The organism is Cohnella sp. GCM10020058 (genome assembly GCF_042683485.1).
Classification (GTDB): Bacteria; Bacillota; Bacilli; order Paenibacillales; family Paenibacillaceae; genus Cohnella.
Genome location: NZ_JBHUJV010000009.1, coordinates 114,755 through 172,425, shown reverse-complemented (window position 1 = coordinate 172,425; position 57,671 = coordinate 114,755). Strand labels below are relative to the sequence as shown.

The 57,671-nt window shown below is 49.0% G+C and carries 53 protein-coding genes and 1 pseudogene (2 of these 54 running past the window's edge); 30 read left to right on the top strand and 24 right to left on the bottom strand.

What is annotated here, in order from left to right:
- The 3 genes in view from ACFSR7_RS16365 to ACFSR7_RS16355 are tightly spaced (at most 35 nt apart) and all read right to left on the bottom strand, a layout consistent with a single transcriptional unit that may run on beyond the window.
- A protein-coding gene (locus tag ACFSR7_RS16365; RefSeq protein ID WP_378163321.1) for a phage tail protein crosses the window boundary here: on the bottom strand, positions 1–136 show its 5' end (the start). The gene continues 332 nt to the left of window position 1, outside the view; only the first 136 of its 468 coding nucleotides appear in the window; the start codon lies at positions 134–136; its stop codon lies off the left edge, out of view.
- A 25-nt stretch (positions 137–161) separates the two neighbouring features.
- The gene (locus tag ACFSR7_RS16360) at positions 162–593 is read right to left on the bottom strand and encodes a GyrI-like domain-containing protein (protein ID WP_378164612.1); all 432 of its coding nucleotides are present in this window, start codon (positions 591–593) and stop codon (positions 162–164) included.
- 35 nt (positions 594–628) lie between these two features.
- Positions 629–859 carry a hypothetical protein gene (locus ACFSR7_RS16355; protein ID WP_378163319.1) on the bottom strand — a complete coding sequence of 77 codons (231 nt, stop codon included), beginning with the start codon at positions 857–859 and terminating at the stop codon, positions 629–631.
- A gap of 87 nt (positions 860–946) precedes the next feature.
- Between ACFSR7_RS16355 and ACFSR7_RS16350 the strand changes: the two are divergent.
- Positions 947–1,069: pseudogene (locus tag ACFSR7_RS16350) on the top strand (HTH domain-containing protein); the annotation flags it as partial.
- A 181-nt stretch (positions 1,070–1,250) separates the two neighbouring features.
- On the opposite strand, the gene ACFSR7_RS16345 reads toward ACFSR7_RS16350, so the two are convergent.
- Together ACFSR7_RS16345 and ACFSR7_RS16340 are read right to left on the bottom strand one after the other, a co-directional pair.
- Entirely contained in the window at positions 1,251–3,809 is a 2,559-nt protein-coding gene (locus tag ACFSR7_RS16345; RefSeq protein WP_378163317.1) for a winged helix-turn-helix domain-containing protein, read from the bottom strand.
- 74 nt (positions 3,810–3,883) lie between these two features.
- Positions 3,884–4,315 (bottom strand): winged helix-turn-helix transcriptional regulator, encoded by a 432-nt coding sequence (locus ACFSR7_RS16340; RefSeq protein WP_378163315.1) that lies wholly within the window; start codon positions 4,313–4,315, stop codon positions 3,884–3,886.
- Between the two features lie 127 nt (positions 4,316–4,442).
- Between ACFSR7_RS16340 and ACFSR7_RS16335 the strand changes: the two genes are divergently transcribed.
- Complete coding sequence (locus tag ACFSR7_RS16335) at positions 4,443–4,916, top strand: SRPBCC family protein (RefSeq protein ID WP_378163313.1); 474 nt, start codon at positions 4,443–4,445, stop codon at positions 4,914–4,916.
- A 52-nt stretch (positions 4,917–4,968) separates the two neighbouring features.
- Here the strand turns inward: ACFSR7_RS16335 and ACFSR7_RS16330 are convergent, their stop codons facing one another.
- A complete protein-coding gene (locus ACFSR7_RS16330; RefSeq protein ID WP_378163311.1) occupies positions 4,969–8,868 on the bottom strand; it encodes an InlB B-repeat-containing protein in 3,900 nt (1,299 codons plus the stop codon).
- 223 nt (positions 8,869–9,091) lie between these two features.
- A complete protein-coding gene (locus tag ACFSR7_RS16325; protein ID WP_378163309.1) occupies positions 9,092–11,608 on the bottom strand; it encodes a winged helix-turn-helix domain-containing protein in 2,517 nt (838 codons plus the stop codon).
- Positions 11,609–12,062: 454 nt separating this feature from the next.
- On the opposite strand from ACFSR7_RS16325, the gene ACFSR7_RS16320 reads away from it, so the two are divergent.
- Entirely contained in the window at positions 12,063–14,024 is a 1,962-nt protein-coding gene (locus ACFSR7_RS16320; protein ID WP_378163308.1) for a dihydroorotate dehydrogenase, read from the top strand.
- A gap of 281 nt (positions 14,025–14,305) precedes the next feature.
- On the opposite strand, the gene ACFSR7_RS16315 is transcribed toward ACFSR7_RS16320, so the two are convergent.
- The 3 genes from ACFSR7_RS16315 to ACFSR7_RS16305 form a co-directional block, all read right to left on the bottom strand.
- Entirely contained in the window at positions 14,306–16,045 is a 1,740-nt protein-coding gene (locus ACFSR7_RS16315; protein ID WP_378163306.1) for an ABC-F family ATP-binding cassette domain-containing protein, read from the bottom strand.
- A 148-nt stretch (positions 16,046–16,193) separates the two neighbouring features.
- Entirely contained in the window at positions 16,194–18,479 is a 2,286-nt protein-coding gene (locus tag ACFSR7_RS16310; protein WP_378163305.1) for a winged helix-turn-helix domain-containing protein, read from the bottom strand.
- Positions 18,480–18,635: 156 nt separating this feature from the next.
- Positions 18,636–19,637, bottom strand: a complete 1,002-nt coding sequence (locus ACFSR7_RS16305) for a helix-turn-helix transcriptional regulator (RefSeq protein ID WP_378163303.1) — start codon at positions 19,635–19,637, stop codon at positions 18,636–18,638.
- Between the two features lie 123 nt (positions 19,638–19,760).
- Here ACFSR7_RS16305 and ACFSR7_RS16300 point away from each other — a divergent pair, with 123 nt between their 5' ends.
- On the top strand, positions 19,761–20,240 hold the full coding sequence (locus tag ACFSR7_RS16300; RefSeq protein ID WP_378163302.1) for a hypothetical protein: 480 nt from the start codon (positions 19,761–19,763) through the stop codon (positions 20,238–20,240).
- Positions 20,241–20,262: 22 nt separating this feature from the next.
- Complete coding sequence (locus ACFSR7_RS16295) at positions 20,263–20,739, top strand: GyrI-like domain-containing protein (RefSeq protein ID WP_378163300.1); 477 nt, start codon at positions 20,263–20,265, stop codon at positions 20,737–20,739.
- 126 nt (positions 20,740–20,865) lie between these two features.
- Here ACFSR7_RS16295 and ACFSR7_RS16290 read toward each other — a convergent pair whose 3' ends face one another.
- The 6 genes from ACFSR7_RS16290 to ACFSR7_RS16265 form a co-directional block, all read right to left on the bottom strand.
- On the bottom strand, positions 20,866–21,351 hold the full coding sequence (locus ACFSR7_RS16290; protein ID WP_378163298.1) for a GNAT family N-acetyltransferase: 486 nt from the start codon (positions 21,349–21,351) through the stop codon (positions 20,866–20,868).
- Positions 21,352–21,513: 162 nt separating this feature from the next.
- Entirely contained in the window at positions 21,514–22,476 is a 963-nt protein-coding gene (locus tag ACFSR7_RS16285; RefSeq protein ID WP_378163296.1) for an NAD(P)H-binding protein, read from the bottom strand.
- Positions 22,477–22,556: 80 nt separating this feature from the next.
- Positions 22,557–22,886: a multicopper oxidase domain-containing protein gene (locus ACFSR7_RS16280; RefSeq protein WP_378163294.1), complete on the bottom strand. Its 330-nt coding sequence runs from the start codon at positions 22,884–22,886 to the stop codon at positions 22,557–22,559.
- 137 nt (positions 22,887–23,023) lie between these two features.
- A complete protein-coding gene (locus ACFSR7_RS16275) occupies positions 23,024–23,545 on the bottom strand; it encodes a TetR/AcrR family transcriptional regulator (RefSeq protein ID WP_378163292.1) in 522 nt (173 codons plus the stop codon).
- Between the two features lie 211 nt (positions 23,546–23,756).
- Complete coding sequence (locus ACFSR7_RS16270; RefSeq protein ID WP_378164610.1) at positions 23,757–24,851, bottom strand: L-dopachrome tautomerase-related protein; 1,095 nt, start codon at positions 24,849–24,851, stop codon at positions 23,757–23,759.
- Positions 24,852–25,020: 169 nt separating this feature from the next.
- Entirely contained in the window at positions 25,021–25,320 is a 300-nt protein-coding gene (locus ACFSR7_RS16265; RefSeq protein ID WP_378163290.1) for a hypothetical protein, read from the bottom strand.
- Positions 25,321–25,508: 188 nt separating this feature from the next.
- Here ACFSR7_RS16265 and ACFSR7_RS16260 point away from each other — a divergent pair, with 188 nt between their 5' ends.
- Genes ACFSR7_RS16260 through ACFSR7_RS16240 form a run of 5 tightly spaced genes read left to right on the top strand, consistent with a single transcriptional unit; the run spans position 25,509 to position 27,822 of the window.
- A complete protein-coding gene (locus tag ACFSR7_RS16260; RefSeq protein ID WP_378163288.1) occupies positions 25,509–25,751 on the top strand; it encodes a spore gernimation protein GerQ in 243 nt (80 codons plus the stop codon).
- Between the two features lie 12 nt (positions 25,752–25,763).
- Positions 25,764–26,150, top strand: coding sequence for a spore coat protein (locus ACFSR7_RS16255; protein WP_378163286.1), 387 nt, complete (start codon positions 25,764–25,766; stop codon positions 26,148–26,150).
- Complete coding sequence (locus tag ACFSR7_RS16250) at positions 26,147–27,283, top strand: zinc-dependent alcohol dehydrogenase (RefSeq protein WP_378163284.1); 1,137 nt, start codon at positions 26,147–26,149, stop codon at positions 27,281–27,283. The genes ACFSR7_RS16255 and ACFSR7_RS16250 overlap by 4 nt, the downstream gene beginning before the upstream one ends.
- A 31-nt stretch (positions 27,284–27,314) precedes the next feature.
- Positions 27,315–27,515, top strand: a complete 201-nt coding sequence (locus ACFSR7_RS16245; RefSeq protein WP_378163283.1) for a hypothetical protein — start codon at positions 27,315–27,317, stop codon at positions 27,513–27,515.
- A 10-nt stretch (positions 27,516–27,525) separates the two neighbouring features.
- Positions 27,526–27,822 carry a spore coat protein gene (locus ACFSR7_RS16240; RefSeq protein WP_378163281.1) on the top strand — a complete coding sequence of 99 codons (297 nt, stop codon included), beginning with the start codon at positions 27,526–27,528 and terminating at the stop codon, positions 27,820–27,822.
- Positions 27,823–27,883: 61 nt separating this feature from the next.
- On the opposite strand, the gene ACFSR7_RS16235 is transcribed toward ACFSR7_RS16240, so the two are convergent.
- Positions 27,884–28,885 (bottom strand): alpha/beta hydrolase family protein, encoded by a 1,002-nt coding sequence (locus ACFSR7_RS16235; protein ID WP_378163279.1) that lies wholly within the window; start codon positions 28,883–28,885, stop codon positions 27,884–27,886.
- A gap of 120 nt (positions 28,886–29,005) precedes the next feature.
- Here ACFSR7_RS16235 and ACFSR7_RS16230 point away from each other — a divergent pair, with 120 nt between their 5' ends.
- Entirely contained in the window at positions 29,006–29,449 is a 444-nt protein-coding gene (locus ACFSR7_RS16230; protein WP_378163277.1) for a MarR family winged helix-turn-helix transcriptional regulator, read from the top strand.
- 140 nt (positions 29,450–29,589) lie between these two features.
- Here ACFSR7_RS16230 and ACFSR7_RS16225 read toward each other — a convergent pair whose 3' ends face one another.
- Complete coding sequence (locus ACFSR7_RS16225) at positions 29,590–32,643, bottom strand: amidase family protein (RefSeq protein ID WP_378163275.1); 3,054 nt, start codon at positions 32,641–32,643, stop codon at positions 29,590–29,592.
- A gap of 385 nt (positions 32,644–33,028) precedes the next feature.
- On the opposite strand from ACFSR7_RS16225, the gene ACFSR7_RS16220 reads away from it, so the two are divergent.
- Positions 33,029–33,868 (top strand): hypothetical protein, encoded by an 840-nt coding sequence (locus ACFSR7_RS16220; RefSeq protein WP_378163273.1) that lies wholly within the window; start codon positions 33,029–33,031, stop codon positions 33,866–33,868.
- A 278-nt stretch (positions 33,869–34,146) separates the two neighbouring features.
- Here ACFSR7_RS16220 and ACFSR7_RS16215 read toward each other — a convergent pair whose 3' ends face one another.
- The 3 genes from ACFSR7_RS16215 to ACFSR7_RS16205 all read right to left on the bottom strand — a co-directional run bounded on the left by ACFSR7_RS16215 (position 34,147) and on the right by ACFSR7_RS16205 (position 36,234).
- Positions 34,147–34,500, bottom strand: a complete 354-nt coding sequence (locus tag ACFSR7_RS16215) for a hypothetical protein (protein WP_378163271.1) — start codon at positions 34,498–34,500, stop codon at positions 34,147–34,149.
- Positions 34,501–34,690: 190 nt separating this feature from the next.
- Positions 34,691–35,047 carry a hypothetical protein gene (locus ACFSR7_RS16210; RefSeq protein WP_378163269.1) on the bottom strand — a complete coding sequence of 119 codons (357 nt, stop codon included), beginning with the start codon at positions 35,045–35,047 and terminating at the stop codon, positions 34,691–34,693.
- A gap of 254 nt (positions 35,048–35,301) precedes the next feature.
- Positions 35,302–36,234, bottom strand: a complete 933-nt coding sequence (locus ACFSR7_RS16205; protein ID WP_378163267.1) for a helix-turn-helix transcriptional regulator — start codon at positions 36,232–36,234, stop codon at positions 35,302–35,304.
- A gap of 95 nt (positions 36,235–36,329) precedes the next feature.
- Between ACFSR7_RS16205 and ACFSR7_RS16200 the strand changes: the two genes are divergently transcribed.
- Entirely contained in the window at positions 36,330–36,833 is a 504-nt protein-coding gene (locus ACFSR7_RS16200; protein WP_378163265.1) for a VOC family protein, read from the top strand.
- On the opposite strand, the gene ACFSR7_RS16195 is transcribed toward ACFSR7_RS16200, so the two are convergent.
- Positions 36,830–37,495 (bottom strand): flavodoxin family protein, encoded by a 666-nt coding sequence (locus ACFSR7_RS16195; protein WP_378163263.1) that lies wholly within the window; start codon positions 37,493–37,495, stop codon positions 36,830–36,832. The two genes, ACFSR7_RS16200 and ACFSR7_RS16195, sit on opposite strands and share 4 nt — an antisense overlap.
- Positions 37,496–37,633: 138 nt before the next feature.
- Here ACFSR7_RS16195 and ACFSR7_RS16190 point away from each other — a divergent pair, with 138 nt between their 5' ends.
- The 17 genes from ACFSR7_RS16190 (at position 37,634) to ACFSR7_RS16110 (ending at position 56,038) form a co-directional block, all read left to right on the top strand.
- Complete coding sequence (locus ACFSR7_RS16190; RefSeq protein WP_378163261.1) at positions 37,634–38,491, top strand: LysR family transcriptional regulator; 858 nt, start codon at positions 37,634–37,636, stop codon at positions 38,489–38,491.
- 440 nt (positions 38,492–38,931) lie between these two features.
- Entirely contained in the window at positions 38,932–39,909 is a 978-nt protein-coding gene (locus ACFSR7_RS16185) for an alpha/beta fold hydrolase (RefSeq protein ID WP_378163259.1), read from the top strand.
- A 1,337-nt stretch (positions 39,910–41,246) separates the two neighbouring features.
- Positions 41,247–41,894: a DUF3238 domain-containing protein gene (locus ACFSR7_RS16180; protein ID WP_378163257.1), complete on the top strand. Its 648-nt coding sequence runs from the start codon at positions 41,247–41,249 to the stop codon at positions 41,892–41,894.
- 1,071 nt (positions 41,895–42,965) lie between these two features.
- Entirely contained in the window at positions 42,966–43,391 is a 426-nt protein-coding gene (locus ACFSR7_RS16175; protein ID WP_378163256.1) for a hypothetical protein, read from the top strand.
- 68 nt (positions 43,392–43,459) lie between these two features.
- Positions 43,460–47,878, top strand: a complete 4,419-nt coding sequence (locus ACFSR7_RS16170; protein WP_378163254.1) for an RHS repeat domain-containing protein — start codon at positions 43,460–43,462, stop codon at positions 47,876–47,878.
- Positions 47,879–48,172: 294 nt separating this feature from the next.
- Positions 48,173–48,964 carry a hypothetical protein gene (locus ACFSR7_RS16165; RefSeq protein WP_378163252.1) on the top strand — a complete coding sequence of 264 codons (792 nt, stop codon included), beginning with the start codon at positions 48,173–48,175 and terminating at the stop codon, positions 48,962–48,964.
- A 76-nt stretch (positions 48,965–49,040) separates the two neighbouring features.
- Complete coding sequence (locus ACFSR7_RS16160) at positions 49,041–49,406, top strand: hypothetical protein (protein ID WP_378163250.1); 366 nt, start codon at positions 49,041–49,043, stop codon at positions 49,404–49,406.
- Positions 49,346–49,642, top strand: coding sequence for an AHH domain-containing protein (locus ACFSR7_RS16155; protein ID WP_378164608.1), 297 nt, complete (start codon positions 49,346–49,348; stop codon positions 49,640–49,642). Before ACFSR7_RS16160 ends, ACFSR7_RS16155 begins: the two co-directional genes overlap by 61 nt.
- A 16-nt stretch (positions 49,643–49,658) precedes the next feature.
- On the top strand, positions 49,659–50,489 hold the full coding sequence (locus ACFSR7_RS16150) for an imm11 family protein (protein ID WP_378163248.1): 831 nt from the start codon (positions 49,659–49,661) through the stop codon (positions 50,487–50,489).
- 236 nt (positions 50,490–50,725) lie between these two features.
- Positions 50,726–51,100 carry a polymorphic toxin-type HINT domain-containing protein gene (locus ACFSR7_RS16145; protein ID WP_378163246.1) on the top strand — a complete coding sequence of 125 codons (375 nt, stop codon included), beginning with the start codon at positions 50,726–50,728 and terminating at the stop codon, positions 51,098–51,100.
- Positions 51,101–51,542: 442 nt separating this feature from the next.
- Positions 51,543–52,582 (top strand): IS630 family transposase gene (locus tag ACFSR7_RS16140; protein ID WP_378163244.1). Its coding sequence is split into 2 segments (ribosomal slippage): positions 51,543–52,043 and positions 52,046–52,582, totalling 1,038 coding nucleotides; the frame shifts between segments, so codons are not numbered across the junction.
- Positions 52,561–52,998 (top strand): hypothetical protein, encoded by a 438-nt coding sequence (locus ACFSR7_RS16135; RefSeq protein ID WP_378163242.1) that lies wholly within the window; start codon positions 52,561–52,563, stop codon positions 52,996–52,998. Before ACFSR7_RS16140 ends, ACFSR7_RS16135 begins: the two co-directional genes overlap by 22 nt.
- Before the next feature lie 122 nt (positions 52,999–53,120).
- Complete coding sequence (locus ACFSR7_RS16130) at positions 53,121–53,543, top strand: hypothetical protein (protein ID WP_378163240.1); 423 nt, start codon at positions 53,121–53,123, stop codon at positions 53,541–53,543.
- A 294-nt stretch (positions 53,544–53,837) separates the two neighbouring features.
- Positions 53,838–54,161 carry a hypothetical protein gene (locus ACFSR7_RS16125; protein WP_378163238.1) on the top strand — a complete coding sequence of 108 codons (324 nt, stop codon included), beginning with the start codon at positions 53,838–53,840 and terminating at the stop codon, positions 54,159–54,161.
- Between the two features lie 137 nt (positions 54,162–54,298).
- Positions 54,299–54,562: a DUF6809 family protein gene (locus ACFSR7_RS16120; RefSeq protein WP_378163236.1), complete on the top strand. Its 264-nt coding sequence runs from the start codon at positions 54,299–54,301 to the stop codon at positions 54,560–54,562.
- Between the two features lie 64 nt (positions 54,563–54,626).
- Entirely contained in the window at positions 54,627–55,007 is a 381-nt protein-coding gene (locus tag ACFSR7_RS16115; RefSeq protein ID WP_378163234.1) for a hypothetical protein, read from the top strand.
- 314 nt (positions 55,008–55,321) lie between these two features.
- Positions 55,322–56,038, top strand: coding sequence for a helix-turn-helix domain-containing protein (locus ACFSR7_RS16110; RefSeq protein ID WP_378163232.1), 717 nt, complete (start codon positions 55,322–55,324; stop codon positions 56,036–56,038).
- On the opposite strand, the gene ACFSR7_RS16105 is transcribed toward ACFSR7_RS16110, so the two are convergent.
- Entirely contained in the window at positions 56,006–57,214 is a 1,209-nt protein-coding gene (locus ACFSR7_RS16105; RefSeq protein ID WP_378163230.1) for a hypothetical protein, read from the bottom strand. The genes ACFSR7_RS16110 and ACFSR7_RS16105 overlap by 33 nt on opposite strands.
- A protein-coding gene (locus tag ACFSR7_RS16100) for a serine/threonine protein kinase (protein WP_378163228.1) crosses the window boundary here: on the bottom strand, positions 57,211–57,671 show its end. Its footprint extends 475 nt past the window's final position; the window shows 461 of its 936 coding nt (coding positions 476–936); its start codon lies beyond the right edge, outside the window; its stop codon occupies positions 57,211–57,213. The genes ACFSR7_RS16105 and ACFSR7_RS16100 overlap by 4 nt, the downstream gene beginning before the upstream one ends.

Here is a 57,671-nt window from a genome sequence, read left to right as displayed (position 1 = left end):
CGACCGTAAATTCATGCTTGTATTTGTTCATGAAATAACGGGCTTCGTTCGCGCGCAAACCGGCTAGCGCTTCTGCAACCGGCGAAGATTCCAGACCGGCCGTAGACACGTTTTTATAATCAACGATAGCGGACATCCCTTATCCCTCCTGCCAATCTCGCTTACTTCTCGACAACCGGAACCCACATTTCGCCGTATACGAAACCGTCCCGCTGTCCCATCTCAACCGTCGCATTAGGCCCGCCGACATAGGCGTAATTATCGGCTGCCGGCAGGGCTTGACCGAAGGCAATGCCGGTCAGCATGCTGCTGAGCTCATCGGCCGACTTCCCTTCGCCTTTCACAACGAGGTATTGTCCCTTCGGAAACTGGATCACTCTGTGCTCTTCCGGTATCGACGAATCCGTCATGACGCCGGCGTAGTACATCATCTTGTGATTGACCGCTTCGTTGACGGCAAAGATGTAGTCGTTCGCGGCGACCGCTTTGAGCGTGTCGAGCCTTCCGTCCTGCTCCACGGACCGCCAGAAGTTTTCTTTCTCCTTATTCATGCCGGCATAATCCGTGTAATCGCTCTTCAGTTCCGTTCCGATGTGTCAAAATCTGTTCCTGTTTCGCGTTCCGACCTTTAAAGTTTGCGGCTTTGCGGACGCAGCGCCCAGGAGGCGATGGCAAGCGCGGTGACCAGATCGACATTGCCGCCATAGCGCATCAATTGCCCCATCCCGCTTAATGCGATAGAAAATGCGAGAATGACGGTGACGATCCAATAAGCGGCCGTCCTTCCGATTGGGCGGGATCCCGCCTTTGCGAGCTTCTCATTACCGGCCATCGTACTCATTTCCATTCCTGTTGCCATCGTTCAAGCTCCTTTTTCATTTTGTCATTTGTTTTTTCTCTTGATGAGCTTATAGTAACGATTAATCATGTCAAAATCTGATACTGTTTCAACATCTCCCGTTCGACCGCAATCCGGGACGTCAGGGAAATTGAAGCGATGGGAATGCCGCTAGTCGCCGAAGTCGGGAGAGACGGGGGCTATTTTGTGATGAACAACTCCGTCTTGCCCACTTCGCCGATCGGCAGCCAGCCTTCTCCGGATGCGTAGTCGCTCAAATCAATATCCTCGGTCAGCTTGTAATATAGACCCGCTGCCAAATGGTTGCGAACCGCATCCAACTGAGCGGCGGTTGCAATCTGATAAGGGAGTATCTGCGTATAATATCGTTACCCTTCTACCGCGGTGCTCTCTACAACAATTTCAGTACTTTTCCCTGCTTCAGCGCCTGCACTCTGTTATTCGCTTCCAATTTTCTGTATAGATTTTTTAGATGGCTCTTTACCGTTTCGGCTGTGATCCGAAGCTGTTCGGCAATCTCCTTATTCGATAGCCCCGTGTCTATCATCCGTAAGACCGTCAATTCCTGATTGGTCAACAGAGAGCTCGGCACCTCTTGCTTGTTCGTATGCTCCGTCAACCTGCGAAGCAAATCTCCGACATAGTTCAAGGAGACGGCAGAAGATTCCCGGTTAGCGTGCCGCCGTCTCTGCCGGACATATTCATGCAGCAGCTCGGCCATCGCGCTTCCCTCATCCAAGAAACTGCGTAAGAATTTATCCGGTTCCGCCAATTGGAGGGCGCATTCCAGTTTTACCGCCGCATTTGCCGCATCGCCCTTTCGATAGAGCACTATACTTTGCAGGACGGTCACTTTGACCTTATCCCAGAGCCGGTCTTGCTCATCGGCAAGGCGATATAATTGGTCGAGCAGTAGTAAAGCCTCGTTAAACCTTCCGCACGCCATAAGCGCCCTGGCCACGTGCTGATATTCCCTGATCGAGCCGGGCAGGACCGTATCGGTATGTTGCATTCCGCATGTTCGCAGCCAGCTCCCATCGAAGGAACCGTTGATCAGCGACAAGTAGGCCTGCTCCGCCTCTATTTTTCTCATAAAAAGATTTTTATCCTCGGAGTGAATCTTGGACTTCGCCTGCTCCAGCAATTCGAACGCTTTAGCCGAATTTCCGTTGGCCTGACCGATCTGCGCGGCAACGATATAAGCGATTACCGTAATAAGGGCATAGGGCTGCATGCAATTAGACCGCAGCACCCTCTCCGTATAAATCTCCGCCTCCTCCAAGCGGTTCCATTCATAGAGAAGCCAACTGTATGAGTTGTATAAATAACCGATAAACGGGTAGTTCTCACGGCCCTCCCATACTCCGATCCATGGATGCAGGAATTGCTCTGCTTCATGCAGATTGCCGAAAAAGGTCAAAAACGTATCGAAGGTGAACGAATACGAGTTCGCCTCCATTAACTGGAAATGAGCGCCTTTCGGCATCTTCCGATCGAACAGCTCAAAATATTCGTTGGCCCGTTGAAAGTCCTTCCGATAAAAGGAAACCCCCGCCGAAAAATACAATATCGTTCCTACGTAAGGTTCCCACGCCGGCTCCGACAGCTTGTCCTCCATGAGACGGATGCGTGAATCCGCCGCCTCGAACTCTCCCGCTTCCACGAGCACTTTGATATAAAGAAACTGAATGCCCGGCTTCCCCTCGAAGCAGGATTCTGGCAACGTACGCAGCGCCCGCGAATCCCAGGCGCGCGTATCCGCGCTCCAGGGCAATTGATCGAACCCACTCTTGACATGAAAATCCCGCAAGTGCTTCTCGATGAAGGCGCTTGTTACGACAGGATCCTCATTCATCAGCAATTGCTCGACCGCTTCTTTCATAAATCCGTGCTCTTCCAGCCAATGAGCTGCCTGGACACGGAAAGGCTTCGACGCTGCCGCATACTTCTGCCGAAAGAGTCGCTGAAGAAACTCGGAAAACAAATGATGATAGCGATACCATTGCCGACGCTCATCCAAAGGAACGATGAACAAATTGCGATGCTCCAATGTTTCCAGCAGCGCCTGACAGTCATTCTGTCCGGTAACAGCCTCGCACAACGGGCTGCTCATCCTGTTCAAGATTGAAGTTTGGATGAGGAAAGACTGCATCTTTTCGGACTGAAGACTGAAAACCTCCTGAAACAAATAGTCGGATATGCCGCGGTTTTCCCCGCTAAAAGCGCGAATAAACGCGGAGTTGCTGCTGCTTTCTTGCAGCGAAATAGCCGCCAGATGCAGTCCGCTGATCCATCCTTCCGTTCGGCTGACCAGACTCGCTATTTCTTCTTCCGAGAGCGATATTCTCATGCAGTCCTTAAAGTAGCGCGTCCCTTCCTCGACTTGAAACCGCAAATCTTGAATCGTGATTTTCACCATCTGGCCGGTCGTTTGCAGCCGTGCTGCCGGGAAAGGCATTTCTGCGCGACTTGTGATATAGAGGTGGATATGAGCGGGCAGATATGCGAGAAAATAAGCCACCGATGCGTGAATGGCAGCAAGATCGATGGTGTGATAGTCGTCAAAAACAATGACCAATTCCTCTTGGTACGAGTGAAGCTCCTGGATCATGGCCGCAACAAAAGGCTGAAAGGCGCCCGATCGAAGGGAAGAGAGATGCGGGCTCACCGCTTCGGCAAAACGAGGATGCTTACTGCCGACAGCAGCGATCGCGCAGCTCCAAAACTGGATCGGATCATTATCCTGCGGATCGAGGGAGACCCATACGGCAGATATGCCGGACTGCTGCAGCCACTGACTCAAGGCTGTGGTCTTGCCATATCCGCCGGGAGCCGTTATGGCTGTCAGCTTGCTTTTTAACCCTTTATTTAAAATCTCCGTGATCCCCGCTCGCTCGATCAGTCCATCGCGTCTCGTTGGCGGAATATGAAGTTTGGTACGCAGGACCATGGTTCGGCACCTCTAATCTAGCTGTATTCACCCTTTCTTTATTATATCGGATTCGGTGGAGATCGAAGACAGATTTACTCCACTGTGTATGAAGTAATGTCGTCAAAATTCCGCAAAAGGCGCTGCTCCAGCTCTTTTTCGTTTTCTTTTAATTGCTGCATGATCGGAATGCTCATATCTGTATTTGGGTTGTATTTAAGACCCCAGTGCATAATGGCAAATAGGACCGGAAACAGATCCAGTGCCTTTTGAGTTGGCCGGTACATCGTTTGTGCCCGGTTGGAATCGCCTGTTATTTTAACTAGCAAGCCTGCATCGACGAGCGATTGGAGTCGTGCGCTTAAAATATTGGTTGAGATGCGCTCGCGTGAAGCGAGAAACTCGCGGTAATGCCGCTTGTTATGGATCAGGACGTCACGAAGGATAATTAAGCTCCATGGATCGCCCCATATGTCGAGCGAATATACGATTGGACAAACGGTGGATTCTCGCTTTTTCATAAGCATGATTATAGTCCCGGCGCTTGCATTTCGCAAGTATTCAAGAGGGAGGATCATAATTGTACTTGCATTTTGCAATTACGAGTTTTATACTCGATTTGCCCATCAACAAATCGAGAGGAGTTTGACCAGCATGAATCAGAATTACAACATTTCTTTTACGGTAGACCAAAGCCCCGAAGAAGTCTTTGCTGCCATCACTAACGTTCGCGGATGGTGGTCCGAAGAAATCGTGGGCAAGACCGACGAACTCGGTGAATTTAAGCATCAATACCAAGACATCCACCGCTGCACCATGGAAATCACAGAACTTGTTCCAGGTAAAAAGGTAGTCTGGCACGTCGTAGACAATTACTTCAACTTCATAACAGACAATAGCGAGTGGAAGGGTACCGACATTGTGTTTGAGATCGTTAAGCGGGGGGACCAAACAGAGATGAACTTTACGCACGTAGGTCTCGTCCCCTCGTACGAATGCTATAACGTCTGTTCGGACGCCTGGGGCTTGAATATTAATGGCAGCCTGCGAAGATTGATTAGCGAGGGTAAAGGCCAGCCTCACTTAAACGATCAAATTGTCCATAATCACGGCTTAGAGAACGCATAAAAAACAAGGCTGCTTTGAATTTAACTTCAAAGCAGCCCTGTTTGATTTACCTTTACTTGCCCGATTGCGCCAGCATTTTCAGCAGCACGGTTACGGACTCTGCTCTGGTCGCCTTATCGCCCGGCGCAAATGCATTCGCGCCTTTGCCTTCGATAATGCCGAGCTTTTTTACGGCTCCGACCGCGCCCTTCGCCCAGGCCGGAATGTCCTTGTCGTCCGCGAAGCCTGTTGCCGTTGCAGCTTCCGCTGACTGACCCCATGCTTTTGCGATCATCACGGCCATCTCCGCACGCGTAATTTCGGCGTTCGGCCGGAAGGTGCCGTCTTCATAGCCTGCAAGGATGCCCGCTTGCACCGCTTGCGCGACCGATTTCTGCGCCCACGCGCCGATTTTTTCTTTATCGGTAAACGTCAGCGCAGTGCCTTCCACTTGCGGCTTGAGGGCATTCATCAGCATGACCGCAAATTCGGCGCGCGTTACCGTACGATTCGGATTAAACGTACCGTCCGGATAGCCCTTGACGATGCCTAAGCTTACCGCTTGCTTAATGCTCGCCTCGGCCCAGTGCCTGGAGATATCGCTGAAGTTGGCCGGCTGCTCCGTGCCTGTCCCCGGATCTTCGCCTTGATTCGCCCCGAGTACGGCATACTTCGTAAAGTGGTTCACTTTTACGGTGATCGTATTTCCTTTAACCTCGCCGCCGACTTCCACCCACGCTTTCTTTACTTCGTCGTAGTAGTAGACGGAAGGTTTCTGATTGGCCTTCAACTTACTCGAATCGAATGTAAAGATCAGCGTGATCTCCTTGCTGAAGTTTTCCGAAAAGTTTTTCAGAATTTCGAACACCGGGCTGACCAGCGTTTCCTTGCTTGTAAGCAGCTTTTGCGTATCCGCCACTTTTTCGATCGTTAACTTCAGTTCTTTGTTCGACGCATCGGCAGGAATGATAACCTTCACTTCATCGCCCAGGCTAACCTCGCCGGATCGGCCGGTGGCAAGCGTTAGCTTACCGTCTGTCGAGATCACGGTTTGGTTCAAGGACGTTACTGGCGGATTGCCGCCATTGCCGGAAGAACCATCCGTGTTGATGGCTGTCCACTTGGCGTACAGCGTCGTATCTGCCGTAATCGGAGCGGCGAAATTAAATTGTGTCGTCAGCCCGCTGTCGCCGAACCATCCGCCGAACGTGTACCCGCTTCTCGTCGGATCGACCGGCTTGGTAGCCGTGCCGTTATGGTTCACCGGCTGGCTGTCCACCGCAGAACCTTCGTTGCTGTCAAAGCTGACCGTGTAAGCGTTGATCGTCCACTTGGCGTACAGCGTCGTGTCGGCCGTGATCGGAGCGGCAAAATCAAACGGTGTGGTCAGCCCGCTGTCGCCGTACCACCCGCCGAACGCGTACCCGCTTCTCGTCGGATCGGCCGGCTTGGTAGCCGTGCCGTTATAGTTCACCGGCTGGCTGTTCACCGCAGAACCGCCGTTACTGTTAAAGCTGACCGTGTACGCGTTAATCGTCCACTTGGCATAAAGCGTCGTGTCGGCCGTGATCGGAGAAGCAAAGTCAAACAATGTCGTGAGCCCGCTGTCGCCGTACCACCCGCCGAACGCGTACCCGCTTCTCGTCGGATCGGCCGGCTTGGTAGCCGTGCCGTTATGGTTCACCGGCTGGCTGTCCACCGCAGAACCGCCGTTGCTGTTAAAGCTGACCGTATAAGTGTTGATTGTCCATTTGGCGTACAGCGTCGTGTCTGCCGTGATCGGAGCGGCGAAATCAAACGATGTCGTCAACCCGCTGTCGCCGTACCACCCGCCGAACGCGTACCCGCTTCTCGTCGGATCGGCCGGCTTGGCGGCTGTATTGTCATGGTTCACCGGCTGGCTGTCCACAGCCGAGCCGCCGTTACTGTTAAAGCTGACCGTGTACGCGTTAATCGTCCACTGTGCGTACAGCGTGACATCGGATGTGTTTATATTAAAATTCGACCCTGCTTCGTAGCTCGTTCCGCTGCCGTCCGCTGCCGTATTCCAGCCTGCGAACGTATAGCCCGTCTTTGCCAGATTACCCGTATTCCCGCACACGGAGACGGTGTCGCCTCGCGCATAGGAGCCGCTGTCGACCGGTACATTGCCGGAAGTCGCGCCGTTGTCGTCATACGTCAACGTGTAGGTCGGCGCGATCTGCTGATCTACGCCATTTACGCCCCCCGCATACAGGTTGCCGTCCGCTTCCAGAAGCACGCGAATTTGGCTCGGCGAATCGCTTAACTGTTCCCATGTGCCGCCGCTGTACGACCACACGTCGTCGCTGTTATTATCCGCACCGGCATACAGCGTACCATCGACAAGGATCAGGGAGTTCACGCCGCCCGGCGCACCCGTCATCTGCGTCCATTCGGGCTCATCCGCGGTCGTGTCGTACGTCCATACGTCATCATTGAGGCCGATAGAAGTGCCCGCATACAGCGTACCATCGTCATTGAGCAAGGCATGTACAACCTTCGGCACATTGCCGGTCATCCGCGTCCATTCGGGCGCAGCCGCGGTCGTGTCATACGTCCATATGTCGTTTTCACCGCTCCCCGACCCCGCATACAGCGTGCCGTCCACATTGACCAGGGCATTTACATAAATCGGTACATCGCCGGCCGTTATCTGCGTCCATTCGGGCGAGCTCGCGGTCGTGTCATAGGTCCATATATCGTCGTTGCCGTTATTCGCCCCCGCATATAGCGTGCCGTTCACATTGAGAAAGACGTTCACGCTGCCCAGCGTCGCCATCGGCAACCATTCGGGCGCGGCAGCGTTCGTGTCGTACGTCCATACTTCGTTCGATTCGTCCCCTGTCCCCGCATACAGCGTGCCGTCGACTTCGATCAAGGCATACACAACACCCGGCGAGCCGATCATCCGTGTCCATCCGCCACTCGCGGTGTACGCCCATACGGCGTTATTATTGTCGTCACTCCCTGCATACAGCGTACCGTCGACACTGAGCAAGGTGTTGGTGCTGCCGGGCAGACCGCCCATCTGCGTCCACGTGCCGTTGCTGTTCGTCCATACGTCTTTCCCGCCGGTCTGCGCCCCCGCATACAACGTGCCGTTGTCGTCAAGCAAGGCATATACGTTGGCCGGTGCCCCGTAAATATGCGTCCAACCGTCACTGACGGTGTATGTCCATAGGTCGTCGGCGGTGTTGTTCGTCCCTACATATAACGTGCCGTCGACATTGAGCATGGTTCGCACCCTGCTCGGCGAGCCGCTCATTTGCGTCCAGGTGCCGTTACTGTATATCCAAACTCTGTTCAATCCGTTTGACGAAGCCCCCGCATACAGCGTGCCGTCTACATCCACCAGCGAAACGACATATTTGGGCAAGTCGGTTACCTTCCCCCACGTACCACTACTGTACGCCCATGCGCCGTTGTTTAAAGTCAGTGCATACAGCGTGCCGTTTAAATTAACTAAAGATTGTACATCGCCCGGCGAACCGACCAGCTGCGTCCAACCGTCATTAGACGTGTACGTCCATACGTCGTTGCTGCCATTAGAAGCCCCTGCATAAATCGTGCCGTTCACGTCGACCAAGGCATACACATTGCCCGGCGAGCCAATCATCTGCGCCCAACCGTCGTCGGCCGTATACGTCGATACGTTGTTGCCGTCGCCCCAAGCGCCTGCATACAACGTACCGCCCGCATCGACGAGCAAGCTTCGCACATAGCTCGGCGAGCCGCTCATTCGCGTCCAGGTACCATCGCTGTTCGACCATACGTCATTATTGTCGAAGCTCCCCGTCCCCGCATACAAAGTGCCGCCCGCTTTGAGAAAGGTTTGTACGTTGGACGGCTGCTCGGTTTGTCCCACCGCCGCCCAAGTCGGCGAGGTGGCATGGACTGCCGTTCCTGTACCCATGAATGGGACGGCCATCAAGGCGAGTAAGCATGCCAGCACGATTTTCCCTGCCCGGGAAGACCATGTCTTCATTTTAGATGCGGATCGTTTCATAAATACATGAACACCTCTTAGCTTGTAATGGGATTAAAAAACGTCGAATATTGTTACTTTTGCACTAATATAAGATGATTACAGCGCAAAAAAAATCCCCCATCCAAGGGGGAGGGGGGGTAAAATTATGGGGGATATTCTTATACCGGTATTAATTGTACAATGCGCACTACAACCACTTTAATTGTTTTCCTTGCGCCAGCGCCTGCTCTCTGCTGTTCACGCCAAGCTTTCTATACATGCTCTTCAGATGGCTTTTGACCGTCTCCGTCGTAATCTGAAGTTGGTCGGCGATCTGTTTATTCGACAGCCTCATCTCAATCATCCGTAATATTTTTAATTCCTGCTTGGTGATCAAGGCGCCCGCGTTGGCCGTCTCATTCGCAGGGTCCGACATGAGCAGCAGCAATTCCCTGGCGTAGCGCATGATCGGAGACATCAGGTTAGCGTTGATCTGCCTATGCCCGATATATTCGCGCAGCAGCTCGGCCATCTTGGTCCCTTCATCCAGGAAGCTGCGGATGTACTTCCCCGGCTCCGCCAACCGGAGTGCCGCCTCCAGCTTCATTACGGCGTTCGTCCTATCTGCTTTACGATCAAAAGCCAAGCTTTGCAGGATCGCCACCTTCACCTTATCCCAGGTTCGATCGGCCTGATCGACAAGCTGATACAACTGTTCCAGCAGTTGGAGCGCTTCATCGACTTCCCCGCGATCCACAAGCGCGCCTGCCAGAATCAGATATTCCTTAATCGGACCGAGCGGGATCGTATCGGTAGGCTTGATGCCGCAGGTTTGCAGCCATCGCTCATTGAAAGAACCGTTGGCCAGCGATAAATAGGCCTTCTCCGCCTCAATCCGCCTTATAAACATTCTTTTGTCCACGGAATCGATCCTGGGTTGAACCCACTCCAGCCATTCAAGCGCTTTATCCGAATCCCCCTTAGCCTGACTGATCCGTGCAGCATTGACGGCAGCGCTCAACAGAATAAGCCCATAAGGCTGCATGCACGTCGACTTCAGCACCCTCTCCGCATAAGCCTCGGCCTCGTCCAACCGGTTCCATTCATATAACAGCAAGCTATACGTATTGTAGAAAAAACCGACGTAGGGGTAATTGTCCCTCTCTTCCCATGTCTTAATCCACTTATAAAAGAAACGCTCCGCATCGTGCAGATCATCGAAAAAGCTGAGTAAAGTATCGAAATACATCGAGAACGAGTTCGCTTCAACCATTTGAATGTAGCTGCCCTGCGGCGTATGCCGGTCAAAAATTTCAAAATATTCATTCGCCCGCCGAAAGTCTCTACGGTAAAAAGAAACCGCCGCGGACAAAAAATGAACGGTTCCTGCGTAGGGCGCCCATGCCGGATCCGCTAGCTTGTCCTCCATCAGGCGAAGTCTGGCTTGCGCCAGCTCCAGCTCATTGGTTTCCACCATCACTTTGACATAAAGAAACTGGATGCCCGGCTTTCCGGTAAAACAGGACTCCGGCAGTTCGTGCAGCCACCGATAAAGCACGCCTCTCTTCGCATGGAGGTTGTGCAGATGCCTTTCAATCAAGTCGCTCGCTTCATGGTAATGCCCGTCCATGAACAGCTGCTCTACCGCTTCTTCTAAAAATCCGTGCGCCTCCAACCACTGGGCCGCCTTGGCATGCAGCTCCTGCGCCCGTCCCGCATAGCGCTTCCGGAAAAGCCGCCGTAAAAACTCGGAAAACAGATGATGATAGCGATACCATTCCCGCTGATCGTCCAACGGGACGATGAACAGATTTTGTTGTTCCAGCGTTTCCAGCAGTTCCTGACAATTCGCCTGTCCGGTAACCGCCTCGCACAACGGGCCGTTTACCCTGTCCAAGATCGAGGTTTCCAATAGAAAGGACTGAATCTCGCCCGGCTGGAGACTAAAAACCTCCTGAAACAGATAATCGGATATGTTGCGGTGCTCCCCGCTGAAGGCACGGATAAAATCCGAATGATCGCCGCTTCTTTGCAGTGAAATAGCCGCCAGATACAGTCCGCTGATCCATCCCTCCGTACGGTCGACAAGCACTGCGATCTTATCTCCCGACAGCGACAATCCCATGCAATCCTGAAAGTAACGGATGCCCTCCGCAAGTTGAAATCGCAGCTCCTGAACCGTGATTTTCACCATTTGGCCAGTCGTCTGCAGCCTTGCCGTCGGAAAAGGCATTTCAGCCCGGCTTGTGACATAAAGGTGGAATTGAGCAGGCAAATAAGCAAGGAAATACGCGACCGATGCGTGAATAGGTGCAAGATCAATCGCGTGATAGTCGTCCCAAATCATAACGAATTCATCCGAGCAGCTGTCAAGCGCGCGAACCATAGCAGAGATGAAGGGCTCAAACGCGCCCGACTTTAAGGATGGCAAATACGGAGTAACCGCTTCCGCAAAATGAGGCATCTTGCTATCGACCGCAGCGATCGTATAGTTCCAAAATGTAATCAGGTCGTTATCTTGCGGTCCCAAGGAGATCCATACGGCAGGGATGGCAGACTGCTGCAGCCACTGGCTTAGCGCCGTGGTCTTGCCGTATCCTCCGGGAGCCGTTAAGGCGGTAAGCTTGCTCTTTAGGCCTTTATTTAATAGCCCGGTAATCGTCTCACGCTCAACAAGGTCGTCGCGCCGCGTTTGCGGAATATGAAGTTTGGTACTCAGAATCATGTCGGCACCTCGGAGTCGGCTGTCGGATCTTTTCTTTATTATAGCTGAATTCTAGGCGATGGTCGGTAATAAAAAGAGCCTGCCGGCCCGGCTGACAAACCTACTTAAAAATGCTAGCATGTTAGCTAACAATATGCGACAAATTACGATACGAGCACGGACCTGCAGTTGTTTATGCGGACGATATGCGATCGAATGTGTCTATTAACCGCTGCCGACGGTTCCACGATCGAGACGCTTGCGGGCGATGAAATGGTGTATGCCGCCGTCAGCGGCACCCCGCAGCCTTATCTCGGCATACGACGGAGCACGATCTTATTCGGATGGCCGACGAATCGATGTATATCGCCAATACTAACGGCGTCAACCGGATTGCGGTTGGCGGTAAGTTGGTGGGTAGCTGTCCAATGGTATGATCTGATTAAAGTTGTCCTTCCAAAGGAGACCGTGATACGTGCCGGATTGGTCCTATCAAACCTTGTTTCGCCCGCTGCTGTCCCGTCTGCCGGCTCGAACAGCACGACGCATCACGCTCAATGCCTTCGGCGCTGTCGGACGTATGCCTGGCGGTGCACTCCTCATTAAGACGCTGGGCCACCAGGAGCCTTCCCCCTTGCTCGAGACGGGGTGGTCGGCGACGCCTGTAGGTCTATCCGGCACCATCGATCCGCTCGGAACCGCCCAACGCGGGCTGGCCAGACTTGGCTTCGGCTTCATGGAGATCGGCCCCGTCACCGTACAACCGATCGCATCCCGCGAGCCGATCGAACTTGATGCCAAGCAAGAGCTGATTCATTTTCCCGAGCCTTTGGAAAACATAGGCTTGCCTGTCGTCTTACAAAAGCTCGCGAATGCAGGACACAGCCTGCCCAAGTACGTACGGATCGCCGCCATGCCTGGCGCGTCCGATGATGAGGTGGTTTCACAGTTCATTCACCTGATCGATCGTCTGATGGCGGTTGGGGCAGCCGGTATTTATGTAGATACAACGTCCCTTCATTGGGATGATTCCGTATGTTATCGCATACTAAATCGAGTGGCCGATTGTGCGGGACCAGAAGGCTCGCTTTTCTTATACCTTCCGCCTGACTTATCGAAGGATCGACTTCGCCATCTGCTTCAACATATCGATTGCTCGGCTTGGGACGGTGTCGTGATCGGGGGAGAGCAATCTGCGGAAGATGGAGCGGCGGTTCAGGGAAGTTGCGTAAAGCCATCGGGCCTGGAGACGCTTCGGCTCGTACGGGAGCTGGGGCCTTCAAAATGGATCGTCAAAGTGGCTGCCGGCGTCCATGAGCCCCGGGATGCAACGCTCTTCCTTCAAAACGGCGCAGATGCCGTACTTCTCGGCAGCGGATTTGTTTTCGCCGGACCGGGCCTGCCTAAGAGAATTAACGACGCAATTGTTAGCGAAAAAGTAAAATGCACCGCCATCCCTGATTCGCCATCCTTCTGGAGGCATTGGGGCTGGATGTGTTTGCTTGGAACCGGCATGATTATCGGCGGATTCATCGCTTGGTTAATCGCGCTATCGAGCGTGCTGCTTCCCTACGACGAGCGCTTCCTCCATATGAATAGGGACGAACTCATCGCATTTAACGCGCACTTGCTCCATTTCATGTCCCATGACCGTATCACCTTAAGCGGAACGCTGATTTCCATTGGCATACTCTACTACCAGTTGGCCAAGCATGGATTGCGCGATGGATTGCATTGGGCCAAAACGGCCGTCACGATCTCTTGCATGGTCGGCTTTCCAACCTTCTTCCTGTATTTAGGATATGGCTTCTTTGATCCTCTGCACGCCGCGGCGGCCATTATTCTATTGCCCATGTTCCTTCTGTCGCTGAGAACGAATCCCGACCGGCCATTTCGAGGGTCCGTCAGTAGGGTTAACGATCGCATATGGAAACGTGCGATGTGGGGACAGCTATGTTTTGTCGTGCTGGGCGTTTCTTTAGCCATCGGGGGTCTGACGATTGCAGCCATCGGCGTGACGCAAGTGTTCGTGCCGACGGACTTAACGTTCCTGCGGCTGACGCCGGCAGAGCTGGACGCCTTCAATCCCCGGCTCATCCCGCTCATCGCCCACGACCGCGCGGGCTTCGGCGGCGCGTTATTCTCTGACGCTGTCGTGCTATTAATTACGGCTTTGTGGGGAATCCAACGCGGACAACGCTGGCTGTGGAGAACCCTCCTCTTCGGCGGCATGCCCGCCTTTATCGCCGGCCTGAGCGTCCATTACGGGATCGGCTACACCGATTTCATCCATTTGCTGCCTGCCTGGTTTGCATTCGCGCTTTATATGGCCGGGTTGATTTTGTTGTATCCGTATATGCATGGGGTGGATTCGAACTCGGCCAACGCCGTCCTCGTATTGCAAGGCGACGCCCAAGTCAAAGTTACCCCTGATTAGTTGCCGAGAGTGACGCCGTATACCTCAAACTCATAAATCCTTGCTGCCGCATTCGTGGTTTGCGTAGGCGTCGTCACCTTCAGCTTAATATATCGAGCCGAGACTTCAGTTATTTTGTTTACCGTAATCCCACTCTTATTGTTGGTTACGTTGACCACCGTGCTCCATTCGTACCGTCGGCGCTGACCTGAATATTGTAGGCCTTCACCATATTCTATAGACGAAAAAAGCTGCCGTCGCTGGCAGCTTCTCTCACAAAACAGGCCGGATTATCCGTAAACTTATAGCAACTTAATCAACGCTTCCAGCTCATCGACCAATCCTTTGGCAAGTTCAAAATCCGTATCTTTCAAAGCCGATTCTATTTTCATTTCAACCGATTTTTTCTTTTCTTCCTTTTCCAGATAATCCCGATCAAAATGGCTGGCATAAATCATCTGCCTGAATTTTCGCATGCTCATTTTTCTGATCGTCTTATCTTCTACGATTAACACATAGTCCATGCCGTTTACAACCGCGTAGAAATCATGAGAAATCATGAGAATAGCGCCTTTATAGTCTTCAATGGCTTTCTCCAGGGCGATTTGCGTATAGGTGTCTAAATGGCTGGTCGGTTCATCAAGAAGCAGTACGTTTGCCTTACTGGCGGCGACTTTAGCGATTTGAAGCAAATTTTTCTCTCCGCCGGATAAAGAGGCTATCTTTTGATTAACGATTTCTCCTTCAAAGCCATAGCTTGAAATATACGATCTAATCTCATCGTAAGTTTTAAACCCGGCCTCGATGAATTCTTCTAATATCGTGTTCGAATCCTTTAGCACTTCGCCTTGATTCTGAGATAAGTACGCCACTTTAACATCGGCGTCGATCTCAATTGAATCATGACTGTTCTTGAAGATATCTCGGAGTAAAGTCGTTTTCCCGGTCCCGTTTGCGCCGATGATGGCTACTTTATCCGTAGATTTAATCTCAAAGTTAACATGGTCTAAGAGCAGTTCATCAAAGGCAACGCTATAATTACTAACCTGTATAACGGTACGATCTTCAGGTTCATGCTCCAGATCGAAACGGATCGCCGGCTGCTTCAGATCAACGAACGGCGCTTTAATTCTACGCGCCTCCAGTCTCTCTTGAAACCTGACTCTAGCCTTTAACGCTTTACCTCTTGAGGCTTCTGAGTTATAAGTTGCAATCGCTCTTAGGTTATTGATGATTTTCTCGTTTCTCTCACTTTCTTCTGCCTCGGCGACTGCGATTTCTTGTAACTCCACTTTAGTCTGAAGTAAGGAGAAGTTATAATCCATATACCGCCCGTCAAACTCCTGGATCTCCGTGTTCTCAAGGTGCAGGATCTTGTCGAAGCAATGATTCAACAGATAGCGGTTGTGCGTAACGACCAGCAATGTTCCTTTGTGAGCATTAATGAGCTGTTTAAGCGCATTGAGGTTTTCAAAGTCTAAAAATACATCCGGCTCGTCCATAATCAGTACGTCGGGACGACGAAGCATTTCCTTCATCACCTGAATAAGCTTGAACTCCCCGCCGCTCAGGTCGGATACCCTGTGATCTCTTAGCTTCGTGAGGTTTGCTAGATTTAGTTTCTTATTGATGTTGCTTTCAAAATCATCCCCGCCGATTGCTTCTAATGCATCTAAAGCGAGTTGATACTTTTCCAATAATAAATCCAGCTCCGAGGCTGATTCCATTTCCGTACAAATCGAAGTGATTTCATCTTGTATCTTAATGAATTCTTCTCCTATATACTCAAAAACGGTTGTTTCTTTCGTTTGATCGAGCTGCGAGAATTGACTTACATGCCCGATTTTGCAAGTCGGGTCTATTTCTAAGCGGCCTTCGAACAGATAGCTGTCCGGATCCATCAATAGGTCTATCAATGTACTTTTCCCATTGCCGCTAGTTCCGATAAAAGCGCAATGTTGTCCATTTTCAAGCGTAAATGAAATGTTTTTATAGAGTTCCTTTTGCGGAAACGAGAAGGAGAGTTTATCGACTTTTATCATCGTATGACCTTTCTTTGCAAAACATAGATTTGGCGTTTGCCGTTGTTAGCGTAACACTGTTTGCAACCGACTTCAATCGCATATGTTCCGACGGTCCGAATGCGCCGTCCTCCTATAAGTCCGCCGCTTGAGCGCCTCCCTCCCCGTCTCAACGCGCAGCCGTCCGGAACAGCGGATCTGCATCCGCGAAGGCGCGCAAGATTTGCCCGGCATAGTCGGCCTCGGGCACCGGGCTCGCCTCGATCGACTTCAGCAGCTCCGCCATCGCCTGACCTTCGTCCACGAAGCTGCGAACGAACCCCTGCGGCTCCGCCAGGCGCAAAGCGGTCGTCAGCAGATCGAGCGCCTCCTTCGTTCGACCGGTGCGATGCATGATCAAGCTTTGCAGAATGAGGATTCGAATCCGATCGCGGAGACGGTCCTCTTGCCGGAACAATTGCTGCAAGCGTTCCGCCAAGGCCGACGCTTCCTCCGTACGGCCGCATGCTGCGAGCACTTTCGCCAAAGCGATATACGCCGCGACGCCATTCAACGTTACTTCATCCGTCGAGGCCATCCCGCACCGCTCCAACCATTCGGCTGCCGCATCCAATGCGCCTTGACGCACGGCCAGACAAGCCTTCTCCGCTTCTATTTTTCGCCGAAAAAGCGCATAGTCGGGAGATTCGATCCGGCCTTCCAAATGCACCAGCAGCTCCGCCGCCTCCGCGGGACGGCCGAGCGTTTGCTGAATTCGCGAGGCGCCGATGTAAATCTGCATCAAGCTCCGCGTATTGAGCTGCGCTTCATCGGGGAGAAGGACGTGACGAATGCAGCGCTCGGCCTCTTCCACCCGATTCCATTCGTACAGCAGCATACTGTACGAAGCGTACAGCCGACCGGCAAACGGATGCCCCTTCTGATGCGCCCATCTGGTCGTCCACTTCAACAGAAACGCAGCCGCTGCCCGATAATCGTTAATGAAGGATAAATGATCCTCGAATTCTTCGTAACCGCTATAGCGATTGTCCCCGATCGCTTGAAGGAAGCCGCCTTCCGGCGTATACCGGTCCGCGAGCTCGAAATAGGCCGATACCCGGTCCAGGTCCTTCTGAAAATAGCTGGCGGAGGCGCATACGAAGCAAATATTGCTCATGATCTGGTTCCATTCCGCTTCGTCCATTTGCCCTTGCAGGTTCTCGTAGCGGCGCTTGGCTTGCTCTGCTTGCTCATGCGCTCTATCCCATTGCCGGATGCCGATGAGCAACAGCAGATAGAACATCTCGACCATCGGCCGCTTCGAGATGAAGGGCTCCGGCAGCTGCAAGATCCATCTGCTCAGCGTAGCGAACTTCTTCTGCAAGAAAGCTTGCAGATTGTTCTCGATCACGCGAACGGCGCCGTCGTACTGCCGGCCCTCCAAATAGTGCCTGGCCGCATCCTCCTCGAAGCCATGGCTTTCCAGCCATTCGGCCGCGCGAGTATGCGCAAGCCTCCAGTCCTCCGGCGCGCTTTGGGCGAACAGCCGCTGCAGAAAATCGGACAGCAGCTGGTGATATCGATACCAGCTCCGCCGGTCGTCCAGCGGACTGATGAACAAGTTCCAATGTTCCAGCTGCTGCAAGTATGCCTGGCTGTTCGCGTGTCCCGTTACGGCTTCGCATAGAGCCTGATTCATGCGGCTTAGAATCGACGTTCGGAGCAAAAAAGCGCGCATCTCGTCCGTTAGATGACGAAACACTTCTTCGAGCAAATAGTTGGAGATATGGTGCTGATGGCCGTCAAACTGCCGTATCGCTCTGGCGATGTCTTGACTGCTCGTAAACGCGAGTGCCGCGAGCTGCAGGCCGCTGATCCAGCCTTCCGTCCGCTCGCACAATTCGGCCGCCTGCTGTTCGGACAACTGCAAACCCTTCGTATCCCGTAAAAAGGTCAAACCTTCGTGCGGACGAAACCGCAAATCCTGAACCGTGATGCGCCGCATTTCCCCCTTAGCCAGAAGTCCCACGTCGGAAACGGCCAAATCGGTTCGGCTCGCGATATACAGATGAACGTGGGGAGGCAGGCACGCCAACAAATAACGCAACGACTTCTGAATGGCGGGCAGCTCGATCAGATGAAAATCGTCGAGAACGATCGCCAGGTCGGCGGACAGTTGACGAAGCTCGTTCAGCAAAGCGGAGATCGCAGGCTCCTGCGATTCGGACGACGCGGATGGCCCTTTCTCCAGCAGCGGCCAGACCGTCCGCGCAAAGCCGGGGATCCGCTTCTGGATCGAAGCGATGACGTAGCTCCAGAACGGGACCCATTCGTCATCCTCCTTATCCAGCGATACCCACGCCGCAAGGACGCCGCTTTGTCTGGCCCATTCGCCGAGCGCCGTCGTCTTCCCGTAGCCGGCCGACGCGGAGACCAGCGTCAGCTTGGCTGTCATCCCCTCGTCGAGCTTGCGCATTAACTGCGGCCGCGGCACTAAAGCGTTACGCAACCGTGGAATGTATAGCTTGGTCTGGACAATCAACTGGCAACCCTCCGGAAACGACGGAAAATAGGTTCTAATAATAACTATGTCGACAGTAGGGCCCAGAATCCTGAGTTCGGCTAAACTGTTTTATTCGGGCTCAACGCCTGGCATGTATTTTGCTAACGTATCGGCACTTCCCTTTAACCGCTCTTCCATAATCAAGCGCAGCTCATCGGGAATCCGTTCAAACTCGACCCCTTTCCCCAAGAACAAAAGCCAATCCGCATAATACGCCAGCGTCTCGGCATCGGCCGCGTCCAGTTGAACGTTAAAAATCCCGCTCGACTGGAACATCCCTGTAAAGGACAAAATAATTCCCGGCGGGTGCATGCGCTTAAAGCGCTGAATCCCCGTCCAATCAAGCTTTACAACCAGATTGGACTCGCGTGCGACAAGCCGTTTTTTACTTAAGATCTCTTGCTCCGAACGCTTCATCTTCTCCGTGGAGATGGCCGAATCCCGCAGCATCTCGACAGGTAAATACCGAAACGCATCCGTATCAAAATCATAAACCTCGACCAGCCAATGCGCGTTTGAGTTAAAAATATAAATCAAAAAAACGTCCATCAATTGAGGCCAGCCGGCACTTGGCTCATAAGTCAAGCGCAAGTGCTTGTCCCGCACGGCAAGCGAGATCAACTGGTTCAACTCCGCAGGCGCCGCATCGTCGAGCTCCAATAGATTCGGATTCGCAGGATTCGTATTTTCAAAAAGCAAAATATGATTCAGCGCGATCAACTCGTCGTGCTGGGCTTGCGATGCGATGCCGATGAGTTTTTCAGTGATCGAGCGCCGATTTTGCAAATAAGGCAGCTGCGAATTTTTCGAAGCGATAAAACTGATAAATATCGCTTTGAGCTCCTCCGGCGTGAACCGGACGGCGGACAGGTACTGATTTTGCAGGACATTGTAGCCACCCCCGCGCCCAAGCTCGGACGTCAGCGGGAAACCCATCGCCTGGATCTCGTTAATGTCGCGGATCGCCGTCGCGCGGGAAATCTTGAACTCCCGCTGAATCTCCGCAATCGTAAAATGCGCGCGGTTATTGATAAACCGCATGATCAGGTTCACTCGTTCGGTCTTTTTCATGATTGTATTGTATCAGAAATGGAGCATTGCTTTTTGGCATCCACCAAAAAAAGTATCGTTTTTTGATACATTTAGCGACTAGTATCAATCTTGTAAAGAATCATCCCAAAGGAGAGAATAAAAATGGCTAGCTACTCCATCCAAACCGTCTCGGAAAACTACAAAATGACTGCTTTCGGCGTTATACTGGAAGACTACAACGACTGGGCAGGCAATGCGGCAAAAACGGCGGCGAAAAAAACGGAAATCACTGAAAACGGCAAGCTGGCCGAGCTTCTCGCGCTCGCTGACGGGCAGGAATATCAAATCAATTACGTCATCGGCGGCAAGGCTTGGCGCGGCTTCGGCGTGATGGGCGCATACGACGTGGAAGACGCGGTCGTCCTCGACTTCCTCGCCGGGGAATACATCGTGGTGCCTGGCACAGGCGCTGACAAAGACAGCCTTCCCGACGAAATAACAGGGAAAGTTTTCGGCGGCCTGCTGCAACAAATCACGGACTACAAATATGTTGGTCCCGGCAACTCCACATTCGTCAAAGCGGCTGAAGACGGCAAATTCTACGGCGAAATGTGGCTTCGCGCGAAAAAAGCAGGAGACTAATCTTAAGCAAAGGAGCGCTCTCGTGGAAAGTTACTCCATCGAACACAAAAAGTCGTTTACACTGACCGCGTATGGTTTTTCGATACAATCCAATTTCCGGGACTTGCCGACTTTGCAACAAGAAAAAGCGGCGTTTTGGGGAGGGCTGAAGGCTGACGGGCGTTTTGACAAGCTTAAGGCGGCCGCAAAAGATGATCGTGAATGGTCAGTCAACGAGGTTTATCAAGGCAGACCGTGGAATTACTTCGCGGTAGAAGCTAGCAAATCGGTGGCTGACGCAACGCGCATGATCGAGTTTCCGGAGAGCGAGTACATCGTGGTCGCAGGAACCGGCGACAAGGAAGCTTTGTTCGATCAATTGACTTACAGCGCATTTGCCGAAGTCTTGTCGCAAGTCACGGACTATGCATACATCGGCGGTCCAAATGCGACTTATCGCAAAGAAAATGGCGACGGCACGTTCTACGGCGAATTTTGGGTTCCGGTGGTTAAAAAATAATAGGGTCATCGTACCGACTTTAGCCGCACGGGCGAACCCCCGTACGGCTATAGCCGGTTTGACCCCGAATCTACGGTCGCATAAGCCGCTGCCCTATTCCAAAAGCGTAAGCTCATATAAATAGGCTTAAAAACTTTTCTTTAATAAATGCATCGTCCCGTCCCCATTCCCAGGGTCAAAGGCCATCAATCGTTCATAGCCTCGACGTTCGTACATGGGCAGCAGCCATGGGTGTTTCTCGGCAGTCGCTAATGTAACGGCTGGCGCACCCCACTTATCGCGAATGATTTGCTCCTCCACCCAGGTGAGCAGCTTGTTGCCGACCCCTTTTCCCTGAGACGCAGGATCCACGGCAAACCATCTCAGGAAAGGCAGATCCGTTATTCCTTTAAGCTCATTGCCTTTAGACAAGGTAACCGTCGCTTTTACTTCACCATCAATCTCCAAAACATAGCATTCATGTTCAGCGATATTCGTCTGGATCATGGCCAAATCCGCATGAGCGGCAGGCCAATGAAGCTGAAGCTCGCGTATCGTGACATAAGCCTCATAGATAACCTCTTGTATTCTCTCCGCATCCGCTTGCGTCGCTAAACGATAAATTTCACTCATCCTCAAAGGACTCCCTGCAAAAGAGATTAAAATTCAAGTTTTTCTCTCGGAATAAAACTCAAATACACTCTAACATAAATTTATGATGATCGTTAATTGAGTTTTTCTATTCATTCATCAATTGTGCTGTCTCAACACGATAAATACTGAGATGGCTATTGGTTATATTCTCTTTTGTAGGGCTTTGATCGTTGAGGCGATTCCCTCTTGGAATGGTGTTGCCACGACCTGGCCGATGAACCGCTCATACTTGTCTCGGCTAAGCGTCAGAGGCTCTTCGGTTAAGTAAAGCATCTCCACCACTTCCTTCATAACAGGTATGCCGATTCCGAGTAGAGACAAGCCCAGTTTCTTTAACGGAATGACCGGTTTGACGCTGCCGCTTGCCGATTGCGCGATCTTCACGATGTCCCGCCCTGCGATTAACCCCGCACCCGGGATGTGCCAATTCTGGCCGTAGGCGAAGTCTCTATCGGCCAGCTCGACAATCATGGCCGCCGCGTCCGGCAAGTAGACGAATTCGCGGGGAATATGCATATTCCCGATATAAAACGCCATCTTGCCCGCCGCGATTGCTTCCAGTGTCGAGCCCAAATAAGAGGCTTCGTTGGCGGTAGGTCCGTAATAATCCGGCAATCGGGCGATCGCAACCTTGGCCTTGTTCCACCGCTTGCTGAACAACATCCGTTCATAGTCCAAGCGAACTTTACCTTTTCGCGTATGCGGCGCTTTCGGATGCTCCTCGGTTACGGGGTTGGATTGTCTCCTGCCATAAGGGTACATTCCGTCAATCGCGACGACACGAGCAGCCATGCGGTCCGCCGCCTCCATCACCGACTCGCCCAGCGGAATCAGCTTACTCGTCATCTCGTGGTACGGAACGTTCGCGCAATGGAACCATACGTCCGTCCCGCCTGCTTGAGAAGCGATATCGTCCGGTCGCATGGCATCCCCAACGGCAAGCGTCAGATGAGCAGGGTTGCCTAGCCGATTCGCGAATTGCTCCAATTTGTGACGTGAACGCCCGAACGCAATCGTGTCGATCCCGCGACTTACCAGCTCTTCTGTAATTGCGGCACCCGTTCCGCCGGTTGCTCCAATAACCATTGCCTTCGTGATCGTCATCCCATTCGACCTCTTTCATATTGTGATTGATTGATTACTAACAGAACGATGCTTCACAAAATCGTTGCGTCTGCGCGGCTTTAAAGATCGGGAAGATTTCCTGATTGGGTTCCCACCCGGTATGGCGTCGTAATGCCTTCGTAATTCAGCATCATGCTCATCCCCATCGAGGCATGCTTGAGATTGTGGCAATGCACCATCCAGAGGCCTGGATTATCAGCTTCGAGGTACAGCTCGTAGGTCTCGCCCTTCTTCGTTAGGAGCGTATCCAGATACACCGGACTGCCGCGCAAGGCAACCCCGTTCTTGCTCAAGACGCGGAACACGTGCCCGTGAACATGGAACGGGTGATCGCCCCCGCCTACGTTGGAGACGGTGATGCTTACATGGTCCCCCTCCTTCACGAGCATGGGAGGAATCTCGCCGAAGGCCCTCCATAAGCGGATTCCGTCGAAGCCAGCTCCAACACATACCTGGCAGCATCCTCAACCTATATCAAACAATGAGTGATTGGTCAATAACTAATTTTGATGAAGGGATCTACGCCTCATCCCTTCATTAATTCGGGCATATTTAGCGCAACTGCAACGTTACAAAGCACGCCTCGCGCAAGAAACAGCATCGTCCGCTCTTCGGCCTTCTCGATACCGGCTTCTTGGAATGCGGCCAGCACCATTTCGCGGACTTCCTTAAATCCGTTCCTCATCGACCGCTGGATCGCTTCCTCTTGAATCGTCTGCGCCTGCATCTGCAATAACATCTCGTTATGGTGCGTCGACTGAATGTTCTCATATTCTTGAATGAGCGTGGCCTCCAACAATTCGGGCGACGTTTTCTCTACCACCTGACGGAACGATTGGATCACTCTGGACCACGAGGCTTCCACCGCGCTGAGCAACAGAAGTTCTTTCGTCGAGAAAAACTTGAAAACGTAGGGCTGTGAAATGTTCGCCCGCTGTGCCACCTGTGCCGTTGTAGCCCGGTAATAGCCGACTTCGGCGAATACCTCGATCGCCGCGGAAATAATCTCCGCTTTGCGATTAACGGACGTGAAATCGGATTTAACCAACGTATGACCCCCAATAGATAGTGATTGATCAATAACAGATCTAGTATACTGCTACCTTGAGCTGAATGCAACAAAAGGGGGACTGCGCCCGGATCCGCGCAGCGACGTCCGTATACAGCCGACAATCGGATGGCCGCGCAAATTCAGGCAACTGCCGTAGGCAGACTTACAAGCGGGGCACAGAATCTACATTCTATGCCCATAATATTGACTAAAAGGTAGGCGCGGCTAATTCGTTTATTTCCATACGGAGTAAACTATAAGGCTGCTGCCGCAGGTCATTTCCATAATGAAATCTGGGCTGCCGATGTAATTGGTTCACGATGAAATATAAGTATCGATCCGGACCGATAGAAAAAGTATCCGGCCATAAAATTGTCGGATCGTGCGCGATGGTTTCCATGATTCCATTCGGCAATATCTTTCGGATACTATTGTTTTCATAGTCCCCGGCATAAACGTTTCCTTTGGCATCGGTGATCATTCCATCCGAAGCGCCTTTTTCTCCCCAATACTTCACGTGATACTGTAAATTCAGATCCGGTATCGCTCGGTCTCTTAGCGCTTCCGTTGAAATCGAGTACAGATGACGACTGGAAAGGGGACAAAAATACAGCATCTTGCCGTCCCGGGAAATCGCTATACCATCGGATGCCAATCTAAAAGGCGAAGTAGACCCGTCCTTGTTTCGATTCATCAGGATTTGGCCTTCAACTTTCGGTAAGAAAAAGAGATCGGGCGAAGTCGCGCAGGCTCCGTTTAACCGTCTCCAGGCATAACCGGTTTCTAAATCAACCACAATAATGGCTCCTGGCCCCCGGGAAGACGAATCCGTTATGTAAGCATAACCTGCTTGACCGACACGAAAATCAAATCGGACATCATTCAAATAAGTGGTCGGCAGGACAATATCCTCCGTAAATGTATATACACGTCTTATGGTATTTGAATTTAAATCTACAGCGACTAGCTTCGCCCCCCCTTTGATGGGTTCCGAGAAATTAGGAGCACCCGTATCCAGTACCCAGAGCGTACCCTTTCCGTCAGCAAAGACACTTTGAACGCTAATGAAGGACGTTACGATACTCGATGGGCTTACCGCATTAGCTTCCAAACTAGGATAAGGCACTAAGGTATCGTGAACGATTTCAGCTACCGTAAATTGAACGTCGTCTCCCCATTTCGGAAAGCAAATGAAAATACGCCCGGTTTCAGAAACAGCAACGCCTGTAGGCATGGCTCCGTAAAATAAAAAAACCGCCTCCAACTTACCAAAGTACCTTTCACTAGGTAACGTCACTTGTATAAGCGCCTCCTCAACTGGTTCGAACCGCTGTCACCTATTTATATGACTGAAGAAGCCTTCGAAACCCCTATTACAATGGAGATCGAAGGCTCTTTTTTGTGGTTGACCATGTAAAGGGTGGCTCTCCGTGTCTATGGCAACTACGTTGTTCTTCCGAGCGCCAAGCAGGTCATTTGCCCACGCGGTGAGGATCGGCGTCCGGCAATCGTAATGCGTTTGCCGAAGTTTGGGCTTGATCTAAAAATTCCTCTGCTCGGGTCAATTGCTGCCGGGCCGTCTCCAAAGCTTGTGAATTTGTTGCCCCATTCGATTCGCTCATCGAGCTTATCGCCTGATTTAAAGCCGTTTGCGCCTCAGAAACCGCGTTGGATGCATGCTGCTCTAACGTATTGCCGCTCGAGTGAAGTGCACCTTCTGCCGGTTTTCTTGCATTTTCGGTGGCTAGATCAATTTTGTCTTCATTGGGCAAGGTGATTCCTCCTTCTTGAGCAAAGATCAATAACGCATACCGAAATAAGTATGCGGTTGAAATTTTGTTTATATTCTTACGATTGCATGGGATTAGGCTGCCCCACATTTCCGGCAATCCATTTTGTATAGGACCCCATACCTAGGAAATGCTAACTCGAACGAAAAAAAGGAGAGGATCATCACGCAATGAATACGCCCACGCTAGCGCCGCACGAATCGATGGAACTGCATGAAGCGTTAAATTTTAAAACGCTCTGCGTCGCTAAGTCAAAACTGATGCAAGGCTTGGTCTTTGACCAAGAGCTGAAAGCGTTGATGCAGAAAGACGTCATTCAATCCACGCAACAGATCGCCGAGCTGCAAGCCATCTACGCAAGAGTTCCTTTCCAAGCGCCTGTTCCGAATAGCCCCACACCTATCACTCATTAAAGGGGAACGCAAATGAATACGGATTATTTAGACCCGATCAATTCGTTAAATATGCCGGAAATGGCGGATATGACTTTCGCCATGGACTTCCTTCTTCGCGCCAAGGAAGGCGTAAGAAATTTGTCCGTCGCCCTGACGGAGACCGCTTCTCCGGATGTGAGAGCGCTGCTGCGCAATCATCTTAAGCAAGGGATTGCGCTGCACCAGGAAATCACGGAGCTCATGATTCGCAAAAAATGGTTCCATCCTTACGAGCTGAACGAACAGTATCAACTCGACCAGCTTTCGGCGAAAAATACGGTGATGATCGCGCAGATGAATTTGTTCCCGGGCGATACGTCGCGTAAAGGGATGTTCGATCGAACCCCAGATGAACATATTGGAGGACATCAAGCATGAAGGCGGTAACGTATCAAGGGATTAAAAATGTCGTGGTCAAAGAGGTGCCGGATCCGAAGATCGAGAAACCGGACGATATGATCGTAAAGATCACCAGTTCCGCCATTTGCGGCTCGGACCTTCACCTCATTCACGGGATGATCCCCAACCTTCAGGAAAACTATGTCATCGGGCATGAACCGATGGGGATCGTCGAAGAAGTAGGCCCTGGCGTGACCAAGGTAAAGAAAGGCGACCGCGTGATCATCCCGTTCAACATCGCATGCGGAGAATGCTTTTTTTGCAAAAATCAGCTGGAAAGCCAATGCGACAATTCGAACGAACACGGGGATATGGGCGCCTATTTCGGCTACTCCGGGACGACCGGCGGATATCCTGGCGGGCAAGCCGAGTACTTACGCGTACCGTTTGCGAATTTTACCCATTTCAAAATACCCGAAAACTGCGAACAACCCGACGAAAAGCTTAGCTTGATCGCCGATGCCATGACGACGGCATTCTGGAGCGTTGATAACGCCGGCGTCAAGAATGGAGATACGGTCATCGTGCTCGGCTGCGGTCCGGTCGGACTACTCGCCCAGAAATTCTGCTGGCTTAAAGGAGCAAAGCGCGTCATAGCCGTCGATTACGTCGATTATCGCTTACAGCATGCGAAGCGAACCAACCATGTGGAGATCGTAAACTTCGAACAGGATCAGAATATCGGCAACCATCTCAAGGAAATGACCAAGGGCGGCGCCGATGTCGTGATCGATGCGGTAGGCATGGACGGCAAGATGAGCGATCTTGAATTTCTGGCCAGCGGCTTGAAGCTGCAAGGCGGCACCATGAGCGCGTTTGTCATTGCGTCTCAGGCTGTCCGCAAAGGCGGGACCATCCAGGTCACCGGCGTATACGGCGGACGCTATAACGGATTCCCGCTTGGCGACATCATGCAGCGTAACGTGAATATTCGTTCCGGGCAAGCCCCGGTCATTCACTACATGCCGTATATGTACGAGCTGGTTACGTCGGGCAAAGTAGACCCTGGAGACATCGTCACGCACGTCATTCCGCTTAGCGAAGCCAAGCAAGGCTATGAAAAGTTCGATACGAAAACGGACAATTGCATCAAAGTCATCTTGAAGCCCTGAATAAGGGCAAATATTGGGGAGGACAATCCGAATGAATTCCAATTACGCTTTGCATGAGATGCTGGAGGTTCATGAAATAGCTGCGTTCAAAACCGTTTGTATGACCAAATCCAAAACCATGCAAGCACTGGTAACCGACCCGGAGCTTAAGCAAATTTTGCAGCAAGACGTGCAGATATCGCAGCAGCAGCTTCAAGCGCTCGGTGGAGTGCTGTCTAGAGCGACTATATAGGAGGTAAAGCATGAACCCAATAATAGAACATATGACCGGGCTTCATACGCTGACGGACGACGTGATCGCGATGGATTTTCTGATGAACGCCAAGAGCGGCGTCAGAAACTACGCCATGGCCGTAACCGAATGCGCCACCCCCGAAATCAAGCAAATGTTGATGAAACAGCTTGACGAAGCGATCGACTGCCATGAAAAGATAACAAACTACATGATGGAGCGGGGCCTGTATCACCCCTATCATATGCCAGAGCAGGTCCAGCTCGATCTGAAAAACATAGAGACGGCAATGAACATTCCGTCCTGACGCCGTATCTCGGCAAGATAAAACGCGCGAAACCAGCAATGGTTCGGCGCGTTTTTTGCGTTTATTTGCAATGGATAATCCCCACCGGATTGTCCGTATTCATTAACGCGGCACGCGCGGTAGGCCAGGCGGAGTCTTCAGGGTAGAGCGCGGTGCGGAGATAGGACCAGACAATCGCTCGCAGCGCAGCCACACGCTCAGGGTTTTCGTCCGTCGTTTCCTTTGCGTCGAATGCGGCGATCCCGCCGAGTCCGTGCTCCGCTTCGAACAAAGTTAACAAGCTTTTGGGTCCGGGACTCTGGAAGTACGCATCGGCGCGCCAATCCTTTCGATCGGAGAATGCAGGGTTCCAATCGTTTTCGCCGACGACCACGAGGGCCGGCGTTGTCATTTTGGCGAAGTTCGTTGTTCCCAAGACAGGGTAACGCTCGGCTGCAAACGCGGCGAGGTCCTCACCATTGCCTGGCGCAGCCATCAGTACCCCCGCCTTGATCCGGGGATCGGCCAGGTATATTTCCGTACCGTCGATCGGATCCGTAACCTGCTGACCGCACAACAGGCCTACCGTATGTCCGCCCAGAGAATGCCCGACAGCGGCGATCCGGCTTCGGTCAAGGCGCCCGCCGAGTCCTGGAACGGCATCCTCGATCTGGTCGAGATGATCGAGGATGCAGCGCATATCCTCAGCTCTGGAACGCCAATACAACGGTGCCTCCGGGTTGTCGGATTCACGCAGGCCCAGCATCTTCGCGTCCAAGTGAGTGGGCTGGATCACGACAAAACCGCGAGCTGCCCAGAAGTGCGCGAGGGGGCCGTAGCCGTGCAGGGACGAGATGAAGTTCGAAGGCCCGTGGCCATGGGACAGGAGAATAACGGGCAGGTCGGCTCCCCTCGCGGGCACAGAGACCTTAATCTGCAAATCCACCATACGGTCTGGCGTCGACAGCACGACAGGACTGAAGGTCATGACAGGCGTGGGATCGCTGACGGGAATGTCGGCAGCTTCTGTGAACGGCTTGCTCACCGGACGATCTTGCTTTGGTTTCTGTTGCATCTCTTGCATCGAAACACACTCCTTTTCGCATTGCTGAGCAGAATTAGCCACCCAAACCGAGGTTGACATGTCAACTGAAATAAAAATAGCACATTGAAGTTGACGCGTCAACAATGCTATTATCATTCTATGGACAAATACGAGTTAACCGAAGCGGAAATGCGAATATGGCATTTATGGAAGGGCTCATTTCAACGCATATTTGGTCGCGTGATTAAAGAGCTGTCCGAGCACACAGGGCTATCGGAGGGCGATTACGGCGTATTAGACCGGCTAGCCCTTTCGGGGAACGGGAATCTTCGTCAACAGGAGTTAGCCGACTCGATGGACTGGGATAAGAGCCGATTGTCGCATCATCTGACGCGGATGGAAAAGCGCGGGCTTGTGACGAGGAAACCAATCGATACGGATCGCGGTGTCCAAGTCCTCATCACGTCTGCCGGACAAGCGGCATTGGATGAAGCCCGTCCCATTGTCGCTAAGGCCATACAAAAATATTTTCTAACTCAATTAACCGAGCAAGATATGGATTCGATTGCGAAGCTGGCAGAAAGAACAAAAACAAATCCTTGAAAGGCTTGCAAAGAGGTTATCGAGGTTGTAACGAGAATTTTCTCCACATCCTTTCCCTCCCATTGTCGCGGGGGCGCAAGCGAGATGCATGACAAAAAGAGACTTAGAATCAACGATTCTAAGTCTCTTTTTTGTCGCTTTTATGCCTTTGTTTCTATCATTCTGGCAATGATTGTCGCAAACTCCGCTCTGGTAATGCCTTGTTCAGGCTTGAACGTATTGTCTGCATAGCCTGTAATAATCTTGTTGGATGCGAGCGCGTCAATGTATTCGTACGACCATGCATTTCCTTTAACATCTTTGAATGACGTTTGTCCGGTGCCCGTTAACTTAAAGGCTCTGGCAATGAGTGCCGCTAGCTCGCTGCGACTCATCTTCTCGTCCGGACGGAATGTTCCGTCGCTGTATCCGGTCATTAAGCCCGCTTCGGCAGTTGCGCCGATAAACTTATTCGCCCAATGCTTGGAAGATACGTCTGCAAAGTTGCTTTCTTTTCCTTCAAGTCCCATGTAAGTGGCAATAACCTTAATGGCTTCGGCACGCGTCAATCCTGCGTTTGGACGGAACGTGCCATCGGCGTAGCCCGTCAGTAATCCCTTGGCAATAAGGACGTCAATGCTTGCTTTAGCCCAGTGAGTCGTTACATCCGTGAAATGAACAACTTCCGGCTCTTCTGGAGGTGTCGTTGTTTCTGGAGGCGTTTCGGTCTCTCCACTACTTGGAGGTGTTGTTCCATTATCGATGATGGGGCCCGGATTGCTTGAAACGTATGGAAGCGCCGGTACAAACGAGGAGAGCAATCTGGCTTTCGTTTGTTGTTCAAGCGCATAGCCCATGCCTAGAACCTTTGCATCATCCCATGCTCTGCCCACAAGCTGCATAGAGATCGAATATCCGCTATCGTTCGTCCCTACGGGAACAACTACCGTAGGCAGACCGACATTGGACGTCAATACGCCCGTGCCGCGGTCGGAACTTAATTGGGAGGCGGCTGCATCATTGTTGTATACGTCGCTAATAAAACCTGCGTAAACGACGGCATCGACGCCGTTCGCGTCCATCCAGCCTTTAATAACTTCCTTATAGTCCGTTCGATACTTAATGTAATCTTGTACAGCCTGTTCCGTCATACGGGTAGGTGCCGAATAATCTCTTTTATTATAGATAAGCACCTTATCCGAAGCTAATACGCTTGCTCCATCGATGTAAGGGAAATCTTTATGAAGCTCAATATAACGTGCCCAACCCTCCGTAGATCCGTTAATACCTGAAGGACGAGTAGGCGCTGCCGGTAATGCCGACATCTCAACCATGGTCGCGCCGGCTGCTTGAAGCTGCGAGAACTTATCCATGACGGCTTGTCCAGTATCATCGTCAGCATAGGTAGATACGAAGGATGAAGGAATATATCCGATTTTCTTTCCTTGCAAGGCATTAACGTCTAAAGATTCCTTCCAGTCGACTGGACGTTTGTGATCTGCATCGGCAGTCACTGTGAAAATATCCTTTGGATCCGTACCCGTTGTCGCATTCAACATAATAGCCAGATCCGTTACCGTTTTAGCAATCGGACCTGCATAATCTTGTCCCCAAGTGAGCGGAATCACGCCCGTCGTGCTTGCCATCCCGTCCGTACCGCGGAAGCTCTTCAGGCTGGCGCCTGTAGTCGGCGCATAGAGAGATACCCCTGTTTGCGATCCCATTGCCGCTGCCGCAAAATCAGCCGCAACCGATACTGCGGACCCGCCGCTCGAGCCAAAAGATGTTTTGGATGGATACAGCGCGTTCCATGTTTGCTGCCAGCCACTCTCGCTAAAGCTGCCGCTATTCGCAAACTCGGATGTGTTTACCTTACCGATAATGACGGCTCCGGCTTCTCGCAGCTTATTGACTTGGAAGGCATCGGATTCAGGCTGCCAGCCCTCGAGCGCTTTGCTGCCGCCTGTGGTCGGCATATCCTTCGTATCATAAATATCTTTTATCGCAATTGGAATTCCCAGCAAGTCGCCTTTTGCACCTTGTGCGCGAGCAATGTCAGCCGCTTGTGCTTGGCTAAGTGCAGTCTCCGATACATGCAGGAAGGCATGAAATCCTAAGTGACCCATATCGTATGCCTTAATTCGATCCAGATAGGCTTGCGTAATTTGTACGGAAGTGGCCCTGCCATTGATCATATCCTGCTGCATTTCTGCAATCGATTTATTGGTAACGTCATAGGGGGATGAAGTTACGAATTGATTGGCTGCAGGCGCATTTGGAATATTCAGCTGATCTCCCGTATCAAGTCCCTCGATGCCGGAAATATCCCAGTTGCTGATCGAACGAATTTGCGCGTTGCTTAATCCGGCTACATCCAGCTGACCGTTAAGTCCATCCAGCGTAGCGACCAGATTATTTAACCCTTCTTCACCGGTTTCTCCGACTTGCACATAATTGACGAGAGACTTCGACTCGCCCGGCTCAATATGTAAGGTATGAATAAATCCATAGAAATTCGCTTCATTTCCGGATTCGGCTAACGGCGTCGTAAATGGATCCTTTTGCTGGTCGCCTAATCCGGTTAATCCATTATCGAATGGATCCGGAGATCCGACTGCGATACCTAGCGGCTTATTGTTTCTAGCGGTGCTGTCGACAACAACCCATGAATCATCCGTCGTGACCTGGAGATCGTGCGAAGAGGTTGCCTTTACGACTGCGGCATTTGTTGTCGTACCATAACCTAGTGAGCCACCGAAAGAGACATCAACCTTCACGGCCACGTTATTTGTATTCGTGAAAGTATCAAAGAATCTCGTTCTGTTATTTTTGGTATCAACGTAAACCTCGCGGGTGATCAATATATTTCCCAGATTTACAGATTGCGTGGAAACAAATTTATTAACGCCGTCATAGGACAAGTTAAACCCGCGCATCATCTGACCATTCATCAGCGAAGCTGAGGGCGATGACACTTTAACAAAGATATTGCCGAAGCCTTGTACTTGCGTCGTACCGACCGTACGTAAACTTCCCGTGTCTAAGCTAGGGGCAAAAGCATCGTGAATCTCCCATACCGTGCCGCTCTCCGAGGTAACGCGCGTTAAGGCATCTGCCGATTGAAACGGAAACACGCCCGTTGCAATCACGGATAACGCAATTGAAGTAGCAATAACTTGCTTTTTACCTTTACGCAGACGTTTTAAATGATTCATTATGTCGTATCCCCTCCTATGTATGTAAGGAAATATAACAACATAAAGAGAGGGGGTCAATACTGATTCTTAAAACTTATTATTTTTATTGATATTATCCTAAAAATAACGAAATAATTTGTTATGTTTAATAACAAATAAAATTTTATATTACATAAACATTACATAGATGAATAGACGCGTCCAGACATTGTTGACGCACCCACCGATCCGGACTCGACAGAGTTAACATTAACTTTATTACACAAGCACACCAACATTCCTCTTTCGCAAACCGCTTCCTCGCGCATAGCCTTAGCCAACAGCTTTGCATGTCGACTTGGGGGGATTACAGCGGATAATCTTATAGTGGTAAAATATAGATAAAAAGTTGGGGGGTGAAGGGATGTCGCTGCCACTGTTCTCCTCCACGGATAAGAGCGGACGGATGACGATGCTCCTGCCGGGACGTCGCGTCGGACGCACGGCTCCGCTGATGCCGTGGCTGCTCACAGCCGGTGCACTGTGGTCGCTGACAGGCTCCGTGCCCTTCGGCACACTGCTCGGCATGGCACCGACACCGGCGATCAACATGCTCCTCGGTCATCCGGTCACAGTGGGCGTCGCCGTTTTGCTGCTGTTCGTCGCGATCGGTGCGTCCGGCGGCGTGTACTCGCGATCGATTGAGCAGTTTGGACAGGCCAGGGTGGCTGGCCTGTTTGCGACGCTATCGGTAACAGGAGGACTTGCAGCAGCCGCGGGAGTCCTCCTGCTCTGGACGCTGACAAGCGACTCGTCGCGCCCCTTTGACCTCGAGGCCATAGCGACATCGCCGACGATCCCGCTAGAGCTCGGCGCTGTAGTCGGAGCTAGCTTTGCCCTCTGGGCCGCCATCGCGCTCCTGCGGCTGCCCGGCTCTATCGCCCACGCCCGGCGGCGTCAGGCGGATATCGAGCGACTCCGCGCGGAGGGTTTGTCATGCACCGGGACGTTGACCGCCGTAAATTTTACTAACAGTTGGCTCCATAATTATCCGATGTTCACGATTGAGGTAAATTATATGGTTGACGGTGCTCCTCGTGTCGTCTCCGCACACATGCGCACCAGCGCCGACCGCGTTCCCCTCGTCGGGTCGCGAATGATCGTGCTGACCGACGATCGCGGAACCACCCACGTGGAGCTGGACCTGGCGAGTGGAGCGGCATTCGAGCCGGACGTGGGAAAGTTCGCTCCGTCGGACGGATGATTTTGCAGCCCTGATGCAACATGGTTATAAGGAGTTCAAGTCAACGGCCCTCGTATGACACTTCGGAGGCTGGCAGCGTCAAGTCAACAATTTGATCCCTAAAGGACGCCTCACCTCCGAGCAGCGAAAGACCTTAAACATCTTGTAGACTATAAGATCGTCGTGCCCGAGACAAAAAGCCGATGCTAAAACTGAATCCTAGTTTTTCGTCCTTAACCCTTCTGCCTCGGCAAGAAGGGTTTCTTGGGCCTCAGAGGGCCCATTTGGGAGTACGAGTACTAATACTCCGGCATCTTCCAACCCGTTTCCTCATCCCAGATGGCATCCGTATCATCTAGATGTACATGCCAATCCCCATTAGAAATACTTCTTCTAATATCCGTCAAACAGGTCAACCAATAAAACAGCGCATGTAATGTATCTTCAAAATCATCTGAAAAGGGTAGCATTGTTGAACCTGCAAAGATCACTGTTGGTTTATCCTGATCATAGTCATAAACACAAAATGTTTCTCCAATATCCTTCATTTCAAAACCCGCATTGTATTTATCAATGATGTCCGTTATCTCTTGCTCCTCACTGTTGGTAAGGCTATGGTTTCTCATACAAGTGTAATATACAGAAACTCCCATGCTACAATCCTCCTTTTTTCTCAGCATATCAGAACGAATGTTGGATACTTATCTATGAAATCTGGAGTTGGGCCACTAACGCCTCTCTCTTCGCCGTCACTTATGGCAGTATTCCCCTGGGTAACTAATTACCCAAAAGCCACTCCATCAGCAGCAATACCCGCATCAATTCATTCAGAGGAAGTCGGGTTTATACTCTCCCCATGCTAACCTCCTTTAAAACCCAGTTAATCTTTCGCTGAAGTTTATGTATGTCTCTTGTTCGATAGCTCATAAGCGGGTCGTCCCAATTTTCACTGTGCTCTTCACTGTCGCTTATTTCAATTAAAACTAATCGATATCTACCGCTAGGTTTATGCGCAGGATACCAACCCAAATCCAATATTCTTCGTTTTTCTTCATTTCTAAAGTAGAAGATATCTTCTTGAAATTCATCTTTATGAATGTACCCTTTATTTATGAAGTTCTCGGGTTCCGATTCGGTAAAGTGATTCCATACAACCGTCCAATCCTCTGGAATTTTCAATGGTACAAGTGGCAGTGGCATGGGCTCGTCCACTCCATTCCGTTAATATTTTTCACCATTACTTATGATAAGGTTGAGCTAACGGTCCTATCGGCGAAAAATGCGAATCATGCTGCCGTAGCAGCTCTCAGCGTGCGTTTATTACGTGATTTATTTCAGTTATGCTATATAATATTGTGGTTTAAAGTACGTCGCCCCACATGCATTGGGGAACTTCCCATAAAACGATGTATCAGGTCTTTCGGCACTGTGGTACGGCTCTCCGCGCTGTCCGTCTATCGTCCATATAAAGACAAAATACCAGCCGCTTTTTTAATTAAATGTTCTCTGATATGCGAAGGGCTCAAACATTCGCAGTGATCGGTAAACCTTAATAAGGAGTCATAACCTTGCTCATTATCTTCCAATGATATTGTTGCAGTGTACCAGCCATCCGTATAAGAAACCATACAATCTTCACCATAATAATCTATCATCGTCTTTTTAATATTCTCATTAAATCTAATTTGAACGTTTATCCATGATACTTCTTTGGAGAATGATGCATCCATCTCATTGATTTCAAAGTTGCTCGGGACAAATGTAGTCTCTGATAGGGAAATATTAGATATCCGGTAAACTCTAAATGTTCGAAACTCCTGCTTTGTCCGACAAAAGCCTTGCAAGTACCAATGATTTCCCTTGTGAACAAGTCGGTACGGCTCGACTTCCCGGTTGGACGTCCTTCCCTGTGCGTTGCAATATTCAAAATATAATATTTTCTGCTGATCCAAAGCTCTTTGCACGCATTCTAGAAATTGCTCCAAACGAGCATCTGCATACCACGGCGTCAGGTCAATGACGATTTGTTCCGTTTGTCTTTCAACCAACGATAATTGATTACTAGGCACCATACCTTTGACTTTAATAATGGCATTTTTGGATTGCTCGTCTTTTAATACAGATTGAACGCCTAACAAGCCAATAAGCATCGTGCGAATGTCCTTGTTTGTGAAAAGCTTTTTATCTACTTTATATTCTTCCAGAATACCGATGCCGCCCTGACGTCCAGGGTAGGTTATGATCGGAATACCCGCCTGATTGATTGCTTCAACATCGCGGTAAATCGTACGGGTAGTCACTTCCAAAATTGCGGCCAACTCTTTAGCATCCATTTTTCTGCGTTGCATGAGAAGCATAATAATGGAAATTAATCGGTCAATCCTCATTCTGTCACCCCCTCTACCCTTTAAACTATGACATAATGTTGTCAAGTTTTCCATGTTACAATCAAATCCAATTCTATTATTGGAGGTTGGACCGAATGAACGAGAACCAAATGTTGCAACCTGAGAACCATACCATTACCCCCTGGGTCACTACAAAAAGCACAGAAAAATTGATTGCTTTTTTGGCTTCCGCATTTAATGCACAGGAACTGGGCCGGGTATACAATGCTGACGGAAGCATAGGACATGCAGAGGTACGCATCGGCGATTCAAAGATTCTGATGTTCGATTCTCCTGCCGAATGGCCGTCGTTTCCTTGCTTGATCCGTCTGTATGTGGGTGACAGCGATGAATTTTATGCGCAGGCCATAAAGGCCGGCGCTACATCCATGACGAAAGTGATAACCCAGGCATGGGGGGAACGAGGCGGAAGAGTAGTTGATCCGTTCGGGAATATATGGTGGATAACATCCAAAATAGAGGAAGTTAGTCCTGAAGAAATGATAGAGCGGTCAAAACAGCAAGCGTATATCGATGCTATGGAATATGCCCAGAAGAGCTTTAATCCATTTTTGACGGATGTGGAAAAGAGCAACTAATTAGTCGAATCCGAGGGCCACACTCGCCCGCTCCTCTGGGTGTCTATGCGGTAATCGGAATATTTGCCCCGGAAAAATTCACGGCCAAGCTGCTCGGCGGCGGTAACCGGAGAGCTTGGGTCATTCACCACCTCGCCGCGGCTGTTGCCGAAGCCTCGCACGACACCAACAAATTCGGAGTCTGTGTAACGGGAATACTCCTGAATTTGATGGATAATGCCGAGCGAGGCGCCCGGATAAGTCTCCTCGGAAGCCAGCGCAAGGCCAATGCGCTTGCGGGACATCCTCTCCATAACATGGGCCGATTCCGAGTACGACGCTGCATAATAGCAGAATGTGCGATCGAAGAACGCTTTTGTCTGGGCCGATAAGCCGTACCAGTACACCGGGGAACAGAACACCACACCGTCGGCCGGTAGAAAGTCATCGAAAAACAGCGTCCGGTACTGGTCGGCAATAGCGCACTCGCTGTCCGGAAGACGACAGGTCCGGCAATCATGGAGAAAGCTTGAAATGTACGAGTCGATGAACCGCAACGATACCTGAGTCCTCACCTGCTCCGCCCCACGCTGAACAGCTGCTGCAAGCACGGCAGAATTCCCTTCGCGTCGCGGGCTGCCAACGAGGATAAGCAGCTTTGGTGAATGGTTTTCTGGATTCAATTCTATTTCCCCTTTCCAAATGCGGTTTTATGTTCAACGCTTTTCTTATCCTCATTGTAATAATGAAATTACAAATTGAATAATGATCGATATTGATATTTGTATCATTATTTCTGATATCCCTTTGGAGGACTAATCGTGGAACTGATTGACCTCAAAGTATTTTTGAGCATTGCAGAAGAAGGTAGTATTTCGCGGGCAGCTGAACGATTGGAGTACGTGCAGTCGAATGTTACCGCGCGAATCCGTAAGCTGGAGTCTGAATTGGGGGTAGCGTTGTTCCACAGACATTCCAAAGGCGTCACCCTGTCTGAAAAGGGGATCGTATTTCGCAAATATGCGCTAACGATTATGAATTTGTCCGAAGAAGCGGTTAAAGAGGTCCGGGAGACCTCTTATCCAAGCGGCCCCTTAGCGATCGGCGTTGTAGAGACCGTTACGTGCGGAAATTTTATGAACATCTTATCAGATTTTCAATTGCAATACCCTGATGTATCGCTTTCCCTAATAACTGGAATTTCATCGGAGCTTCTTGCCAAGGTGCTAAGCTATCAATTGGATGGCGCCTTCATCACTGGTGATATCAAGTCGCCTCAGTTGATTTGTGAATATACGATGCAGGATCAGGTCAAGCTGCTGACCCAAAAAACAGATGAGGTTTACCCGGACCTGCAGAATACGAAATGGGCTGTTTTTCCGAAGGGATGTCCATTCAGAGCTATTTTGGAGGAGTGGCTTGGCAGCAAAGGAATACCTCTAGTGAATATGATTGAAATCGGCTCGTTGGAAACGCTGCTGAGTTGTGTGCGGTCCGGTCTTGCTGCTACGTTGCTGCCTCAATCCGTGCTGACTGGAGCCTACAAGTCGCTGGGTGCATTCACGCTTCCGGCAGCGTTCAGGTGTACGCAGACAAACCTGGTTCGCCGGAATGCTCCATTTTCCAGTAAAGCCTTGACAGCTTTCGTAGATATGGTGAAGATCGCTGGCCTTGATTGAAATTCCACTCGGTGCCGTTTTCTGCCTCTATCCCCTGTCTCCCTCCTCTATGATGTGGAGGTAAATAAAGTCTTAAACTGCGGCGGCTGCAATGATTAAACTGTCAGTCCCCGTTAACATGGAATCCACGTTAGGGATTCGCAAGCAACATGGAGAAAAGCAAGGATTGTCGGTGAAATCCACTTTTCTTTATGCCAGGCTATCTGTGTCGCTACTCTATGTTCGGTCATCTCCCAAGGAAGGATAGCGAATTCTCCTCTTTCCAGCTCACCCGATACGGCCAGTTGAGGAAGAAATGCAGCGGGGTGATTCGGTGCAGCGTAGAGTCTAAATGATTCTTCTAGTAATTGCTGAGTGAAAAGTCCCGATGAAATCCTTTCGTGATTATCGCTATCACTCGGTCAGAATGAAATCAATTCAGTTTTGGGAGGGACTTTATCATGGAATATGAGATTTTGGAGCTAGGCGATTATACCCTGCAGTCAGGTGCAGTGCTAAATAACGCTTTTCTCGCATACAAAACTTATGGGACTTTGAATGCTGAGAAGAACAATGTTATTTTGTACCCTACAGCTCTGGGCGATACCCATCGAAGTAATGAATGGTTGATCGGCGGAGGTATGGCACTGGATCCAAATAAATACTTTATTGTTGTTCCAAATCTGTTTGGAAACGGCTTGTCTTCATCCCCTAGCAATATGGAAATACCGTCAGATAAGAACTCATTTCCTCTCATTACGATCTATGACAATGTGCGAATACAGCACCATCTCATGATGTACAAACTAGGGATTAAGAAGATTGCTCTGGTCACAGGCTGGTCATTAGGAGCTATGCAAGCCTTTGAATGGGGAGCCGCTTATCCCAATATGGTTCAACGGATAGCACCTTTTAACGGAACAGCCAAGACTTGGCCTCACACCTATGCCTTCTTTGAAGGTGTAAAGGCTCCACTGGAGACTAACGACACGAGTACAAGCTTACGAGCTGTAGGACGTATTTACGCCGGATGGGGACTCTCGCATGCGTTCTATCGTAATAGCTGCTACAAGGAGCTGGGGTACGATTCATTAGATGAGTTTATTGCCGGTTTCTGGGAGCAAAACTTTCTTACGCTTGACCCTTACAACTTATTGGCAATGATTCGCACAGAGCAACATGCCGACATCAGCAATAATCCCTCGTACAAGGGTGATTTCAATAAGGCGCTCCAAAGTATCAAGGCCCAAGCCTGCATTATGCCAGGAAAAACAGATCTCTACTTTACGCACGATGATAGCATGTACGAAGCCGATCATATGCCGAATGCATGCATACATCCAATAGACTCCATTTGGGGACATTTTGCTGGAAGGGGTATTCATCAGCCTGATATCTCATTTATTAATGATGCACTAAATAATCTTCTATCCAATTGAATTTCATAAATCAAAAGCCTTGCTGGGCTTGAGGTTCTAAGACAAGAATGGGTGTACCTCCCCAAATCTCGAAGTGTTTAGTACCCTACCATACACCCTTCTTACAAAGTGGTGTCCAAAAAGAATTCAGAAAATATGGCGACCTGGTGGGCGCCAAGTATTATCATTCTGATTGTGCATAAGAACGTCCTCCCGGGCGTTTTTTTTCATTGTTGAACTTAAGCTAGATGATAATCGCAAATAGGGAAATAAACACTTTTTAAATGATGAGTGTTTAAAATGGTTAATTATAGGTTTAGTAAATCGGCTGGTCGTTCGCCTTCCCTTCGCTTGAGATTCGCGGCAAGACGCTGCTCGCACATCTGTCGGACGGCACCGTCTACAATGTAGCCCCGGGCGGCGACTGTTTTGTGGACCATCCGTTCTAGGACCTCGCCTTCGCGCCGTCGACCGAGACGCTGACGACCAACAACGCGGCCGGTACGCCGGTATCGCCCAGTACACCTGCTCCAGCAGCAGCACGCGCATAAGCTGGTGCGAGTTAGGTTATGCGTCCATGTGATCGCTTTTACAGTTTGAACCTCACAGATAATATCTGACCCTCAGTTCGGCTCTTTTACCTTTAGGGGGAGCTGAAAGCTCCAAATCGGCGGCTTTCATATGTTAGCGCATAACGGAGCAGCAAGTAGGCATCCGATGATTGAAGGAAGGGTATCCCCCTATAATCGCATGCAGTTCCCCCGAGACGACATCGACGTACTCTTGACCGCGTTCCCGCGCATCTGAAAATATGGTTTCAAACGCTTTTTTGAACGTTTGAGCATTCGATATCATGGGTTCAACCTCGCTTTTAGTCGAGTATAGCGCAGCCCATATATTGAAAATCAAGTGATACGAGTAGCGTGTTGTGTTCCGTTGTTGTGAGTGTGGGGTGACAATTCTGAACAATCCAACAGCCTGAACGCACCCGCCTGCGCTGCGATCCTTCTAAGCAGCCCTCCCCCGTCCCTGGGCATGTTTTTACCGTCACTCATGTACTGTTCCACCGATTAATCCAAGTGCCCGATACACCAGTACAAGCACTAGCCACATTAATCAAATTTCCCATGCTAACCCCATTTAAAATCCAGTTAATCTTCTGTTGAAGCTTATGTATGTTCCTTGTCCAGTAACTCATTAACGGATGATCCCAATTTCCACTGCTCTCTTCACTGTCGCTTATTTCTATTAAGACTAATCGATATCTACCGGAAGGTTTATTTGAAGGATACCATCCCAAATCCAAGCAGCTTAATTTCCTTACAGGCCTATACGATAGAGCTGAGGGAAACAAACAAATGCAAAATCAAATTCACTCGACTGCAAACTATTTACGGTATGTGGCTGGCAGTGGGACAAATTACGCTATTGCAAGTCTAGATACATTTCTTCCTGTAGACTCAGGATCATCACCTGTATGCATATCCTGTGGGGTTAAGAATCTGGGTGGAGCAGAGTTTCAAGGTGATGGGTCAAATCGAGCTTTTGGCGTTAATCAATATACAGTAAGAACTTTACAGTATGGGGTTATAAATTTAGACTATAATTCCGTTGTTGGCTTGAATTATGTTGGCAAAACACATCAAATAAATAGCAAAGGGGAAGTGACAAGAGAAGGCAGAGCCAGCAATGGAAACATGTTCTGGTCCGAAGGTAATCTAAGTCCTAATGGTGGAAGTAATTATACTAGTATTGGTGCCTCTACTTCGGCAGGAAATCCACTTGTTGTAGGAGCACCAGCAATTGATTATACAACAAATATTAAAATTGCAGGTAAACAATACGTAACTGTTACCACAAGTTTAGATAAGTTCCCCGCCTATGAGGGGTACTTAAGTATTAATGGAGGACCATTTAATACACTTTATCAATATAAAGCAGTTGGAGGGTTTTCTAATCTTTATAACAATCGCGGGAAATTTACAAGAACATTCAAGTATTTGTAATAGAGGGTGGTGAGCAGCTTGTTATCAAAATTATTTCTTTCAAGTTTGTTATCCTCTATTATAATCGCTGCTATTTTTCCTAACGAGTTCTTCTTCCTTTTTTATGGCTTAGTATTTTTCATTATTGTTCTTATTTTCATGTCGCTCTTATCGTTTTCTGAATTTATCTTAAAGAGATTAAAAGTTACAAACTCATTTTACTATCTAATAGTTTATATTATTTTGGGTGCACTTTTCTTCTTACTATTTCAGCGACTTACTTTTGGGATAATTTCATTAATAATGGTTGTTACGTATTTTGTAGTTGATTCTCTCTTCAAAAAATATGTAAAGAAGAAACTCGGACAACGTTAGGTGCATAATTTATTAATTAACTGCTAAGCTTGCCATTAAACTTGTTAACCCAAAGCCTTAATTAACCCTTCTGCTGCGGCATGAAGGGTTTTTTCGCGCTTAGGGACGGTGATGCTCTGAGAGCATGGTGCGGGCTTTGATGTTCGATTGGTTAAGAGGATAAGGAACACTAGGTTATAACTTGTAACAAGGGTATAGCTACAACCAGCGAAAGCTTTGGCACCGAAATGTACAGCCGTTTTCATCAAACTATTGCAAATCCTCATTATTCGAAAAAGTGAAAGATAGGGTCCCAGATTATTCTACTTGCACTGTGTCAACACTCAACAGTTCGTCTTACGTAGAATTTTGTTATTTTAGTAGCAAAGCAATAAATTCTGCCCTGAACATGAGATATGTTTCACGTGAAGCATAAATGTCGAAGGAACATGTCTCACGGCAATCCCTAACAAGTGAATATTGCAAGCAGTACAACTTAACATTCGATATCAGCGAATCAGATTGGCTTTTTTGTGGGGACAATAATATATTTTTGTTGGGACAATAATTGGGAAGAGATGTCCTCCAAAAAGATGGGGCGTCCTCCATCAAACAATCCCAAAAGCGAAACGATCAAGATACGTATGAATCAGGATACGATGAACAAGCTCGATGCTTCCGCCGAGAAGCTAAATACGACGCGTTCAGACATCGTTCGCAAAGGGATTGAGAAGGTTTATGACGAGCTACGCAGCTTATGGCAGTGTTGCAGTCAGCGGCGCGAAACCGATTAAATTGCCGCTTAAGGCGCTCGCCTCTGAATGGGTGAATGGCGACCAAGCCAATTATGGTCTTGCGCTCTCCTCGAACAGCGAGGACCTTTTGACGCTTACATCCTCGCAAGCCTCCGACCTGAATGCTCGCCCGCAGCTGCATATTCGTTATGACACGCCCGATAGCCTTCTGAAAAAGAATTCCCTTTTTAACCTGAATTCGCTGCAATTGTTCCAATACGTTTATGACGCCCAAAACCGGCTGCAGGACATTATGCTCCCGACCGGCGACCGCATCCACTTCACGTACGACGCCCACGGCAATCTCACGAGGCGGGAGCTAATCGCGAATCCGTCCGCATTGACGGAGGAGACCGAGCCGGCCGAGTAGACGCCCGCCGTTATGCCTGTATCAACCGGCAAATCTATCATGATCGAAAAAGTGAGGAGAACCTACGCGTGAAGAAGAAAAACCGCCTGTCGTTCATGCTCAATCTGCTGCTTGTGGCCAGCTTGGCCGTCGTACCGATTCCCCCGCGCGCGTATGCCAGCGACACCGTCGACAATTCCGCCGCGCTAAACGGCATAGAGACGCCCAAATCCATCTATGAAATGGCTGCTAACTCCCCGTCCGCGGGCGTTGCGGAAGGTGAGCAGATCTCCGATGTGTCCGGCGCGCTCAAGTATGGCGTCACCGACTTTACCCTGCCTGGCCGCAACGGACTGGACGTCAACGTTAGCCGAATCTATCAGAGCAACGCCGCGCTGGTCTGGAGCCCGAAGGCCGTCGCGCAGAGCTCGTCCGCCGGCTTCGATTACGACAACCAGAAGGAACCCACGACCTACGAGGAGCGCACGTCCAACCTGGGCGTCGGCTGGTCCTTCGCCTTTCCGTCCGTAGAAATCCGCGGTACCAAGCTGCTCGCGCATCTGTCCGACGGCACCGTCTACGAGGTGGCTGCAGGCGGCAATGGCTTCGTCAATCGCCCGCTTCAGGATCTAACCTTTGCGCCGTCGACCGAAACGCTTACCACCAATAACGCATCCGGCACATCGGTATCCGCCACGGCCGCTTACAAGATGACGGACACGCTCGGCACGAGCGTTTACTTCAACAGCGCAGGCAACTGGATCGGCACCAAGGATGCTTATGCCAACGTCATCCTCGTGCAGTACGCCAACCAGCCGATTCTTGAAGGCACGCCATCTCCTCTTATCAGCAAAATTATCGATACGCTCAACCGGGAGATCACGTTTGCCTATACGACGAACTCCGTGACGATTACGTACGCACCAGGCAAGCAGTTTGTGTACGGAAAAACGCTGATCAGCAACGAAGGCAAGAAACGCAACCTGTCCACTGTCGAGAATGAACTCGGCGAGAAGACATCCTACGCGTACGACAAAGGCGAAGTTTACTTCGACTATGACTCCACCTCGGGTCCGAACGGTACAGACACGCTCTACTCCGATCTGGAGCGGATTACATATCCGACCGGCTCCTCTACGAACTATGTATACACGGACAACCTGGTAACCAAGCGTCTGGGCGACAAAGGGTATATTGGTTACTATCGCGTAGCCGCCCGTTACGACCAGATCAAGGATACCAAGTACAACTACACGACCTTTGATTACACGAATAACGCAGACTTCACCAATCCTGCGCAGACGAGCTACGCAACCAAGCGCACGATCATCAGCAATCCGAACGCAGCATCGCACATTCCGCGCGTCGAGAAAATCTCACTCACGACGAACCTAAACGGCCAGCACCTGGTCACGAGCGTGATTGCGGAAAAAACCGGCGAGTACAGAAGCGAGACTGGCTACACTTACGATACCGCCAAAAAATTGCCGACGACGATCACGGCAACCAGCCATGATTATACGCAGACACCGGCTGCATCAGGCACGGAGACGAATTCCTTTACTTATGACGTTTATGGCAATGTACTCACCGCGACCAATGCGGTCGGCCATGTCAGCACTTACACGTACGATACACAATTCCGAGGGCTTGCCAAGCGCGAGCAGACAACAGTTTCCGGCACCCTGACGGATGACATCGTCCATACGATCGACAGCGCCAAGCCACAAATCAACGCGACGACACAGAACTACACCGACGACAACGGCCAACCGGCCAGCCTTCAGTGGAGCTACTTGTACGACAGCTACGGCAATGTCACCCGTGTGACGCAGGCGCTCGAGGCCGGCAAGAGCCAGCGCACGGATATCGCCTACGACGCAGCGTACAAAAATGCATACCCGACCAGCATCAAGCAGTATGTAACGAGCAGCACCGGCACGAAGACGCTGGAGGAACGCTACGTCTACGACCTGCCGACCGGACGCGTGACCAAGCATTATGACGGCAATGCCGTTGCCGCGGGTGCGCCTGCGGGCAGCGAAGAGTCCTACGCTTACGACCCTGTCGGCCGTCTGACGCAGATTACGAACAAGAAGGTTACGGGAGAAACGGCGGCAGGAACGCGCACGTACGATTTCTCCTACAACACGAACCAGCAGCAAGCGACGCTCGTCTCGACCGACGAGGAAGGCAAGAAGACGGCCGAGATTTATGACGGTCTGGGCCGCTTGTACAAGGTTCAGATGGAAAAGCTCAACAACAACAACTCGCGCGTGTTCTACGATTTGCTGACCAACTATTACAATGAGCTGGGCGAATTGGCCTATAATGTAGATGGCGCCGGGCACCGGACCGACTACAGCTACGATGCTGCCGGACGCCAAGTGTCTACGACGTCGGGCGAGGGGCGCATCCTGGGCCAGGCCTTCAACGATCTGCTGCATCAATCGACGACGACCAGCGATTACGGCGCTGCCGTGACGCAGACGACCGATGCGATCGGCCGTACGACCGGCACGCAAATTCAAGGCGACATCGGCACAAGCCCGCTGACGACCAGCACTTCGTATGAAATCGGCGGCGACCCGTTGAAGTCGCAGACGACCGATGCGATGGGCGGCATCAGCAGCTTCAAGGCAAACGGACGCCATCTGCTCGGCGGCGTGACGCAGGCTGCCGATCCGACGGCTCCTACGACGACCTCCTACAAGTACAATCAGCTGGGCAGCTTGACCGAGAAAGTTTTTCCGGACTTGTCGTCCATTGTCTATAACTACGATGAGCTGGGACGCCGTTTGTCCAAGAAAGACTCCGTTCAAGGCACGGAGACGTACACCTATGACGACAACAACAACCTGACCGGCGGCAACACGCGCAAGGGAACGACTGTCACCAATACGTACGACGAGCTCAATCGCCTGAAGGGCTGGGCAAGCGGCGCAGAGAACGGCAGCTATACCTACTACAAGAATGGCCTGCGCAAGACGATGACCGACGAGACAGGAACGACGCAATATTTTTACCGGCTGGACAACCAGTTGGAAAAAGTCATCTATCCGGACGGCAAGTTCATTCAATACGCCTATTACGACAACGACCAAGTGAGCGCCATCACCGATCCGTTCGGCAAGGTCATCAACTACGAGTACAACCAGGATGATCAGATTAAAAAAGTAACCGTAGACGGCGCCACGCAGGGTGAGTACGTCTACCGCGACAATCTGACGACGACCGATCCGAGCTACAAGAAATCCTCGCAGCTGTATCAGTTGAAGCTGGCGGGCGGCAGCCTGCTCGAGACGTATACGCATGACGGTTATGGCCGTCTGACAAAGCTCGGGCAATCCGGAACAGGGTTCAACCAGGATTACGACTACAGCTACGACAACAACGGCAACATCCTCACCCGTGACGACGGCACGACGACCGGCACATTTACGTACGACGGCCTGAATCAGATTCTGACCAACTCCGAAGGCAGCGAGACCTACACGTACGACGCCAAGGGCAACCGTCTGACACTGGAGTCGAGCATCCAGAATCCGACTACCGACACGATCGACTACACTTACGACGATGCCGAACAGCTCAGCACGGTCACGCGCAACGGCGACACCGTCAGCTACAAATACAACGGTGACGGCCTTATGACCGAGCGCACCCAGACTGTGGGCGGCGTGAGCACGACGATCCGCTACTACTACGACGGTGCGAACATTATCGCCGAAGGCACGGTCTCCGGTAGCACAGTTACGTTTAAAGCTCGCTACGTGCGCGGCGCTCAGCTGTTGTACCGCGAGGATGCGGCGGGTAATAAAGCTTACTACCTGCACAACGGCCATGGCGATGTTACTGCCCTGCGCCAAGCGAATGGTACACTGCTGAACGAATACAGCTACGACATCTGGGGCAATCCGCTCGTCGCCAACGAGACCATCGATAACCCGTTTGGCTACTCCGGGGAGTACTGGGATGAGCTGACGACGCTGCAGTACCTGCGTGCGCGTTGGTATGATCCGGGGTTAGGACGGTTTATCTCGGAGGATACGTATGAGGGTCGGGTGAATAGCCCGCAGAGTTTGAATGCGTATGTGGAGAATAATCCGCTGGTGAATGTGGATCCGACGGGGTATTGTACAGCTAGAAATACTATACCTACATTTGGTAGCTGTGCCTATGGAACTTATGCTCATAAGGTTTTAGGAGGATTGTTCAAGCTACCAAATCTCATATTTAAAGAGCCAGTTGCTTTTACTGAGCCATATATTCGCCTTACTAATGGCAGTCAAGGAAGAGCTGATTATGTTTTTAAACAATCGAATAGAATTGAGGTTTATGAACTTAAACCTATTACCTACAGAAATAATTCTGCACTAAATGCCTCTGGAAAAAAACAGTTGCAAAGCTATATAAATGGTATTAATCTCAATGGATTTAGAGGAGACACTTCATTAAAAGCCAATAAAGGAGGCGGCCGATGGTTTTGCTGTCCCCAGTCCTTATAATTCAAATAAAGAAATTGCGTACTACACATATCCAGATGATCCAGGTATGATTTATTACGGCGAAAGAAATAAAAGAGACCCAAATCCAACTTACCAGCCGACAACCGAAAAAGCAAAGTCTAGTATTTGGAAAAAGATATGGGATACACTAAACTTTAGTATACCTTCAAATGAACCCACGCCGGATGGAATTACTAAACCTGGCACAGGTCAAGGTGGATCAGGAAATGGATTTCCCCTGCCCATACCATTTCCTAGGTTTCCTGTCTTCGTGCCATAAAATGGGAGGTTCTCTTGAATATTTCAAAGGCAATTCGGGATATTATCGTACCTGAGTTAAAAGGGATAGGATTTTCGTTAAAGCAAGATAAAAATATTTGGATTTTTAGCCGAGATAATGCTCAAAACCAAGAACAAATTGAAATCGATAAGAGTGACTGGTACAAAAATGCGATAAGAGTTCAATATTATACCAATAAAAAGAGTATTTCTTATCAAGCTTTACAAAATCAAGATGAAGAACAAGCTACGCTGACCATGCAAGATTTAAAAAACAAATTTGCTAATCATACTGAAATGCTGGCATTCGTAGAGCATAACAATGAATGGCTTCATTACGAAGATGAAACTTCTCTCTGTAACCTGTTACAAAATATAGTACAGGTGACAAAGGAGTCAGCTCTACTTTGGTTTAAACAAAATCAAACCAAGCCTAACTCCATTCCTCTGGATATGATTTTAACAAACGACTTTCAACAGGCTGCATATGAGTTTTTCGATACCAATAACTTAAAAGTAAATGACCCGTCTTGCTTAAATCATCTTGAGGAATTATTGATGCAAGATAACTCTGTAAAATCGATATTGTACGCTACTTTTTATTTAGGAGAAGTTTTCAGAATTAATTTAGGAGGTGGAACTTGGAGATTAGAAAACAAATCCACACTATTTTTGGACCGAGTTGGTAACCTTGTAAATATAAAGTTACAACCCTACCAATTCATAGAAAAATATGTTGAGGACAAAGAGAGCTTATACGAATACTTTCAAATATGGGATGACTTAGTTATGCATGAGAAAGCTTAGGCTGGTTAGGATTCTTTGAATTAACCTTAATTAATGGTGCCTATCTCAGTTAGGGCCACATGTGAGTAATGACTCCATGTGGTCTTTTCAACTTTGTTTATATTATATAGCGTTTTCTTATGAAATAGGCGGCGATCAGTTCAAATCGCAGACGACCGACGCGATGGGCGGCATCAGCAGCTTTAAGGCAAACGGACGCCATCTGCTGGGCGGCTTGACGCAGGCTACCGATCCAACGGCTCCTACGACGACCTCCTACAAGTACAATCAACTGGCCAGCTTGACCGAGAAAGTGTTTCCGGACTTGTCGTTTATTGTCTATAACTACAATGATCCGGGACGTCGTTTGTCCAAGAAAGACTCCGTTCAAGGCACAGAGACATACATCTATCAGGACGGCAATACGCCTACTACGACAACGGCCAAGCGAGCGCCATCATAGCCAACCATGGGATTGATATTAATTCAGCTGCTAATGGAGTCTGGCTACCTAGAAAAACAGGTCTGCCTGAAGTTGAGGTTAATGGCGTTTATGTTTCCACACACAATGGTTACCGTAGTGGAGATTACTTTGAGGAGGTTGCAATTCGGTTACGAATGGTAAAAACTGATAGAAATAAAGTGTTGGGTGTAATAGAGGATATACGAGAGGACTTGCTAACCGGCGTTTTAAGTTAGGAAATGAGGGTTGTATATGAAGGTTTACCAATTGAATTCTGATCATCAGGACCAATTATTTTACGATAATATGGAGCACAATTACCCCATTTACTTCGAGAATCAGTTTAATGGCGTGCCCGTTGAACGTTGGGGAGATCTTAAATTCTACTCCAATAAAGGTCTAGATCTAGATATAATTGCTTTATCAGCTGGAACTCTGGCGCTCAGTAAAAAAGCTATAGTGGCGACTCAGGATTTACTTGCTGATAAAGTTGAAACGCTTCCGCTTGAACATGACTCGTTGGAACTATTCGCTATCAACGTCATAAATATTATTCCGGCGCTTGACAGGAGTCGATCCCAACTAACATTATGGCCTGATGGAGAGATAAGAAAGATCACTCAGTATGCCTTTTCGCAAGAAATCATCAAAGATGCTGCGATCTTTAAGCTCCCTGAATTTATAACAACTTACATTTTCGTTACCGACGTTTTTCGCGAACGCGTTCTCCAGTACAATCTGACTGGTTTCCGATTCATCGAACTGTGGGACTCGGAAACTAATTCAGCAACCGAAGAGATGCAGCGCCAGCGTTACCTAGAAAAACTCGCCGAGATCGAACGTACCAAAGGACCGGAGTATAGCTTCGCCGAGGTCACTGAGCGAATGCGCAAGGAAAACAAGGCTGCCGTCAGCGGCAAGCAGAAACTCGAGTTGGACGAGAAGGACTCATTGCTAATTGGTGACCTGCTAGAGGATACTTTGACTTACGCATGGATGGATCCCGTTTATATCCCGCCGATATTTCTGGATATGAAGTGGCATCTAGTAGAGAAGGAACCAGTATTAAAGCTCGGCAGATAAATTTAAGTATTCGTAACAAGCGATGTATTTTTAACGTATTTATAACGGTTGATTAATAAAAATTGGACCCCTTTGACAAACATTGATAATCCTCTGGGATTTGACCAATGTAATCAAGGGGGTTTAGTTTTACGTCGACTATAAGATTAGATGAGAGATTACCTCATACGCCATAAAATCCGCTGGTTTTACGCCATCTCCTCTTCCGAATTGTAGCCGGCACCGAGAGAACAATTTTGATACGGAGTTACTACCAAAAAATTTCTTTTTCTCCCGACTGCCGTCATCTAAAGCGCCTATGCAAAAAGGCCAACCAGAAAACTTTGGTTGAACTGATAATACGAGAAACAGCTGGAGGTACTTATTTCAATAGGGTTATAGCAGCCGCGGGTGCGCCTACGGGTAGCAAAGACTTGCTAGTTCAGAGCGACGGTAATAAACTCAAAATAGAGAGCATTGAGCGGAAACATGAAACAGCAACGGTTTACAATATGACGGTGGATGAGTTCCATACGTATTTTGGAAGCGACCTTGGCATTTGGGTGCATAATACAGACGAATCTTGCCTATTTGGTGCATCCGGAGTTCAGGTTACAGGTAAGACATTATAGAAAGAGAACGGTAGCAAGGCAAGGATCGATGTTGAGAATCATAACCCTGGACAACGAGCAGGACAAATTCACTATCAAGTTGCAAACAATAAAAAGTATTTGTATGACCCCAATAAAAAAGCATTTGTGGATTCTAGCGGTAACACCGCTCCAAAAAGTGTAAACAATATGCTTGGGGATGCTAATTTTGTTAAAAAGCTAAATGTCGGTCTTACCCAGTATCTAAAAGAAAGTCCATACACACCATAAATGAGGTGAGCTAGATAATAAATTCTAAGATGCAACAGTTTTTTAGCAAAATGGTGGAAAAAGAAAAGGAATCAGAAACAATTATTAATTTAAATTCTATTATATAGGCTGAACTAAAGTACTTCGTTGCAACTTACCAGCTACGTCGTAAACGGGTAAAAGATGAAATAAAACCCACAAGGACGTGATCGAGATGCAAACCCAAACTCAAGAAATAGATTTACTTAAGTTGGCTATGCGTCAGGCTTCCAATAAAAGAATGTACGAACGGTATCTGGCCGTCCTACACCATCTGGAAGGCCATACGATCCGGGAGATCGCCAAGATGATTAAACGGTCAGAGAAAACGACCAGCGGTTACATTCATCACTATCGTGAAGGCGGTCTCGATGCGTTGGCGCTAGGACATTCGACAGGCAAACCGCATCGTCTGACCGACGAACAAGAGCAACAATTGTCTCAAACCATTGCAGATAAGCAGCCGGCAGAAGTCGGTATTGAAGCCAAGTACACCTGGACATTGAAACTCGCCATTCTTTATGTTGAGCGTGAGTTCGAGCAAACCTTTTCCGAAAGAGGCATGTCCAAATTGTTGCAGCGTCTGGGCTTCAGCCACACCAAGGCTACCTATACCTTGGAGCTGGCGGATCCAGATGAGCAAGAAGCCTTTCGCAGCAAGACATTTCCGGCTTTAAAAAAAAGCTTATAGACGGACAAATCGACCATTTGCTGTTTGAGGACGAATCGATGATCCGAGCATATCAATCCTTGCAGTACAACTGGTTTCCCAAAGGCCATCAACGCAAAGTTCCGACCTATGGCCGGCACGAAGGCGCCAAGTTGTTTGGCTCTCTCAACTATGAGACGGGAGAGATCGTGTACCAGGACGGCGAGCGTTACGATGCAGCGGCGTTTATCCAGTTCCTCAAAACCATCCTTAAACGCTATTCAACCGGCAAGATTATCATGGTGTTGGATAACGGGAAGATCCATCATGCGGCTCAAGTACAGCTTTTTTTGGAGAAACATAAGCGTCTTGCATTCGTCTTTCTGCCCAAGTACTCACCAGAACTAAATCTGGTCGAAGGGCTTTGGAAGTGGCTCAAGAGCGATGTCGTGCACAACGTATTCTACAAAAAGTTCTACCACATCCGCATTAACGTTGCCGCCTTCATGAAGCGTGCAAATGCCAATCGTACGGAGGTCATCGATTGTCTCTGTATCCGCCTGTAGATCATTTGTTCAGTGTATATAACTTTATTATTTTTCCTGAGTTCTTTGAGTGGGTAGGATGCATTCTGCTCAAACAAGATAGGATTGAAAATTTACCCAGTCGCTTCTCACAGAATCAATTCATTTCTGACAGGACCGCATTGGAAGCAGAATATAACCATATTCACATGAATGATCTACTCCCTGAAAATTTAAATCCCTTTCAAGTATTGGCTTTTTCTAAAAAATTAATTGAAGTTTGGGCGGCAATACTTCATAGGAAGTTTAGCCCAACAAAGAGGTTTATTCTCGTACTTTCCTTTGATGAAGAAGAAGTTGTAATACGCTTCTATACATTTAGGGAAAGTGAATCACAGTGGGTTAATATTTCTTCTTTAGAATCGTATATGGACGGGCTTATGGTAATTGAGGTATAAGATAATATTTAGACCTTGAGGATGCTTCTCAAGGTTTTTCTTTTACCCCCAATTCAATCAGTGTCGCTTCAGTCGTGAATCTGAGAATAAGCGGAAGCTATACTCCATGAAGGGAGTAAGTTATGCTAAATAAATTTACAGCAATTATTTTATCTATTACTACTATTTTTCTTTGTATGATGCTGTTTGAAATTATGATTAGAGGAGAAACTGACGCGACTCTAATCGTAGGCTTTGGATTGGTTTCAGTAATGTATACTGCTCCTTTTGTATTTGTTGCAGGAATTATCTCCTTACTGGTGGATAAATTAATAAAAAGTAGATTTAAAATTGCAGCATACCTAGCTTTAGGAACTTTATTTTCTTTACTAAGTATTATTATCTTTAGAGTTTCCCAGCAAGATACAATTTTATTTATTATTCTTACTGGTATCGTTTCATCATCTATAATGTATATAAGCAGATTTGTTAAGAGCAAAATCATCAATTTACTTGTCGTAACTGTTATTCCTGTGCTTTATATAATATTACTGGTTACGCTTTAGACAGAAGATCATCTCGAAGCGTCGAGCTCAGCTTCGACGTTTTAACTTAATCCTTATTAGTCCTTAACCCTTCTGCTTCGGTAAGAAGGGTTTCTTGCACATTCGGGCGGGGAGCTCTGGGGGCATGGAGTCGGTTTGGGTGTTTAATTAGTTAAGAATAAGGAAGGCAGAGTTATAGCTTGTAGCAAGGGTAGCTACCACTAGCGAAAGTTTTTGCGCGGATATTCTCAGTTATTTCAGTAGAAAAACAATAAATTCTGCCTGAACATAAAATATGTTTCACGTGGAGCATGAATGTCGAAGGAACAGGTCTCAGGGCAAGCCCTAACAAGTGAATATTGCAAGCGGTATAAATTAACATTCAATATCAGCGAATCAGATTTACTTTTCGTGGGAACAATAATATATTTTTGTTGGGACAAAAAGTGGGGTGAAGAGATGTCCTCCAAAAAGATGGGGCGTCCACCATCTGACAATCCCAAAAGCGAAACGATCAAGATACGTATGGATCAGGATACGATGAAAAAGCTCGATGCTTCCGCCGTCAAGCTAAATACGACACGTTCAGACATCGTTCGCAAAGGGATTGAGAAGGTGTATGACGAGCTCCAGAAATAAAGAAGGAAGCGGCGCGTCCGACGAAGAACAGAGCCACTTCCTATCCCGCAATCGCTACGTGAGCAGACTGCACAAATATCCTACCATGTGCAGAAATCTCATTCAAGCGATGCGATTACAATCATGGGAGGATGAACATGGATTCGATTTTAAAAGCCCTGTACCGCGGGCAGATTCATCCCGACGAGACAATTGTGCCGTCTCATCCTGAATATCGACTCTTAAGCCAAAGAATCGGAGTTATGACCGATAAATGGAGAAAAGAACTGAGCAACGAGAGGTTTCGTGAGCTTGAAGAGTATTCCGATCTTTGTGTGAGCCTGCACAGCTTGCATGTGGAAGCCGCCTTTATCCATGGGTTCAAGCTTGGAGCTAACATGATCAATGAGGTTTTGAGCTGACGTGATGAGTTGGTTACGAATTGTGTTACGGGTATACCATTATATTAAAGATGGAGATAACGTCTTGACGGTTCTATTTGCGGATAAACAACAAGGCGGAATCGATAAGAGCACTCTCAGTGGACGCCTTCTGGAGATACGGGCTGAGCTGGATCGCTATCACAACGAACAATCTCGCCTCGATCTTGAAATGACCAATGACAACGCAGAGCCAGTTTCCATCAAACTCCTGCGCACGCGCAGCTCCCCGCGCGAGGTGATTCGGCGCGTGTCGGCTGTCAACCTGCATCATCCATTCGACCAGCTAATGGACGCCTCCACCTTTGTACAGCGGAAGACCTTAATACATCTTGTAGTCAGCAAAATCGTCGTGTCCAAAGACAAAAAATCGAAGCCGTGGAGCTCAGCTTCGATGCTAAAACAGAATCCTACTTTTCGTCCTTGACCCTTCTGCTTCGGCAAGAAGGGTTTCTTGCGCTTCAGAGGGCGTTGGGTCCTCTGGAGGCATAGAGCGGTTTGTGGTGAGTGTGCAGGCCGAGAAAGGTTGAATCAATGACTGTAGCAGAGTATTTCCTTTACGTGGAAATCAGAGAAAATTATCGAGATTTTTGAACCTGTATGATAATATTAGAGATATAATTTATTGTTTTCAACGAGCACGGTTCCTATGGATACAGAAGGAACCTGCTTTTTTTTGGGCCAATCCAGTATAATTATTGCTCCTAATTGGGAACCATAGCCGAAGAAAGGAGAAGATGTATGTCTTTAAGCTATGCTGACCCTATTGATACTTTTGAATCTAAAGAGAGTACATTGATTAATTCTTTTGAGGATTTTCTGATACAAAATTCTTCTACGAAACCAACCTTGATACTTCGCGAAATGGACTGTTGGCAAGGACGCGCTGATGTAGTTGAGGCATTCTTTACTTCTCATTGGAGTCTCCCTAGAAGATCAGAAGAAGTGTTAAGTCGACTTGGGCCAGCACAAATCCTATCTGTGCTTTATCCGAAGAAAAAACAGAAACTTAATACAATTGTTTCGCTTTCTGGATTGTCTGAATCCACTGTTCGCAAACATCTTAAAGAGCTTTCTGAGTGCGGCCTTGTACAACAAGATAACCAGGATAGATTTACAATTCATCCACAAGTGCTCCTTCCACAAATTCGATTCCACGCATATGAAGGGAAACTCCATAACTGGAAAAGAGCATTATATCAAGCAATTAACTACTTAGGTTTTGCACATTACTCTTCAGTTGTTATGCCTGCTAGGTATATTAAGCCTGCTCTCGAAAACCTAGAACATTTTAAAATTAATGGTATAGGTTTAATCTCTGTTTCGGAGAATGAATACAAAATGATTTTAAAGCCAAGAAAAAACCGACCGAGGAAAAAAGCATTCCACTTAGTCGGTATAGGCAAAACTATTATGAAATTAAATTCAAACGTTCGTATGGCTTCTAAAGATTTGTAAGGCGGACTGCCATGTGTCCAAGTGTGATCTGGAAGATGCCTTTTCAAATTGAACGGCATATCTATCCAACATTGTGTATAGAGATTGCGCGTTCGAAATGGCCTGCTCCAAGTAATCGAGTCGAGTTGTTATATCGTCATCACGTTGAAAGATATCAATTGTAGCCTTTTTAATAGCAGACCAGTGTTGCTGGTGAGACAGCGCTCTACTCCATCCATCAGAAGGATTCGAGCCTGCCAGGATAATTCTGTCCTCAACCGTACGCGATAGAATACTTTGAAACAAATTTTGTGGTACATTCGCATCAATTGAATCAAGTTCCGATACTAGGATGGAATTTAAAAGGGGTACCGAAGTGTACCTCTCACGTGGTAATCTTCCGCCCGTAGAAGGAAGAATCCGCTGTTGTATCGTAAACTTTCTTGAACTGTTATGCCAGCCAGTACCTATCCCATATGCGCCCACACCCAAATAAAGAAGCCCAATGATATCAGAATAACCAACAACTACTTTAAATTCGTTGATTTCAGATAATGAATAAATAAAGTACAATAAATTTGATAGTCCGTGGTCTGTGTCGAAGTTTTGATTGTAATCTTTGTTGCTCCGAGCTACGGTTAAATAAAAACCTTCCACTTCCAGGACAGATATTTCATTTAAAAATTCATTAACTCGATCAGTTTCATTAAGTGCAGACTCTGTAAATATTAACGATACCAAAAGAGGAGTTTTTATGTCTCTCGACTTGAGTATTGCATTGGTTTCTTCCGCCAGGCTTAAGCAAATTTGGGTTTGTCTATCACTAAAACTGTTAATAAGTAGTGTTGGTGATAAAATGTAATCAACTCCCATAGAAATTTGGAAGTCAATTGTGTCTTTTGCAAACGTTTGAATTTCACGTATTGAACGAAATGATGACATGTTTAATTGTCCAGGATAATACGCGTAATCAGATAAATTTTTAGTCGTTCCGTCGATATACATCGTATAATAAAATTGTGGATCTATAAAAACTTCAGCTGCGGGATGATTGTTATATAAATCATTTAGGAATAATCGCAAATTATCCTCGGTATCATCCCTCGGACTTAAAACCACTCCATCAACAGCGCCATTGGTTAATGCTTGTTGAATCTTAGTTCCCTTACCGTATCCTTGTTGCACATACAATTTCATTTCAGAACCTCCCTTACCTGAACGAGTTTTTCTATGAGGGAATCGCAAGTTTTATAACGTAAATGAGGCTCCTTAGCTAGTAATCGCATAATTATGCTATTTAAGCTTGATGGTAACTCTGGACGTAAGTTTATGGGTTTCTCAACTACGTTCGAAATTATATTAGCAACTAATTGCATTGAGTTTATTCCTCTAGTGAAAAAGGGATGTTGTCCTGTCACCGCTTCATATAGGACTATTCCTAAGAGAAATAGATCAGAACGAAAATCAATCCCTCTTCTTACATTTTTAAGTTGTTCGGGAGACATGTAAATGGGCGTACCTACTGTTACAAAGGCCGCCGTAAGCGACTCATCTGTAAGATCAAACGCAAGTCCGGTATCTAACAACACATAAGTTCCATTTCCGCGTCTCATAATATTCTTGGGTTTTACATCACGGTGAACCATATTGATAT

Bases quoted from the DNA above. Each gene is read 5' to 3' on its own strand.
- ACFSR7_RS16355 (WP_378163319.1), bottom strand. From the start codon at position 859: ATGGCAACAGGAATGGAAATGAGTACGATGGCCGGTAATGAGAAGCTC.
- ACFSR7_RS16345 (WP_378163317.1), bottom strand. From the start codon at position 3,809: ATGGTCCTGCGTACCAAACTTCATATTCCGCCAACGAGACGCGATGGA.
- ACFSR7_RS16340 (WP_378163315.1), bottom strand. From the start codon at position 4,315: ATGCTTATGAAAAAGCGAGAATCCACCGTTTGTCCAATCGTATATTCG.
- ACFSR7_RS16335 (WP_378163313.1), top strand. From the start codon at position 4,443: ATGAATCAGAATTACAACATTTCTTTTACGGTAGACCAAAGCCCCGAA.
- ACFSR7_RS16325 (WP_378163309.1), bottom strand. From the start codon at position 11,608: ATGATTCTGAGTACCAAACTTCATATTCCGCAAACGCGGCGCGACGAC.
- ACFSR7_RS16315 (WP_378163306.1), bottom strand. From the start codon at position 16,045: ATGATAAAAGTCGATAAACTCTCCTTCTCGTTTCCGCAAAAGGAACTC.
- ACFSR7_RS16310 (WP_378163305.1), bottom strand. From the start codon at position 18,479: ATGCGCAAGCTCGACGAGGGGATGACAGCCAAGCTGACGCTGGTCTCC.
- ACFSR7_RS16305 (WP_378163303.1), bottom strand. From the start codon at position 19,637: ATGAAAAAGACCGAACGAGTGAACCTGATCATGCGGTTTATCAATAAC.
- ACFSR7_RS16300 (WP_378163302.1), top strand. From the start codon at position 19,761: ATGGCTAGCTACTCCATCCAAACCGTCTCGGAAAACTACAAAATGACT.
- ACFSR7_RS16290 (WP_378163298.1), bottom strand. From the start codon at position 21,351: ATGAGTGAAATTTATCGTTTAGCGACGCAAGCGGATGCGGAGAGAATA.
- ACFSR7_RS16285 (WP_378163296.1), bottom strand. From the start codon at position 22,476: ATGACGATCACGAAGGCAATGGTTATTGGAGCAACCGGCGGAACGGGT.
- ACFSR7_RS16280 (WP_378163294.1), bottom strand. From the start codon at position 22,886: ATGCTCGTGAAGGAGGGGGACCATGTAAGCATCACCGTCTCCAACGTA.
- ACFSR7_RS16260 (WP_378163288.1), top strand. From the start codon at position 25,509: ATGAATACGCCCACGCTAGCGCCGCACGAATCGATGGAACTGCATGAA.
- ACFSR7_RS16255 (WP_378163286.1), top strand. From the start codon at position 25,764: ATGAATACGGATTATTTAGACCCGATCAATTCGTTAAATATGCCGGAA.
- ACFSR7_RS16250 (WP_378163284.1), top strand. From the start codon at position 26,147: ATGAAGGCGGTAACGTATCAAGGGATTAAAAATGTCGTGGTCAAAGAG.
- ACFSR7_RS16245 (WP_378163283.1), top strand. From the start codon at position 27,315: ATGAATTCCAATTACGCTTTGCATGAGATGCTGGAGGTTCATGAAATA.
- ACFSR7_RS16240 (WP_378163281.1), top strand. From the start codon at position 27,526: ATGAACCCAATAATAGAACATATGACCGGGCTTCATACGCTGACGGAC.
- ACFSR7_RS16235 (WP_378163279.1), bottom strand. From the start codon at position 28,885: ATGCAAGAGATGCAACAGAAACCAAAGCAAGATCGTCCGGTGAGCAAG.
- ACFSR7_RS16230 (WP_378163277.1), top strand. From the start codon at position 29,006: ATGGACAAATACGAGTTAACCGAAGCGGAAATGCGAATATGGCATTTA.
- ACFSR7_RS16225 (WP_378163275.1), bottom strand. From the start codon at position 32,643: ATGAATCATTTAAAACGTCTGCGTAAAGGTAAAAAGCAAGTTATTGCT.
- ACFSR7_RS16220 (WP_378163273.1), top strand. From the start codon at position 33,029: ATGTCGCTGCCACTGTTCTCCTCCACGGATAAGAGCGGACGGATGACG.
- ACFSR7_RS16215 (WP_378163271.1), bottom strand. From the start codon at position 34,500: ATGGGAGTTTCTGTATATTACACTTGTATGAGAAACCATAGCCTTACC.
- ACFSR7_RS16210 (WP_378163269.1), bottom strand. From the start codon at position 35,047: ATGCCACTGCCACTTGTACCATTGAAAATTCCAGAGGATTGGACGGTT.
- ACFSR7_RS16205 (WP_378163267.1), bottom strand. From the start codon at position 36,234: ATGAGGATTGACCGATTAATTTCCATTATTATGCTTCTCATGCAACGC.
- ACFSR7_RS16200 (WP_378163265.1), top strand. From the start codon at position 36,330: ATGAACGAGAACCAAATGTTGCAACCTGAGAACCATACCATTACCCCC.
- ACFSR7_RS16185 (WP_378163259.1), top strand. From the start codon at position 38,932: ATGGAATATGAGATTTTGGAGCTAGGCGATTATACCCTGCAGTCAGGT.
- ACFSR7_RS16180 (WP_378163257.1), top strand. From the start codon at position 41,247: ATGCAAAATCAAATTCACTCGACTGCAAACTATTTACGGTATGTGGCT.
- ACFSR7_RS16175 (WP_378163256.1), top strand. From the start codon at position 42,966: ATGACGAGCTACGCAGCTTATGGCAGTGTTGCAGTCAGCGGCGCGAAA.
- ACFSR7_RS16160 (WP_378163250.1), top strand. From the start codon at position 49,041: ATGTGGTCTTTTCAACTTTGTTTATATTATATAGCGTTTTCTTATGAA.
- ACFSR7_RS16150 (WP_378163248.1), top strand. From the start codon at position 49,659: ATGAAGGTTTACCAATTGAATTCTGATCATCAGGACCAATTATTTTAC.
- ACFSR7_RS16130 (WP_378163240.1), top strand. From the start codon at position 53,121: ATGCTAAATAAATTTACAGCAATTATTTTATCTATTACTACTATTTTT.
- ACFSR7_RS16125 (WP_378163238.1), top strand. From the start codon at position 53,838: ATGTCGAAGGAACAGGTCTCAGGGCAAGCCCTAACAAGTGAATATTGC.
- ACFSR7_RS16120 (WP_378163236.1), top strand. From the start codon at position 54,299: ATGGATTCGATTTTAAAAGCCCTGTACCGCGGGCAGATTCATCCCGAC.
- ACFSR7_RS16110 (WP_378163232.1), top strand. From the start codon at position 55,322: ATGTCTTTAAGCTATGCTGACCCTATTGATACTTTTGAATCTAAAGAG.
- ACFSR7_RS16105 (WP_378163230.1), bottom strand. From the start codon at position 57,214: ATGAAATTGTATGTGCAACAAGGATACGGTAAGGGAACTAAGATTCAA.